The sequence below is a fragment of the Streptomyces sp. NBC_00249 genome (assembly GCF_026342355.1).
Lineage (GTDB): Bacteria > Actinomycetota > Actinomycetes > Streptomycetales > Streptomycetaceae > Streptomyces.
This window is the reverse complement of sequence record NZ_JAPEMV010000001.1, coordinates 1364293-1421963: the sequence shown is the minus strand read 5'-3', so window position 1 is coordinate 1421963 and position 57671 is coordinate 1364293. Positions and strand designations below refer to the sequence as shown.

The following is a 57671-nucleotide window of genomic DNA, read 5'->3' as shown; positions in this document are numbered from 1 at the left end:
CCGAGTCGGGCGGCCGGGTGCTGGCCGGCGTCATCAATCCGGCCGGGCACCAGGCGGACAGCGGCGCCGAGACGTACCTGCCGTGCCAGAGCGCCCCGTTCCCCCTCAGCGTGACCCTCCGTCACCATGCCGACGGTGGAGCCTTCCTGGAGGTTCACCACCGCCTCGCCGACGTGGACGAGGCCTCGGCCCAGCAGTTCGCCCGGCACCTGGCGCGAGCCTTCGAACAGCTCGCCGACGGCGCACCGGAGCTGGTCCCCGCGGACGTGGACCTGCTGGACGACGAGGAGCGAGCCGCACTGGTCGCACTGGGCCGACCCGCACGGTCGCTCGAGTGGCAGCCGCGGCGAATCGACGAGGTCTTCGCGGAGCACGCCGCCGAGCGGCCCGAGGCCGTCGCCCTCAGCTACGAGGGACAGACCCTGACCTACGCCGAGCTGAACGAGCGGGCCGACCGCTTCGCCGGAGCGCTCCACGCCCTCGGAGTCCGCGCCGGCGAGCGCGTCGGCATCTGCCTGGACCGCTCCACCGACCTCGTGGTCACCATGCTCGCCGTGCTCAAGGCCGACGCCGTGTACGTGCCGATGGATCCGGCCTACCCGGCCGACCGGCTCGCCTACACCGCCGAAGACGCCGGATTGCGCTTCGTCGTCACCACGCTCGACGAGTTCCCCGCAGCCGGGCAGACCCGCACGATCCGGCCCGAGGAGCTGGCCGCCACGGCGCCGTCCGCCGCGCCCGCCCCCGGCCGGGGCAACGAGCAGGCCGCGTACATCATCTACACCTCGGGCTCGACCGGCCGGCCCAAGGGCGTCGTCGTCCCGCACCGCAACGTGGTCGCCCTGTTGTCCGCCACGACAGAGGATTTCCGCCTCGGCCCGGACGACACCTGGACGCTGTTCCACTCCAGCGCCTTCGACTTCTCCGTGTGGGAGATCTGGGGCCCGCTGCTCACCGGCGCCCGGCTCGTCGTCGTCCCCTACTGGGTCTCCCGTTCCCCCGAGGAATTCCGCGAGCTGCTGCGCAGCGAGCGGGTCACCGTGGTCAACCAGACGCCCTCGGCGTTCGCGCAGCTGGTGGAGGCCGACCGGCGGCAGGCGCCGGACCTGGCTCTGCGCCTGGTGGTGTTCGGAGGTGAGCCTCTGGACGCCCGGGGCCTGCGCGGCTGGTTCGACCGCTACCCCGAGTCCCGCTGCCGCCTGGTGAACATGTTCGGCATCACCGAGACCACCGTCCACGTCACCGCCCAGACGGTCGGCCGCAAGGAGGCCATGACCGGCTCCCGTTCGGTCGGCCCGGCGCTGCCCGGCTGGTACCTGTACGTGCTCGACGAGCGCCAGCGGCCGGTGCCGCTCGGCGTACCGGGCGAGATCTACGTCGGCGGCGAGGGCGTCGCGCTGGAGTACCTGGGCCGCCCGGAGCTGACCGCCGAACGCTTCACCACGGACCCGTTCACCGGCGGCCGGATGTACCGCAGCGGCGACAAGGGCCGACTGCGTCCGGACGGCCGACTGGAGCACCTCGGCCGACTGGACACCCAGGTCAAGCTGCGCGGTTTCCGGATCGAGCTGGACGAGATCCGCAATGTCCTCCTGGACGACCCCACGGTGACCGCGGCCGCCGTCGTCCTGGGCGGCGCCGACACGCAGGACTCGGCCGCGGTACGCCTGGACGCCTACGTGGTGCTCGACGGCGGCGACACCGCCGCTGTCCGGCGCCGGGCCGCCAAGGTGCTGCCCGAGTACATGCTGCCCACCACCGTCACCCCTCTGCCGGCTCTGCCGCTGACCGCCAACGGGAAGCTCGACGCCCGGCGCCTGCCCGCGCCGGCCGCACCCGCCGCCGCGAACGCGCCGGCCGCACCCGCCCCCGCCGCCGCGGTCGCCGCGAGCGCCCCGGCGGAGGCCGCGCCGCTGTCGCCCGCCGACCCGGCGGCCACGGGCGGTGGCCTGGCTGAGGAGCTCACCGAGGTGTGGCAGGCCGTGCTCGGCGTGCCGGTCGGGCCCGACGACAGCTTCTTCGAGCTCGGTGGCAACTCCCTGTACGCGGTGCGCCTGGCCGCCGCGATGCGTGAGCGAGGCCTGCCCGCGCTCCCGCTGCGCGAGCTGTACCTGAACCCGACCGTCAGCCGCCTCGCCGCGGTCCTCGCCCCGGGAGACCAGGCGTGAGCGAGCGAATCACCGAGGGGTGCGCGGCGCGCGAAGCGCTCGCAGGGATCCGGAAGGCGGTCGCATGAGCACGCACCCCGAAGGATCCGCCCCCATGGCGGGCGCGGAGCTGACGGCCTGGCTGCCCGGACCCGCGGACCCGGCCGCAGCCCACGCGTACGGCCCCGAGGGCGGCGCCGCGACGGAGCAGGGACCGTACCCCGTGCCGCTCCCCGCGCCGACCGGCCCGGCGAGCGCGCCCGCCCGGGTGCTCGCCGCCTGGGCCGCGCTCCTCTACCACCACACCGGTCGGCAGGACCTCGACCTCGGCTTCCAGCCCGACGGCGCGGCCCGGCCGATGACGGTACGGCTGAGGGTCGAGCCGGCCACGTCCCTCGGCGGCCTCGAATCGGCGGCCGAGCACGCACTGCACTCCGCAGCGCGGGGCGAACCCGCCGAGGGCGCCATGCCCCTGCTCGTCCACCGGGCGAGCGCCGGCCACGCCGGTACGGCGCCCGCCGGGACGCTCGTCGTGGAAATCGACGACACCGGTGAAGGCCCCGTCCTGCGGCTGTGGCACGATCCGGCCGTGCACCGGGCGGACGCGGTGTCCCGGCATGCCGTACACCTGGCGAACGCACTGGCCGAAGCCACACGCTCCCCGGAGCTCCCGGTCCGCGAGCTGGACCCGCTGTCGCCCGCTGAGCGCACCCGGCTGCTCGTGGAATGGAACGACACGGGGGCCGAGTACCCGCGGGAGAGCCGGGTCGAGGAGCTGTTCGCCGAACGGGCCCGCACCGCGCCCGGCCACCCTGCCGTGGTGCACGGCGACACCGTACTCAGCTACGCGGAACTCGACCGACGGGCCGAGCTGCTGGCGCACCGGCTGCGCGCCGAAGGGCTGCTCCCGTCCGAGCCGGTCGCCCTGCTGATGCCGCGCGAGGCGGGTCTGGTCGTCGCCGCGCTCGCGGTGCTCAAGGCCGGTGGCGTCTACCTGCCGGTCGACCCCGGCTATCCGGGCGACCGCATCGCGTACCTGCTGGCGGACAGCGCAGCCCGCCTGGTGCTGACCACCGGCGCCCTGGCCGAAGGCCTCGGCCCGGTGCCCGACCTGCCGAGCACGGTGCTCGACCTCGACACCATGGACTGGCAGGCGCCGCCGCCGGCCCACGAGGCCGCACCCGCCCCCGACGGGCCGCCGCCGGGCGCCGGGGACGCCGCGTACCTGATGTACACCTCCGGCACCACCGGCAAGCCCAAGGGCGTGCTGGTTCCGCACCGCGGCATCGTCCGTCTGGTCAGCGCGGCCGACTATGTGCGACTGGACTCGACCACGAGGATGGCCCAGGTCGGAGCCACCGGCTTCGACGCGTCCGTGTGGGAGATGTGGGGCGCCCTGCTCGGCGGCGGCACGCTGCACATACTGGACCGCGAGACCCTGCTCGACACCGAGGAGCTGGGCCGCGCCCTGCGCGAACAAGGCATCACCACGGCCCTGTTCACCTCCGCTCTGTTCAACCAGCTCGCCGACGAGGACCCGGGCCTGTTCCGTCCGCTGCGCGACCTGCTCGTCGGCGGCGACGTACTCTCCGCCGGGCACGCCCGCGAGGTGCTGTCCGTCAATCCCGGCCTACGGCTGGTCAACGCCTACGGGCCGACCGAGAACGCCGTCATCTCCACCTGCCAGGTCCTCGGCGGCCCGGTCGGCGCCCGGGTGCCGATCGGCCGCCCGGTGCCCAACGCGACCGCTTACGTGCTCAACCAGGACGGCCTGCCGCTGCCCACCGGCGTCCCCGGCGAGCTGTACGTCGGCGGCGACGGCCTGGCCCTGGGCTACCACGGCCGGCCCGACCTCACGGAGCTGGCCTTCGTGCCGCACCCGTTCGCGCCCGGCGAGACGCTGTACCGCACGGGTGACCGGGTACGGCTGCTGCCGGACGGCGCCGTCGACTTCGTCGGCCGGACCGACCACCAGGTAAAGGTCCGGGGCTTCCGGGTGGAGCCCGGCGAGGTCGAAACCACCCTGGCGTCGCTGCCCGGCGTACGGGCGGCCGTCGTGCTGGCCAGGCGCCGCCCCGACTCCTCGGACAGCTACTTGTGCGGGTACCTCGTCGGCGACCGGGAACTCGACGCCGACCTGGTCCGGGCGGCCGCCGCCGAGCTGCTGCCGCCGCACATGGTCCCGTCGTACGTGATGGTGCTGCCCGCGCTGCCGCTGACCGCCAACGGCAAGGTGGACCGGGCCGCGCTGCCCGCGGCCGGGACCGGCACGCGGACGAGCGGCGCCCGGCCGCCCGGCGACGATCTGGAACGCAGGCTGCTGGAGCTCTGGGAGGACGTCCTCGGAATCCGGGGGATCGGCGTCGACGATCCGCTGGACACCCACGGGGCCAGCTCGCTGACCGCGACCCGGGTGTCCGCCCGCGTCCGACGCACCCTCAAGCTGGTCTGCCCCGTCTCGCTGGTGCTGGCCGCCCGGACGGTGGCCGGGCTTGCCGAGCGGCTGCGGACGGCCGAGACCGCCGACCACGGCCCGGAGCCGCTGGGCGTACGCCCGGACGGCGCCGGGGAGCCGGCCCCGCTGTCGCCGCAGCAGCACCGGATCTACATCGAGCAGCTGAAGGACCCTGCCGGGACCGAGTACAACCTGCCGCTCGTGGTGGATCTGCCCTCGGCCCCGTCGGCCGAGCGGCTGCGCGTCACCCTGGCCGCCCTGGTGGCCCGGCACGAGGTGCTGCGGACCGATGTCGCCCTGGACGGCGAAGGACGCCCCCGGCAGCGCGTCCACGACGACCTGCCCGTCGTACTGGAGCAGGTGGAGCTGTCGGCCGACGCCGACGTCGACGCGTGGACCGCGGGGTGGGTCAGGGCATTCGACCCACACCGTGGACCCCTGTGGCGGGCGGCCCTGCTGCGCCACGGCACCGGGACCCGGCTGGTGCTGGACATCCACCACCTGCTCACCGACGGCTACTCGCTGATGCTCCTGGCTACCGAGTGGGCGCAGCTGCTGGACGGTGGGCAGCCGTCGGAGCCCGAGCTCGGCTACCGTGATTTCGCCCGCTGGGCCACGGGGCCCCGGGGGCGCGAACTCGCGATGAGTCAGCGCGAGTTCTGGCTGCGTACGTACGCCACGCCGGTGCGGCCGCTCGACCTGCCCACCGACCTGCCCCGGCCGCCGGTGCGCCGCACCGAGGGCGCCTACTTGGGCTTCCCGCTCGGCGCGGAGCTCAGCCGCGCGGTGCGGGAGCTGGCGCGCAGCGAAGGGGTGACCCCGTTCCACGTCCTGCTCGCCGGATACACGGCGTTCCTGGGGCGGATGAGCGGCAGCGACGACGTGACGGTGGGCACGCCCGTGTCAGGGCGTCACCTGCCGGGCGTGGAGCGGGTCCAGGGCATGTTCGTCAACACGCTGTGCCTGCGCCTCAACCCGGACCCGGAGCTTTCCTTCCGCACGTACCTGCGGGCGGTCGCCGAACACGCGGTGGCCGCCGCCGACCACCAGGACTTCCCGTTCGAGGAGATCGTGGCCGCCACCGGCGAACGGGATTACAGCCGCAATCCGCTGTTCGACACCCTGTTCGCGGTGCAGGACACCGGGCTCCACCAGGTGGGCTTCCTCGGCGGACAGCCACGCTGGCTCCCCGAGGCCACCGGACGCACGATCTTCGACCTGAACCTGCAGATCGAAGACGCCCCCGAGGGCTTCACCGCCAACTGGGCCTACAGCACCAGCCTCTTCCTGCGGCCCACCGTCGAGCTGTTCCGCGACGAGCTGCTGACGCTGCTCGACGCGGCCCTGGGCGACCCGGACGCGGCACTGCACGGCATGGGACGGGTGGCGGCCAAGGCGCAGCCCCTGCCCGATCTCGACTTCGACTTCTGATTTACGAAACCTGGAAGGCACCATGCAATCCCTGGAAACCCTCGGCCGGCTCAAGGTCGCGGCGGCGCAGCGCCCCCGCGAAGGCGCGTTCTGGCGTGCCGCTCTCGCCGCTCTGCCCGAGCGCACCGGCTTCCCCTCCGACGCCCCCGGCCGCCCCGCCGAACCGGGCCCGCACGCGACGGTCGGACTGGACCTCGACGCGGACCTGAGCGCCCGGATCGAGAAGCTGACCCGCGGCCAGGAAGCCGCGCTGCACTCCGTCCTGGTGGCGGCCGTCGGAACCCTGCTGCAGCGCTACACCGGCGGGGAGGAGGCAGTCGTGGCGATCCCCGCCGCCGACGCCGGTGGCGACGCCCGCCCGCTGGCCGACGCGCTGGTGCTGCGTCTGCCGTTCACCCCCGAACTCACGTTCCGCGGGCTGCTCGGTGAGGTCAAGCCCCGGCTGCTGGCCGCGCTGGAACACCAGGACTACCCGATCGAACTCCTCGCCGAGGAGTTCGGGGCGGACGCGGGTCACGGAGCGCACCCCTTCGCCGAGGTGCTGGTCGACACCGTACGTGCCGAGCAGGACGGGCCCGCCGACCGTCCACGGTTCCCGCTCGTCTTCTCCTTCGCCCGGACTGCCGGCCGTCTGAGCCTGGAACTGCGCCACCGCCCCGAGCGGCACAGCGCCGTCACCGCCCGCCGCCTGCTCGCGCACTGCGCCGCGCTGCTGGCCGGAGCCACCGCCGTGCCGGACGACGCGCTGGCCGCGCTCGACCTGCACTCGGAGGCCGACCGTGCCCTGATCGCCCGGGTCAACGCCACCGACGCGGCGTTCGAGGACACCGTGCGTCTCGACGAACTGTTCAGCCGCCGGGTGAAGCTGACCCCGGACGCCACCGCCGTGGCCGGCGACGGCTTCCGGCTCACCTACGCCGACCTCGACGCCCGCGCCAACCAGCTCGCGCACACCCTGCGCTCCCGGGGCGTGGGCCGCGACGACCTGGTCGCGGTGCTGGCCGACCGCTCGCCGCAGATGCTGGTCGCCATCTACGCCGTCCTCAAGGCGGGCGGCGCCTACCTGCCGGTCGACCCCGGCTACCCGGTGGAGCGGATCGGCTACGTCCTGGACGACAGCGCCGCCCGGCTCGTCCTGACCCTGCCCCGCTACCGCGACCTGGTCGGCGAGGGCCGTGAGGCGCTGGACCTGACCGACGAGTCCGCGTACGCCGAGGACGCGAGCACCCCCGAGGTCATCGGCGATGCCCGGGACCTCGCCTACGTCATCTACACCTCGGGCTCGACCGGAAACCCCAAGGGCGTCCAGATCGAGCACCGCTCGGTGGTCAACCGCATCGGCTGGATGCAGCGCGCCTACCCGATCGACCCGGCCGACGTGATCATGCAGAAGACGCCCACGTCCTTCGACGTGTCCGTCTGGGAGCTGTTCTGGTGGATGTTCGAGGGTGCCGCCGTGTGCCTGCCGGAGCCCGGAGCCGAGCGCGACCCGGAGGCGCTGACCGCCGCCATCGAACGCCACGGCGTCACCACCATGCACTTCGTGCCGTCCATGCTCGCCGCCTTCCTCGACTTCGTCTCCGGGGCGGGCGAACAGGCCAAGCTGGCTTCACTGCGACAGGTCTTCGCCAGTGGTGAGGCGCTGACGCCGCACCACGTACGGCGCTTCGGCGAGGTCACCGCCGCCACGGGCGGCCCGGCCGCCCGCCTGATCAACCTGTACGGGCCCACTGAGGCGACCGTCGACGTGACCCACCACGCCTGCGGTCCCGAGGACGTCGACCGGGTCCCGATCGGACTGCCGATCGACAACACCCGCATCCTGATGCTCGACGCCCAGCTCCGGCCGCAGCCGGTCGGCGTGCCGGGTGAGCTGTGCATCGCCGGTGTCGGCCTGGCCCGCGGCTACCTGGGCCGGCCCGAGCTGACCGCCGAGCGGTTCGTCGCCGCCCCGCTGGCCGGCGAGGAGCGGGTCTACCGCACCGGCGACCTCACCCGCTGGCTGGCCGACGGCACCATCGAGTACCTGGGCCGCATCGACCACCAGGTCAAGGTTCGCGGCTACCGCATCGAACTCGGCGAGATCGAGGAGCAGCTGCGCCGCCACCCCGAGGTCAAGGACGCCGTGGTGGTCGCCCGCAAGGCCGACGACGGGCAGACCTACCTGGTCGGCTACGTCCAGTCGGCGACCGCCGTCGCCGAGGACGAGCTCAAGCGGCACCTCGGCGTGACGCTGCCCGAGTACATGGTCCCGCCGCGCATCGTCGCGCTGGAGGTCTTCCCCCTCTCGCCGAACGGCAAGCTGGACCGGCGCGCCCTGCCCGAGCCCGGGCAGCCGGAGCGCGAGGCCGCCGCCTACGTGGCCCCGACCACGCCCGAGGAGATCGAACTGGCCCGCATCTGGGGCGAGGTGCTCGGCTACGAGCAGATCGGCGTGGAAGACAACTTCTTCGCGCTCGGCGGCAACTCGATCCACTTCGTCACGGTGCTGGCCAAGGCCCGGGCGGCAGGTCTGGACTTCACCTTCCAGCAGTTCTTCCAGAACCCGACGGTGGCCGAACTGGCCCGCAGCCTGGCCGAGTCCGGACCGACGGCGGAGCGCACGCCGCTGCGCCCGTTCGAGCTGCTGACGCCGCAGGACCGCGAGCTGATCCCGGCGGGCATCGAGGACGCCTACCCGATGACCCAGCTCCAGGCGGGCCTGGTGTTCCAGAGCGAGCTCTCGCAGGGCACGGCCGAGTACCACGACATCCTCAGCTACATGATCCAGAGCCCGTTCGACGCCGAGTGCTTCGAACAGGCCGCCCGCGTCCTGGTCCAGCGCAACCCCATCTTCCGCACCAGTTACCACCTCACCGGCTACAGCGAGTACTTGCAGCTGGTGCACGAGGACGCCCCGCTGCCGCTGTACATCGCGGACCTGCGCGGGATGAGCGAAGCCGAGCAGGAGGAGTGGTACCGCGACTGGGCGGCGCAGGAGAAGGCGTACCGGTTCGTCTGGAACGAGCCCGGTCTGGTGCGGCTGCACGTGCACGTGCTCTCCGACGACCTCTACCGGTACAGCCTGAGCCAGCACAACTCCGCGCTGGACGGCTGGAGCATCACCCTGGTGCACACCACGCTGTTCGACCTCTTCTACCGCCTGCGCGAGGGCCGGGCCCTGCCGGACGCCCCGGTGGAGAACCACGCCCGCAACTACGTCGCGCTGGAGCGCCAGTCCCTGGCCGACGAGGACCACCGGACCTTCTGGGCGCAGCTGCTGGAGGACAGCACCTTCACCGAACTGCCCCGCACCCGGCAGGCGGGCGAGGCGGACCTCTTCCCCGTGGTGTTCCACGAGGCCGAGTTCCCCCGTGGGCTCTCCGACCGCATCGTGGCGCTCGCGAACCAGCTCTCCGTGCCGGTCAAGAACGTGCTGATGGCCGCGCACGCCAAGGTGCTCTCCCTGGTCTCGGGCGACCGCGACGTGATGACCGGGTACGAACACAGCGGCCGTCCCGAGGCGGAGGACGCCACCCGGGCGATCGGGCTCTTCCTCAACACGGTGCCGTTCCGTGTCCGGACAGCCGAGGGCTCGTGGGAGGACCTGATCCGCCAGGTCTACCGCTCCGAGACCGAGCTGCTGCCCGCGCGCCGCTACCCGATGGCGCAGATGAAGAACGACCTCGGTACCCAGGACGCCCTGTTCGAGACCGCCTTCAACTTCACCCACTTCTACCTGCTGAAGCAGCTGGAGGCGCTGGACGGCTTCTCCCTGCTGGACGTGCGGGCCAACTCCGAGACGGAGTTCGTGCTGCGCGCCGAGTTCTCCCGCCACTTCGTCACCGATGAGGTGCGGCTCAGCCTGCACTACCACGCCCACCTCTTCGAGCCGTGGCAGATAGCCCGGATGGGTGCCTACTACACGGCCGCCTTCGAGCAGATGACGGCCGACCTGACCGCCCCGCACCACCTGGCGGACCTGCTGGCCGCGGACGAGCTGGCGGACCTCGAGCGCGCCGAGCGGTCCGAGGTCCTGCCGGACGCCCTGGCCGCGCCGCTCGCGGAGCCGGGTGCGGCCTTCCGGGCCCGGGTCCTGGACGAGCACGGGCTGGCCGTGCCCTTCGGCACGATCGGCCGGATCGTCCTCACCGCGGACAGCCACGAGCCGGTGCCCACCGGTCTGTACGGCCGCCGCAACCGGGACGGACTGGAGCTGCTGGGCGACCAGCCGGTGCGGCACACCTTCGGCCTCCTCGAGGCGGAGGCCGCCGAAGCCGACCCGGTGCGGGAGCAGGCCGCCGACCGGCGGCCCGTCGACGAGGTGGACCGGCGCATCGCGCAGGTGTGGTCCGCGATCCTGGACGTTCCGCTGGACGAGATCGGTCTCGACGACAACTTCTTCGCGCTGGGCGGCGCCTCGCTCGCCGCGATGCGGGTGGTCATGGAGCTCGAGGGGCTGATCTCGCTCACCGACCTGATGCGCAATTCCACCCTGGCGCCGCTCGGCGCGGTGGCCCGTGCCAACCTCGCCGAGGTGGAGCAGGCCGAGCCGCGGTCGCAGAACCTGCTGCAGTCGCTGTCGGCCGCACCCGCAGAGGCCGAGTGCGTGCTGGTCTGCTTCCCGTACGCGGGTGGCAACGCGATCAACTTCGAGCCCCTGGCGCAGGCCATCGACGCCGTCGGCGGCGCGGTGGCCGTGTACGGCGCGGAGCTTCCCGGGCACGACGCCGGCCGCCCCCACGAGGAGTTCTGCTCGCTGGAGGACACGGCGCGCCGCGCGGTGGAGGAGATCCGCCAGACGGTCGCCGGCCGGCCCGTGATGCTCTGGGGCCACTGCGTCGGATCCGCCCTGGCGGTGGAGACGGCGCGGCTGCTGGAGGCCGAGGGATCGGCCCCGGTCCATGTCTTCGTGGGCGGCAAGCTGCTGCACAGTGCCGAGATCACCCGGCAGGGCCTCGAGCAGGCGGCGGCGATGACGGACGACGACATCGTGCGGTGGCTGGTCGACGAGACGGGCTTCGCCGAGTTCGACAGCCTGCGGCCCGAGCACGCGAAGTTCGTCGCCGGCGTGTTCCGGCACGACGCGGGCTCTGCCAACGGCTACCTGCTCGCGGCCGAGGAGCAGGGCCCGAAGGCCAGGCTGTCCGCTCCGCTGACCGCGGTCTTCGCCGGGGACGACCCGCTCACCCCCGACCACGGGCAGCGCTTCGACGCCTGGTCGCTCTTCAGCGATCAGCCTCAGCTGGTCGAACTCGGTGGTGGCGGGCACTACTTCTGCCGCACCGCCGCGCCCGAGGTGGCCGACGTGGTCCTCGGCCGCTGGAACGCGGCGTCCGAGAACCGGTGACCCCCCGGCGGCCGGGCCGGGTGCACCAACCCGGCCCGGCCGCCGAGCCGGCGGATCCCTGCCGGCTTCAGCAGACAGAGAAGCGAGGTGCGCGTCACATGAGCACTGCAGACATAACCGAAAAACCAGCGCGGTCCGGCGCCGGCCGCCAGTTGCGGGACGGGGCGAGGAGCATGCTTCCCTTCCTCGCATCGGCCGTCCCGATGGGAATCGCCGGCGGAATCCTGGGTCTGTCCAACGGGTTGTCCGGTTGGTCCACCCTCGGGCTGGCGATGGCCGTCAACTCGGGCACCGCCCAGTTCGTAGGCTTCGCCCTGATCGCCGGCCACGCCGGCTGGCTGACCGTCCTGCTGACCACGTTGATCCTCGGGCTCAGGATGCTGATCTACTCGACCATCCTGGTGCCGCACATCCGGGAGGTGCCCCAGCGCTGGCGCGTACTGCTCGGCTTCGGCCTGATCGACGCGGTCTTCTTCGTCGGCATCGAGCGCCTGAAGAAGGGTGAACTGACCGAGCACAAGCACCTGTTCTTCCTGGGCGCGTCCGGAGCGATGTACGTCACCTGGATGCTCTCGACCCTGGTCGGCATGGCCCTGGGAAGCGCCCTGCCGGATCTGGCGAACCTCGGGCTCGACTTCCCGATGACCGCCATGTTCGTGGCCATGCTGGCCGGCTCGCTGACCAACTGGCGGGTCGGGACCGTCATCGTGACCGCCGGCCTGACCGTCATGCTCGCCCACGGTCTGCCGTACAACCTGGGCGTGGTGCTCGCCACGGTCGTCGGGGCCCTGGTGGGCACGGCGTGCGAGTACGTGGAGAAGCGCCGGACCGGTGCCGCCGACGCGACGGATGCCACCGAGCGGACCGAGCAGACAGAGGAGAACGCCGCGTGACGATGGCACTGTTGATCCTGGGCATGGGCCTGTGCAGCTTCCTGCCGCGCTACCTGCCGCTGGTGCTCCTCGCCGACCGGGAGATGCCCGCGACGGTGAAGAGCCTGCTCGGCTACACCCCGCCGGCGGTGCTGGCGGCCCTGGTCGTCCCGGCCATGCTGACGCCCGAGGGGCACGGCCTGCAGCTGAACCTGTCGAACCCCTATCTGATCGGTGGCGCGGCGACGTTCGTCGCCGGTCTGATCTCGAAGAGGTTCCTCCTGGTGTCGGCGATCGGCATCGCCGCCTTCTATCTCAGCCGGTGGCTGCTCGGCTGACCGTCCCGCCCCCGACCACCGCACTCGTCAGGAAGCAGAAGAAGATGACCGCATCCGCATCCGCATCCGCATCACGCGACCGTGCCCCGCTGAGGGTGGCGGTCGCGCAGACCCTCGCCCGCCCGGGGGACGTGGCGTACAACGCCGCAGAGGCGGCGGTGACGATCGCCCGGGCGGCGGACGCCGGCGCCCGCGTCGTGCTGTTCCCCGAGCTCTCGCTCACCGGCTATGAGCCGGGCTGGCTGAAGTCCGCCCTGCCTGCCGGGGCCCTGACCCCGGACGGCCCCGAACTGAGCGTCGTCCGGGAGGCCTGCCGGGCCACCGGGGTGACCGCGGTCGTGGGTGCGCCGACGCCCGCGGGCGAGAAGTCCGCGATCTCGGCGATAGCCGTCGGCGGGGACGGCGAAGTCCTGGCCGACTACCGCAAGAGCCGGCTGGAGGAGCACGAGCGCGAGCTGTTCACGCCCGGCACCGACTGCCGCACTCTCACCGTGGACGGCTGGCAGCTGGCTCTGGGCATCTGCTACGACTCCAGCTTTCCGGAACACGCGCGGGCCGCGGCCCGCTCCGGGGCGGACGCCTACCTGTGCGGCGGGGCCTTCGTCCAGGGCGACTCGGACCACCGCAGGTCGGTCTACTTCCCGGCCCGAGCGCTGGAGAACACCTTCTACGTGCTGTTCGCCAACTTCGCCGGCCGGCAGGGGCCGTGGGACTTCTGTGGCCGCAGTGCCGTCTACGGCCCGGACGGCCGTGTCCTGGCGACGGCCGGCGGCGAGGAGGCGGAACTCGTCCTCGCTGACCTCGACGACGCCCGACTGGCCGAAACACGGCGTGCGTTGACCATGCTGCGGGACGTCGACAGGTTCGCCTCGCCGCCGCGAACCACCTCGTGCGCGGTCTGACGGTGGCGGAGGGCGGATCGTGCGGATAGCCGTGATCGGCGGCGGCATCGCCGGCGCGATGCTCGCCCACCGCCTGCATCAGCTCGCGGGCCGCGCCGATCTCACCGTCTTCGCCGGGCCGGTCGGCCACCCCGCCGACGCCACCTCTGCTTCGGGAGGCATGGTCCGGGGCTTCGAGACCGCGGCCGAGGAATGCCGGCTGGCCGCCGAGAGCCTGGCCGAGTTGCGCGGCAGCGCGTGGTTCCGGCAGGCCGGCGACTACCGGGAGATCGGCTCCGTCTACCTGCTGCGGCCCGGTGAGGACCCGACCGCGCTGTTGGCGCACGTGGAGCTTCTGCTACCCGGCTCCGCCGAGGTCGAGCCGGCCGAGGCGGTGGCTCGGCGGCTGGGCCTGCGCGGCCTGCCGGCCGGAGCGCTCGCCGTCGTCGAACGCCGGGCGGGATACATGTCGCCGGCCCTGCTCCGCTCGTGCGTACTCGATCAACTGACCGCCACCGGCGTACGGATCACCGATGCCGAGGTGCTGCAGGTGACCGCGAGGGCCGGCGTCCTGCTGGCCGACGGCGGTTCGGCCGCCTTCGACTTGGTGGTGGTCGCCGCCGGCGCCTGGACACCCGCGCTGCTTCCCGGCGTCGACGGCCTGCGCACCAAGCGGATCCAGTACGGTGTCTACGGCTTGGAGGTGCCCGGGCTCGGCATCTTCGCCGATGAGAACTCGGGGCTGTACGGTCGGCCCCACGGCGCCGGAGCACTGCTGCTGGGCCAGGCCACCGAAGACTGGGACGTGATCCCCGGCCAGGTCCGGCCGGCCCCACAGCTCGCCACCCGGGCCACCGCCGCCGCACGGCGGTTCCTCCCGGCGGCCCAGCACCTGCGAGCACCGCAGCGGCTGTGCGCGTCCTTCGACTGCTACCCGGCCTCCGGCGGACTGAGGCTTCGTGCGGTGCCGGACTCCCCCCAGGTGTTCACCTTCACCGGCGGCAGCGGCGGAGCGGCCAAGACGGCGCTCGCGGCCAGCCGCCGTGCGGCACAGCGGCTTCTCGGTCTGTCGCCGGACTGACCCTCCTGCGCAGAGCCGAACGGCCGGGAGCGAGCCGACCGCCCTGGCCTCGGCACCGCCACGCCGCCGACCTCGTCTCCCGCTACGGGGAGCACGTCATCCCGGCCCTCAACGGCTGACGGCACCCCCGGGCGAGACGGACCGTCAGGCAGGGCACCCGGCGGGCGCCGCCGCTTCACCGGAAGGCCATCCGGATCCGGTGGGTCCGGACCGGGGCGGCGTGATGTGATGGGGCAATGATCGATGAATTCCTGGCCCGCCGCCTGCCCGATGTCGAGGAAGCCGTCCGCAAGGCGGCGGCGGTCGAGATCATGCCGAGATTCCGGCAGCTCGCCGAGCACGAGGTGGACCAGAAGAGCGGCCCCCACGACCTGGTGACCGTCGCCGACCGGATGGCGGAGGAGCACCTCACCGCCTCGCTGACCCGCCTGCTGCCCGGTTCGGCCGTGGTCGGCGAGGAGTCCGTGCACGCCGACCCGAACGTGTACGCCGCGCTGCGCGCCGACGCGCCCGTGTGGATCGTCGACCCGGTCGACGGAACCCGCCAGTTCGTCAACGGCGAGCCCGCCTTCTGCACCCTGGTGGCCCTGGCCCTGCGCGGGGAGATCCTCGCCTCCTGGACCTTCGCCCCGGCCCTGGACGAGATGGCCACCGCCGTGCGCGGGCAGGGCGCGTACGTGGGCGGCGAACGGATCCTGGCGGGCTCGCCGGAGCCGGGCGCCGGGCTGCGCGTGGCCACGGCCCACCCCTTCTACACCTCCGAGGCGGACAAGCGGGCCCTGGCCCGGCTGGACGTGCCCGGAGTCACCGCCCGCCCCTGCGGTTCGGCGGGCCTGGAGTACCTGAAGGTGGCGCGCGGCGAGACGGACGGCCTGGCCTTCACCTGGCCCTCGGCCTGGGACCACGCGGCCGGACTCCTGCTGGTCGCCGAGGCCGGCGGCGCGCAGAGCACGGTGGACGGGGTCCCCTTCCGGGTGGACCGTGACAACGCCCTGCCCTTCGCGGTGGGCCGCGACGAGGCCACCGCTTTCCGCATCCGCGACCTGCTGCGCGGCGCGTAGGCGCTGTCGTAGAGCCGTCTTCGGCCCCGCGCGGGGCAGGGGCCGTATGGACGGGCGTCATATCCTGGGGGCAGTGGCCGCCGCCGGACGAAGGAGCTGTCAGTGCCGTCGATTCTCGACGCAGTCGTGGTGGGGGCGGGGCCCAACGGCTTGACGGCCGCCGTCGAACTGGCCCGGCGGGGCTGCTCCGTTGCCGTCTTCGAGGCCGCGGACACCGTCGGCGGCGGGGCCCGCACCGAGGAGCTGACCCTCCCCGGCTTCCGACACGACCCCTGCTCGGCCGTGCACCCGCTCGGCGTCGGCTCCCCGGTCTTCGCGACGATGCCGCTGGGGCGCTACGGGCTGGAGTGGCTGCACGCCCCGCTGCCCATGGCGCACCCCTTCGACGACGGCACCGCGGCCGTGCTCTCCCGCTCCGTCGCCGAGACGGCCGCCTCCTTCGGGCCCCGCGACGCGGGCGCGTACCGGCGCCTGGTCGGCCCGTACCTCGGCAAGTGGGACACCCTCGCCCGGGACTTCATGTCCCTGCCGAACACCGCCCTGCCCCGCGACCCGCTCACCCTGGCCCGGTTCGGGCTGGCCGGGCTGCCGCCCTCCACCTGGCTGATGCGCCGCTTCCGCGACGACCGGGCGCGCTCCCTGTTCGCCGGGCTCGTCGCGCACGTCATCGCCCCGCTCAGCGGCATCGGGACGGGCGCCGTCGGGCTGGTCTTCGCGCTGGCCGCGCACGCGAACGGCTGGCCGATGCCGCGCGGCGGCTCGCAGGCGGTCTCCGACGCCCTCACCGGGTACCTGGAGGACCTCGGCGGCGTCGTCCACACCGGCTTCGAGGTCAAACGGCTCGACGACCTGCCGCCCGCCCGCGCCTACGTCTTCGACACCTCCCCGACCGCCCTGGCCCGCATCGCCCGCCTCGGCCGCGCCTACGACGGCTACAAGTACGGCGCCTCCGTGTTCAAGATCGACTACGCGCTGGACGGCCCCGTGCCCTGGACCGCCGAGGCCCCGCGTCGCGCCGGGACCGTCCAGATCGGCCCCGGCACCCGCGACATCGACGCCGCCCTCCAGCTCGCCTCCGGCGGCCGCGCCCCGCGCAACCCCTTCCTCATCACCGCCCAGCCCAGCCTGGTCGACCCCGGCCGGGCGCCCGAGGGCAAGCACGTGTTCTGGGCGTACGGGCACGTCCCGGCGGGCTGGGACGGCGACCTCACCGAGGCCGTCGAACGCCAGCTGGAGCGCTTCGCCCCCGGCTTCCGCGACCGGGTCCTGGCCCGCGCGACCGCCGGCCCGCCGCAGCTCGCCGCCCGCAACCCGAACTACGTCGGCGGGGACATCGCCTGCGGATCCGCCGCGGGCCTGCGCCTCCTGCTCCGGCCGAAGCTCACCCTGTCCCCGTACACCACCGCGCACCCGGCGGTCTTCCTCTGCTCCTCCGCCACCCCGCCCGGCCCCGGGGTCCACGGAATGTCCGGTCACAACGCCGCCAAATCGGTCTGGCGGCACCTGCGAAAGGCCTCCTGATGGTCCGCATCACCCTGGTCCAGGGCGACATCACCGCCGAGAAGGCGGACGTGATCGTCAACGCCGCGAACTCCTCCCTCCTCGGCGGCGGGGGAGTCGACGGGGCGATCCACCGGCGCGGCGGCCCGGAGATCCTCGCCGCCTGCGAGGACCTGCGCCGCTCCCACTACGGCAAGGGCCTGGCGACCGGCCAGGCCGTCGCCACCACGGCGGGCCGCCTCGCCGCCGGGCACGTCATCCACACCGTCGGCCCGGTCTGGTCGCGCGAGGAGGACCGTTCCGCCCTCCTCGCCTCCTGCTACCGCGAGGCGCTGCGGGTCGCCGACACGCTGGGCGCCCGTACGGTCGCCTTCCCGGCGATCTCCACCGGCATCTACGGCTGGCCCCTGGACGACGGCGCCCGGATCGCGGTGGAGACCGTACGGGCCACCCGTACCGAGGTCGAGGAGGTCCGCTTCGTCCTCTTCGGCGCCGACGCCTACGCTGCCTTCGAGACGGCCGCCGGGCACGCCTGACCGGTGTTACCGGGCCCTGGCGGAGCCGCCGGGGTTCGGGCGGGGGTAGGTGCGGGACTGCTTGACGCTGCCGAAGGCGAAGCTCGACTCGATCGAGGCGATCCCCGGGATCGCGTGGATCCGGTGGCGCACCAGGGCCTCGTAGGCCTCCAGGTCCTCGATGACCACGCGCAGCAGGTAGTCGCTGCTGCCGGCCATCAGATAGCAGTCCTGGATGTGCTCGATGACCGCGACGTGCTCCTCGAACAGCCGCACCGCCTCCGCCGTGTGGCGTTCCAGGCGGATGCGGACGAAGACGGTGACCGGCAGCCCGAAGGCGACCTGGTCGACCATGGCCGTGTAGCCGCGGATCAGGCCCGCCTCCTCCAGGCGCCGGACCCGGCGCAGACAGGGCGAGGGGGAGAGCCGCACCCGGTCGGCGAGGTCCTGGTTGGAGAGCCGCCCGTCGGCCTGCAATTCCCGGATGATCTGCAGATCGACTGCGTCCATGGCCACTCCTTGGCAGATTCTGCCCCAAACGTATGTCCGAGCGGCAGAACTGGCAATCGGCTGCCCCGCCCCACGCCCTACCGTTGCCCTGGAACGGACCGGACCGGTCCGCACCCAGAAGCTGGAGCACATCCCTTGGTCGCGACGCACACCACCGGGGCGACCGAAGTTCCCGACGCGGCGGGCCCGCAGGCCGGACACCCCGGCCGACGCGGGCTCTCCCCGCAGGCGCGGGGCATGACCGCCCTGCTCGTGACGGTGGCGATCTGGGCCGCCTTCGCGCTCAGCGCCCGCGCCCTCAGCGCCTCCAGTCTGCTCCCCGCCGACGCGGCCCTGCTGCGCTTCGGCGTCCCGCTCGTGGTCCTCCTCCCCGCCCTGTGGCGGCGCCGTCGCCGCATCGCCGCCGTCCGGCCGGGCGCCGCCGCCAAGATCATCTGTGGTGCCGGGGTGCCCTTCTTCCTCGCCGCCATGCACGGCGGAGCCCTGACCTCGGCCGCCTTCGTCGGCTCGATCGTCCCCGGGATGGTCCCGCTCTTCGTCGCCGCGCTCATGGCCGCCCGCGGCAAGGGAGCCCCCCGCGGCACCCAGACGGCCGGGCTCGCCCTCATCGCCCTCGGCGTGGCCGCCCTCGTCTGGCGCTACGTCGTCCCCGTGGACACCGACGTCCTGGAGGGCGCCGGCACCCTGCTCGTGGCCAGCGGGCTGTGGGCCCTGTACACGGTGGGCCTGCGCGACGTGGACCTCGACCCGGTCGGCTCGATCGGCCTGCTCTGCCTGCCCTCCTTCGCGGTCATCGCCCTCCTCGTCCTGACCGGGGTCCTCCCCACGGGCCTCGCCCACGCCGCCGGGGCCGACATCGCACTGTTCCTCGTCGTGCAGGGGCTCGGGGTCGGGCTGTGCGCGGGCCTGCTCTACGCCTTCGCCATCCGCAGGCTCGGCGCCGAGCGCAGCTCCGTCGTCGGCAGCCTCAGCCCCGTCGCCGTGGTCCTGCTCGCCGTCCCCCTGCTCGGGGAGAAGCCGACCGTCGCGGTGCTGGTCGGCGTCCCGCTCATCACCGCCGGCGTGGTCCTCGCCAACCGCCGCCCCCGGGCCGCGTCCGGCCCCGCCGCCGGCCCCGTTCCTCCGTCCGCCCCCCGTCCCGAGGTTCCCGTAGATGCTTGAGCTGCTCCCCCCGCCGCCCACCGACCCGCTGTGGGACCTGACCTACGAGTTCGGCGCCGACGAGCGGACCGAACGCCTCGACCTGGTCCTCGGCGTCTACCGCGACCACACCGGGCGCACCCCCGTCATGGCGGCCGTCCGCGAGGCGGAGATCCGGCTCGCCGAGCGCTCCGCGTCCAAGGAGTACCGGGGGCTCTCCGGGAACGCCGCCTTCAACCGCGCCCTGCTGACCCTCGTCCTGGGCGCCGAGGAGCACGGCGGGACCGCCGGCCGGGCGGCCGCCGTCCAGACCGTCGCCGGCTCCGGCGCCCTGCGGCTGCTGGCCGACCTGATCTGCCGCACCCGCCCCGGCACCACCGTGTGGATCAGCGACCCGGCCTACGTCAACCACCGGCCGATCCTGGAGGCCGCCGGGCTCGAGGTCCGCACCTTCGGCTGGTGCGACCCCGACGGCGGCTTCGACGCGCAGGGGGTCCTGGGCGAGCTGCGCGGGGCCCGGCGCGACGACGTCGTCCTGCTCCAGGGCTGCTGCCACAACCCGACCGGGGCCGACCCCACCCGCGAGGAGTGGGAGGCGCTGGCCGACTCGGCGGTCAAGGGCGGCTGGGTGCCGTTCGTGGACCTCGCCTACCACGGGCTCGGGGACGGACTGGAGGCCGACCTGTACGCCACGCGCCTGCTGGCCGCACGGGTTCCGGAGATGCTCGTCGCCGTGAGCTGCTCGAAGAATTTCGGCCTCTACAGCGACCGCACCGGCTGCGCCATCGTCCTCGGTGCCTCCGGGCAGGCCGTACGGCACGCCGAGACCGCCCTCCAGAACGCCGCCCGCACCCTGTACTCGATGCCGCCCGAGCACGGCGCGGCCGTCGTGACGACGATCCTGGAGGACGAGGGGCTGCGCGCCCTCTGGAGGGCCGAGCTGGAAGCGATGCGCGGCCGGATCGCGGCCAACCGGACGGACCTGGCCCGGCACCTGACCGGCCTGGGCCAGGGCGCGCCGGCCCGGACGCTCGCCCGCCAGCGCGGGATGTTCTCCATGCTGCCGCTCACGGGCGAGGAGATGCTCCGGCTGCGCAGGGAGCACGCGATCTACGGCACCACCGCGGGGCGGATCAACATCGCGGGAATACCGTCCGAGCGGATCCCGTGCCTCGCGCGGGGCATGGCGTCGGTGCTCGCGGCGCGCTGAGCCGCCCCGTCACGGTAGGGGCGGGGCGGGGGGAGGCACGGGGCCGGGGCGGGGCCGGGCCGGACAAGGCAGTCCCCGACGGTTCCGCCGGTGCCATGAGCCATCCGCCGTCGCCGATGGCTCCCGTGGTCCGCGAAACGGCCGGGGGCCTGGCCAGAGCCTTGAGAAGGGTCACGCGGGCCTCGGGACGTCTCCGGAGGGAGGTGCGGCTCTTTCCGGTTTTCCGGTGTATCCCCGATTTTCCTCGCAATTCCCCCGCAGTCAAGACATGACTGTGCCGGCGGAAATCGGAAGGCAATGGCCGGATAGAACTGGCGGTGCCCGTCGCGCAGTTGGGCGTGTGGCATCATGGCCGCGTTGTCCGACCGCTGGGTTCGCCGGAGGACTGAGGATGAAGTTACCTGGCTCCGCGTTACCGGCGTCCGAGGACAGGCGGCTCAGGCGCCGTCTCAAGAAGGTCCGCCGGACCTGCGAAGCCCTGCTCGCGGAGTGGGGGATGGAGCGCGGCTGCGGTATCGACGAACTCCACGGATATCTCAGCGAGCAGCGTCGGCGGCCCATCCATTTGATTTCGACGCCGTTCCCCGAGCGCCATCTCTTCGGCATATGGCTGAAACTCGATGACTTCGACGTGATCGCTTTCGAGGCAGCGGCTTCCGCTTCCCACAAGGAACACATCATCGCCCACGAGCTCGCGCACATCGCCCTGGAGCACAGCGGTTCCGTACAGCTCGACCGGACCGATCCGAGCACGCTCTTCTCCGACGTCGACCCCGAGACCGTGCGGAGCGTGCTGATGCGCTCCCGCTACAGCGACGACGAGGAGCAGGAGGCCGAGACCATGGCCTCGCTGATCCTGGCGCGCGCCGCCAAACGCTGGACCGAACCGGCCTGGGGCGTACCGGCGGAGGCCGCCGAGATCGTGGCCCGCATCGAGAGCGGAATCGGCAGGTCAGAGCGGCCCGAGCAGGGGCCCGCGTGATCATCTACACGATCCTCGCCTGGGTCTGCACCGGCGTCGGCCTCGCGGCCTTCGCGTACCGGCTCCCCGACCTGCTCCGCAGGAAGCACGACATCGCCCTGTGGGCGCTGTGCACCTACTTCCTCTGCTCCGGGATCAGCTTCCTGGTCGACCTGGACCAGCTCCGGCTGCACATCTCCGCCTTCTTCGGCCTGCCCAACATCACCTCGCTCATCACCCAGGCCGCCGTGGTCGTGCTCACCGCCGCCCAGCAGGTGGTGCTCGTCTACTGGTCCGCCCCGCCCGAGCAGGCCCGCCGCATGGCGCGCCGGCGCGTCCTGCTCTTCGGCGCCGCGCTCGGCGTCCTGGTGATCGCCTCCTTCGTCGTCGGCCCGGTGGCCCAGTCCGAGACGGCCACCTCGACGATCCTGCTCAGCATCCAGCACCGCGGCTACGCGCTCTACATGAGCTTCTACCTGCTGATCTGCGCCGTCGGACAGTTCGAGACGGTCCGGCTGTCGCTGCGCTTCACCACGATGGCCAACCGCCAGTGGCTCAAGGTCGGCATGCGCACCGTCACCGTCGGGGCCAGCCTCATCCTGGTCTACTGCGTCACCCGCGGCATCCAGATCGCGGGCACCCGGTTCGACTACGACGCGGCCGCCCTCGACCCCGTCCAGTGGACCTGCGGCAGCGTCGGCGCCCTGCTCCAGATCGCCGGCTGGACCATCCCCTCCTGGGGCATCCGGATCACCCGCACCCGGGGCTGGCTGCGCAGCTACCGCTCCTACCAGCGGCTGCGCCCCCTGTGGTGGGCGCTCTACCAGGCCTCCCCGGACATCGCCCTGGACCCGCCGCGCTCCCGGGCCCGCGACCTCGTCCCGCGCCGCGACCCGCACTACAGCCTCTACCGGCGCGTCATCGAGATACGCGACGGACAGCTCATCCTGCGCACCTCCCTGTCGCTGGCCGACTTCACCCGGGTGGCCCGCTCCCTGGACCTCCCCGAGGACCCGACCTCACCGCTGGGGGAGGCCCTCCAGGTGCGTGCCGTACTCGGCCGCCCGCCCGAGGAGCGGGCCGAGCGGGCGGAGCGGACCGAGACCTCCGACATCCCGGCCCGGCCGCCCTACGACGACTTCCGCGACGAGGTGGAGTGGCTGACCCGGGTGGCCTCTTCCTTCGCCTCCCTCGGGCAGGTCCGCGCCGGGCGGATCGACGCCGGACTCCTGTCATGACGCGGCGGGCCCCCGCCGGCGGCCCGCGCCCCGGACCGGGCCGCCGGCCGGCCGTCGGCCCGTACGGCTACGGCGGCGACGGCGGCCGCGGCGGTGACCGGGACGCGGCGGTGCTGTGGGCCCTGGACGCCGTCGAGCGCCTGGTGGCCGTCGACGCCACGCGGGGCGCCACGGCCGCGCTGCCCCTCGTACGGGAGACCCTCCGGCTGCTCCCCGGCCCTCAGGCCGCCCCGGACAGCCTGAGCGGACTCGGCAGCGACCTGCTCGCGGCCCTCGCCGAGCTGTACGAGGTCATCGGCTGGATCCTCTTCGACGCCGGCCGCTACCGGCGGGCCCACCGGACGAACGCGCGGGCGCTGGCCCTGGCCGAACTGTGCGGGGACCGCTGGACGGCCCGGCTGGTCCTGCTGAACCACAGCATGCTCGCCGCCCACACCGGACGCCCGCGGGCCGCCCTGGAGGCCGCCTCCCGCGTACGGGGGGCGCGGCCGCTGCCCGCCAGGGTCGCCGGCCTCGTCCATGTCCGGCAGGCCCACGCGCTCGCCCTGCTGGGGCGCCGCACCGAACCCCTGGAGCTGATCTCCCGCGCCCAGAGCCGGTTCCTGGACGGCATCTCGCGCCGCGATCCGCACTGGGCCTGGTGGATCGACCAGACCGAACTGCTCGGGCACCGGGGCTGGGTCCAGGCCCGGCTGCGCCGGTGGGACCGGGCCGTCCCGCTGCTGTACGAGGCGGCCACCGCCCCCGGCCCCTCCTACCGGCACCTGTTCACCGCCGAGCTCCTCTCGGCCCTCGCCGGCGCCGGGGCCTGGCGGGAGGCGCGGACCCTCATCGAGTCCGTCGCGCCCCGGGCCGCCGGGATCGGGTCCGTACGGACGACCGAGACCCTGGGCCGGACGGCGGCCGCCCTGCGCCGGGGGCCGGACGTCCCGCCCGGGCTGCGGGACGCGGCGGTCTTCCTCCAGGAGTCCCTGCCCGGCTAGGGCGCGCCGCTCGCGCCGTCACCGCCCGCCGCTCCCCGGCCCCGTACCGGGCCCGCCGGTTCCGCCTGGGCGGGCCCGGGCCCGCGCGGCCTCCGCCCCACCCACAGATGTCCCACCCGTTCCGCTGCACAGCGCCCGACAACAGACAGGACCACATGCGCCAGATCCGGATCACGATGCCCGCGGCAGCCGTCTTCGCGGCCGCCGCCCTCCTGCTGACCTTCGGCGGACCCGTGTCGGAGGTCTCCCTCGGTCCCCGCACCGCCTCGGCGGCGTCGGACGAGGCCGCCTCGGAGAAGGGCAGCCCGTACGTCTCCACGCACCTCTACTTCGGCACCGGGCGCCACAACGGCAACCCGCCCATCACCGAGGAGGAGTTCATGAAATTCGTGGCCGAGGTGGTCACGCCCCGCTTCCCGTCGGGGCTGACCCTCCAGGAGGCGCGCGGGCAGTGGCGCGACAAGGAGGGCGACGTCAACCGTGAGAGATCGTACGAGCTGACCCTCATGTACCCGGTGCGCGAGGCCCACGCCCGTAACGCCGACATCGAGTACATCCGCCGCCTCTACTGCACGACCTGGGAGCTGGAGTCCGTGGGCCGCGCCGACGTGCGGGCGCAGGTGGACTTCTGACGGACCGCCCGGAGGGGCCGCCGTGGGCCGGAGGGCCCGTGGCGGCCCCTTCCGCATGTCGACTGAATCGTTCAGTTGACTAAACCGAACGGTTTAGTCTTGACGGTAGCCTGGTCGGTGTAGTTCAGTCGTCCCATGGACATCACCGCCACCGCTTCCACGCGCCCCACCGTCCGGGTCGTCAGTCCCTTCCACACCTTCGAGGGGGAGGGCTTCCCCGTCCGCCGCCCCTTCCCGCAGCCCGGACTCCCGCTCCTGGACCCCTTCCTGATGGTCGACCAGGTCGGCCCGCACCTCCTCGGGCCCGGCGAGGCCAAGGGCGCCCCCGCCCACCCGCACCGCGGCTTCGAGACGATCCAGTACGTCATCGAGGGCCCGATGGAGGACCTCGACTCGCACGGCCACCACGAGGTCATCCACCCCGGCGAGGTGCAGTGGCTCACCGCGGGATCCGGCGTGGTCCACCTGGCCCGCCCGGCCCCCGCCCTGGTCGCCGACGGCGGCCCCCAGCACCTGCTCCAGATCTGGGTGAACCTCCCCGCCCGCCTCAAGGGGACCCCGCCGCGCGCCCAGTACAACCCCCCGGGCGGCCTGCCCGTCGTCACCACCGGGGAGGGCGCCACCCTCAAGGTCATCGCCGGCTCCACCCACGGCGTCAGCGGACCCTTCGAGACGCACACCCCGGTCCTCGTCGTCCATGCCCGGCTGGAGGCGGGCGGACGCGCCGAGTTCACCGCCCCGCCCGGCCACAACGCGATGCTCTACGTGCTCTCCGGCTCGGCCGCCACCCCCGAGGCCCCGATCCCCGACGGCCACCTCGCCGTCCTCGGCCAGGGTGCGCCCCGGTTCACCGTCGAGGCGCCGGACGAGGCCGCCGAGGTCCTCGTCCTGGCCGGCGAGCCGATCGGCGAGCGGGTGGCCCGCAGCGGCCCCTTCGTGATGAACACCGTCGAGGAGCTCCACCAGGCGCAGGCCGACTACCAGCGCGGTCTCATGGGCCGGATCGACGCCTGAGCGGCTCGTGGCCGCCCCCGGGGCCGACTCCCGGACCCCGCAGTGGGGCAGACCGAACGGTTCAGTTCATATACTGGAACCTTGCCCCGGTCGCCGCGCCCCCGCGCACCCACCCCGCGCACCCCACCCGTGGACGCGGCCGTTCCGATCCGTACCGAGCCGAAGGACCCCCCATGGGAGCCGCTTCCCCGCACCTGCCCGACGCGCTCGACGAGTTCGGCATCCCGATCATCCCGGAGCCCACGGACGCCGCGCAGCGCCGGCGCCAGGCCATCATCGACGCGGCCCTGGCCGAGTTCCTCGCCGAGGGCTACTCGGCGGCCTCCATGGACGCGATCACCACCCGCTCCGGCGTCTCCAAGGCCACCATCTACAAGCACTTCGGCAACAAGGAACGGCTGTTCCTCGCCGTCGTCGGAGGCGTGCTGCCCCGCACCCAGAGCGCACTGGCCTCCGCCGGCACCACCGTCACCGAGGCCGCCGGGGCCCCCGGCCTGCGGGACGTGCTGGTCGGCCTCATCACCGACTGGGGCCGGCTGCTGCTCAGCCCCGACATCATGTCGCTGCGCCGCCTGGTCATCGGCGAGATCGACCGCTTCCCGCAGCTCGGCCAGCTCTGGTACTCCGTCACCTACGACATGAACAACCGCCCCCTGGTCGAGGCCTTCACCGTGCTCCACGACCGCGGCGTCCTGGACGTCCCCGACCCCGGGCTGGCCGTCCAGCAGCTCATCGCCGCCACCATCGGCGTCCCCCAGCTCGTCCGCACCTTCACCCCCGACTGCGTCGTGGGCGAGGCCGAGCTGACCCGCGTGGTCACCTCCGGGGTCGACCTCTTCCTGGCCCGCTACGCCACGGGCGCCTGAGCCCGTCCGGACGCCGCCCTCGGCCGAGGTGCGGGGGACCGGGGCCCGGATCACGATGAAGGCTCGCCTGCGCCCTCGCCGCCGCGCTCCTGCTCCAGGTGGGCTCCGCCCGGCCGCCGTACACCCTCCTGGCCCCCGCGGCGGGCGCGGGAGTGATCGCGGCCGCCGCGCAGGCCGCGGGCGGGGGACGGGCCCCGCCCCACGTCCTGGGCAGCTGGTGGGCGGCCCCGGTCCTCCACGGGGTCCTCGTCCGGATCGCGGGGGCGTTCCCCTGGCTGTACCCCGCAGCTCCGAAGCAGCGCCACCGGCCGAGCCCTCGGATAGGGTGAATCGGTAGGAATCGGACCCCCCGGGGTGAGGTCGGTGCATTGGACACGTACCAGTCGACGAGCGAGGTGCCCGATCCGGCCGCGGCCGTCGGGTACGCGGGCGTGCTCCGGGAGCTGCTGCCGATCGCCCTGTGGCGGGAGGACGCCGAAGGGCGCGTCGTGGAATGGTCCCTGGCCGCGCAGGACCTGCTGGGCCACCGCCCCGAGGACATCCTCGGACGCCCCGGCACCGCCGTCCTGGTCCCCGACGCCAACCGGGAACTCGCCGAGGACCTGACCCGCCGCGTCCAGGCGGGGGAGACCGTCGTCGGCACGCTGCCCGTGCGCCACCGCGACGGCCACCAGGTGCCGATGGAGATGTGGATCGTCCCCGCCGCCGACCCCCAGGGCCGTACGGGCGCCATGCTCATCGCCGTCGAGACCTCCGAGGTCCTGCACATGCGGGACTCCCTCGCCGCCCTCCAGAGCCTCTTCACCCAGTCCCCGATCGGCCTCGCCACCCTCGGCCCCGACCTGCGCTTCCTGCGCGTCAACGACGCCCTCGCCCGGATGAACGGCGTCCCCGCCGCCGAGCACCTCGGCCGGCGCCTCACCGAGGTCGTGCCCGGAGTCAACGCCGCCGCCCTGGAGGCGACGATGCGCAAGGTGCTGGAGTGCGGCAGCGCCGTCGTCGACGTCCGCCGCACCGGCCGCACCCCCGCCGACCCCGAGCACGACCGGACCTGGTCCTGCTCCTACGCCCCCCTCCTCGACGGCAGCGGCCGCCGCCTCGGCCTGATCGCCTCGCTGATCGACATCACCGAAGGCCAGCGGGCCCAGCTGGAGGCCGAGCGGGCCCGTACCCGCTTCGACCTCCTCGCCGAGGCCGGCACCCGCATCGGGACCACCCTGGACCTGCGCCAGACCGCCCAGGAGATCGTGGACCTGCTGGTCCCCGAACTCGCGGACTCGGCCGACGTACAGCTCCTGGAGGCCGTCCTCGAACCGGACGAGGCCGGCGCCTCCACCCACGGCGTCCTGCGCCGGCTCGCCGCCGCCTTCCCCGACCCCTTCGCGCCGACCTCCCGGCTCAAGGCGGGCCAGACCTTCCGCATCCCGGCCGGCACCGCCTACGAACAGGTCATCAAGGACGGCGTCCCGATGAACCTGTACAGCGCCGACGTCCCCGCCCTGATCACCGACCCCCGCGCCGACGCCCTGCGCGCCTACCTCGCCACCCTCGGCTCCGCCCGCATGGTGCCCCTGGTCGCCCGGGGGAAGGTCCTCGGAGCCGTCGCCGTGACCCGGCTGCGCGGACGCGAGCCCTTCGACGCGCAGGACTGCGTACTCGTCGACGAGCTCGTCGCGCGCGCCGCCCTCAACATCGACAACGCCCGGATGTACACCACCCAGCGCCAGGCCGCCCTCACCCTCCAGCGCAGCCTCACCAACAGCGCCCTGCCCGAGGTCCCCGGCCTGGAACTCACCGGCCGCTACCTCCCCGCCAGCGACCACGACGTCGGCGGCGACTGGTTCGACGTCATCCAGCTGCCCCGCGGCCGCACCGGCCTGGTCATCGGCGACGTGATGGGCCACGGCATCCACGCCGCGGCCGTCATGGGCCAGCTGCGCACGGCCGTACGGACCCTCGCGCGCCAGGACGTACCGCCCGTCCGGATGATGCGCGCCCTCGACGAGGTCGTGGCCGACCTCGGCGAGGACGAGATGGCCACCTGCGTCTACGCCGTCCACGACCCGGCGACCGGCTCCTGCGTGATCGCCCGCGCCGGTCACCCCCCGCCCGCGGTCGCGGGCGCCGACGGGAGCGTCACCTTCCTCCAGGGCCCGCCCGGGCCCCCGCTGGGCACCGGCCGCCGCGACGACTGGCGCGCCGAGGAGCTCCCGCTGCCCCCCGGCAGCCTGCTCGCGCTGTACACCGACGGCCTGATCGAGTGCCGCGACCGGGACCTGGACGAGGGGATGGAACGGCTCGCGCGGGCCCTGCGGCAGGCCTCCCGGCCCCTGGAGGAGCTGGTCGAGGAGATCCTCGACCAGCTGCTGCCGAGCGCCGCCCAGGACGACGTGGCCGTCCTGCTGGCCCGCACCCGCAGCTGATCCCCGCCCGGGCCGGTGGCCCCGGCCTCACCAGGCCAGGTCCTCCAGCGCGTCCAGGTCCAGCGCCGGCGGCAGCACCGGCTCCCCGCCGCCCGAGGGGGACAGCTCCGCCCAGATGACCTTGCCGCGCTCCGTGTACCGCGTCCCCCACCGTTCGGCGTACTGCGCGACGAGGAACAGCCCGCGGCCGCCCTCGTCGGTGGTGGCCGCGTACCGCAGGTGCGGGGAGGTGCTGCTGCCGTCGGAGACCTCGCAGATCAGGTTCCGGTCGCGCAGCAGCCGCACCCGCACCGGAGCGGTCCCGTACCGGATGGCGTTGGTGATCAGCTCGCTGAGGATGAGCTCCGCGGTGAAGGAGGCCTCCTCCAGCCCCCAGGCGGTGAGCTGCCCGGCCGCCTCCCGGCGCACCCGCGACACCGCCGCCGGATCCGCGGGCACGTCCCACTCCGCGATCCGGGCGGACTCCAGCCTCCGGGTGTCGGCGATCAGCAGGGCGATGTCGTCGCTCGGCGCGGGGAACAGCAGCGCCGCCAGCACGTCCGCGCAGGCCTGGTCGGGGCTGCGGCCGGTCCGCGCGAGGGCCCCGGCCAGCAGCGCCTGGCCGGTGTCGAAGTCCCGGTCGCGGTCCTCCAGCAGCCCGTCGGTGAACAGGACGAGGCGGCTGCCCTCGGGCAGCCGCATCCGGGTCGCCTCGAAGGGCATGCCGCCCACCCCGAGCGGCAGGCCGGTGGGCAGTTCGGGGAATTCCACGCGCCCGTCGGCGTGCACCAGGGCGGGACCCGGATGCCCGGCGCTGGCCATCGCGCAGTTCCCGGAGACCGGGTCGTAGACGGCGTACAGGCAGGTGGCCCCGGTGATCCCGGCGGGCTCCTCCGCCGCCTCCCCGAGCCCCTCGCCGGGCGGGCCGCCCTCGGCGTCGGCCTCCAGCTGGTCGATCCGGTCGATCAGCTCGTCCAGGTGCCCCAGCAGCTCGTCGGGCGGCATGTCCAGGGTGGAGAAGTTGTGCACGGCGGTGCGCAGCCGGCCCATCGTCGCCGCCGCGTGCACCCCGTGCCCGACCACGTCGCCCACCACCAGCGCCACCCGGGCCCCCGGCAGCGGGATCACGTCGAACCAGTCCCCGCCCACCCCCGCCTTCGCGGGCAGGTACCGGAAGGCGACGTCCACCGCGCTCAGGTCCGGCAGCGTCCGGGGCAGCAGGCTGCGCTGGAGGGTCACGGCGGTGGCGTGCTCGCGGGTGAAGCGGCGGGCGTTGTCGATGGAGACGGCCGCCCGCGCCCCCAGCTCCTCGGCGAAGGAGAGGTCCTCCTCGTCGAAGGGCTCCGGGGTGTCGGCGGCCCGCCAGAAGTTCGCCATGCCCAGCACCACCCCGCGCGCCTGGAGCGGTACGGAGATCAGCGAGTGCAGCCCGTAGTCCAGCGCGACCCGGGTCCCGGCGGCGTCCTGGGCCCGCCAGCCCATCGCGGCGTGCAGGTCGGCGGCGAGCACCGCGTGCCCGGCGTTCAGCGCGGCCGCCATCGGGGCGGTCGGCACCACGAAACGGATGGTGTCCCCGACCGGCTGGAGCGGCTGGTCGGAGCGCACGCCGCTCATCGCCGCCCGGCGCATCTCGGTGTGCACCCCGGCGGCCGGCGAGGGCTCGTCACCGCGCAGCACCGGCTCCAGCAGCTCGACGGTGACGAAGTCCGCGAACCGCGGGACGGCCACCTCCGACAGCTCCTCGGCGGTGCGCACCACGTCCAGGGTGGTGCCGATGCGCACCCCGGCGTCGTACAGCAGCTGGAGCCGCTCCCGGGCCACCTCGGCGCGCCCGGAGAGCGCGGCCAGCTCGGTGGTGTCGCGCAGGGTCATCACGCTGCCCGAGGGCTTCCCGGCGAAGGGCTCGGTGGGCCGTACGTTGAGGGCCAGCAGCCGGTCTCCCGCCAGGTGGACCTCGTCGGTCGCGACCCGGCCCGAGAGCAGGAGTTCCGCGGTGCGCGGATCGAGGCCCAGCTCGGCCACGTGCTTCTGCTCGGCGTCGGCCGGCAGGTCCAGCAGGCGCCGGGCCTCGTCGTTGACGAGGAGCAGCCGGTGGTCGGCGCCGACGATGAGCACGCCTTCGCGCACGGCGTGCAGCACCGCCTCGTGGTGCTCGTTCATCCGGGCCATCTCGGCGGGGCCCAGGCCCCGGGTCTGGCGCCGCAGCCGCCGGCTGACCAGGGCGGCGCCGCCGGTGCCCAGCAGCAGGGCGCCGGCCGCCGCGCCGATCAGCAGGGGCAGCTGGGACTCGACGGCGTCGCCCACGTTCTTCACCTCGATGCCGGTGGCGACGAGTCCGACGACCTCGCCCCGGTCGTCCCGTACGGGGACCACGGCGCGGACCGCGTCACTGGGGTCGCCCGTGAACAGCTCCGTGAAGGAGTCCCCGGCCGCCGCGCGGGCGAGGTCGCCGGTGGCGCGCCTGCCGATCAGCTCGGGCCGGGAGTCGGTGTACCGGAGCCCGTCGGTGGTCATGACGGCGATGAAGTCGAGGCCGGAGCCCCGGCGGGCGCCCTCGGCGAGGGGCTGCAGGACGGCCGTCGGGTCCGGCGCGCCCAGGGCCGCGGGCAGTCCGGGGGCGTGCGCGAAGGCCTCGGCGGCGGCGAGCGAGCGGTTGCGGGCGTCGTTCTGGCTGTCGTAGCGCGCCTGGAAGACCAGGGCGAGGGCGGCGGCGGTGATCAGCAGCAGCACGAGCACCGCCTGGAGGGCGAAGACCTGGCCGGCGACGCTGCCCGGGGCCAGGGAGAGGCGCGCGAGCAGGCCCGCCGACCGCTTCTCCCGGTGCCGACCCGAACGTCCGCTCATGAGCCATTTCTAACACTGTCGACGGATATGGGGGTGGTGGCCGCCGCGGCGCGGTACGCGCGCGGGCTCAGGCCCACCTGGGCGCCGAAGTGCTGGCGGAAGGTGACCTCGCTGGCGAACCCGGCCCGCCGGGCCACCTCCGGGACGGGATGGTCGGTGCGCTCCAGCAGCTTGCGGGCCTCGTCCAGACGGCGGCTGAGCAGCCATTTGTGCGGGGTGGTGCCGGTCGCGGCGGCGAAGTGCCGGGCGAAGGAGCGCGGGGACATCCCCGCCCAGCGGGCCAGGGTGGCCACGTCCAGCGGCTCGTGCAGCCGCCGCAGCGCCTGTTCCCGTACGGCGGCCAGCGCCTCGGCGGTCCGGTCGGCGGCCGGGGTGGGCCGGTCCAGGTACTGGGCGTGGTCCCCGGTGCGGAAGGGGCCGGTGACCATCGAGCGGGCGACGGCGGCGGCGGCTTCCGCGCCGTGCGCCCGGCGGACGAGGTGCAGGCACAGATCGATCCCGGATGCTACGCCGGCGGAGGTCCACAGCCCGTCGTCCTCGACGTAGAGCGGGGCGTCCTCGACCAGCACCCCCGGGTAGCGGGCCGCGAGCTGCGGGGCGAGCCACCAGTGCGTCACCGCGCGGCGCCCCTCCAGCAGCCCCGCCTCCGCCAGGACGAAGGCCCCGGCGCACAGGGCGGCCACCGGCACGCCCCGGGCGTGCGCCTCCCGCAGGGCGGTGAGGACCGGCTCCGGCGTCGGGTCCGAGGGCTCGGCCAGCGCCGGTACGACGATCAGGTCGGCCTGCCCGAGCCAGTCGAGGCCCCGGTCGGGGGTCAGGGTCAGCCCGCCCGGCAGGGCGATCGGCCCGGAGTCCAGTGCGCAGCGGCGCAGTTCGAAGGAGGGCACGCCCTGGCGGCTGCGGTCCGGGCCCCAGACCTCGGTGATGACGGCGAGGTCGAAGCTGCGGATCCCGGGCTGGGCGACGATGGCGACGCGGCGCATGCGGCCACTCTCCCACGAGTCCCGGGGAAAGGACTGCCACTCTGGCAGGATCCCATCGTTCCGCGTCCCCGCAGCCCCTGGGGAACGGCCCCCTCCGCCGACACGATGAAGCCATGACACAGACCGCGATCGAGATCGCCGACACCAGCGCCCTGCTCGTCATCGACGTCCAGAAGGGATTCGACGACGCCTCCTACTGGGGCCCCCGCAACAACCCGGCCGCCGAGGAGAACATCGCCGCCCTGATGGACGCCTGGCACGGGTCCGGACGCCCGGTGGTCCTCGTCCAGCACGCCTCGCGGGCCGGCTCGGTCCTCGCCCCCGACCAGCCGGGACACGCCTTCAAGGACTTCGTCCAGGAACGCCGCCACGAGTCCCTGCTGATCACCAAGACCGTCAACTCGGCCTTCTACGGCACCCCCGACCTCGGCGAGTGGCTCACCGCCCGGGGGATCGGCCAGATCGTCGTCGCCGGGATCCAGACCAACATGTGCGTCGAGACCACCGCCCGGATGGCGGGCAACCTCGGCTACGAGGTCCTCGTCCCGCTCGACGCCACCCACACCTTCGACCTCACCGACGGCACGGGCCCCGACGGCCTGGCCCTCACCGCCGACCAGCTGGCCGCCGCCACCGCCGTCAACCTCCAGGGCGGCCACTTCGCGAAGATCGTCACCACCGCCCAGCTGCTGTCCGCCGTTTCCAGCCCCGCCGGCGTTTGAGGTGCGGGGTCCGGGGCGGAGCCCCGGCAGCGGACCCGCAGGGGCACACCCCGCCGGACACGGCCGAGGCCCGGCACCCCACCGTGGGGGCGCCGGGCCTCGGCCGTACCGGGATCCGAGAGGAACTCAGAGCACGTCGGCCGCGATGTTCTGCGCGACCCGCTCCAGCAGCGGACCCGCGTTCGGGATGGACTTGGCCGGGTCGGGCTCCAGGTCCGTCAGCGGGTAGGCGCGGCGGATGCCCGCACCCTCCAGCGCCTCCTGCGACAGCAGCAGCCGCCCGCAGACCGCCACCACCGGCTTGCCCGCGGCCCGCGCCGCGGCCGCGACGCCCGCCGGGGCCTTGCCGTGCAGGGTCTGCTCGTCGAGCGAGCCCTCACCGGTGATGACCAGCGTGGCCCGCTCCAGCGCCGGCGCGAAGCCCAGCACCTCCAGCATCAGCTCGATGCCGGGCCGGAAGGTCGCACCGAGGAGCAGTGCACCGTAGCCGATGCCGCCCGCGCCGCCCGCGCCCGGCAGCAGCGCGCACTCGGCCGCCTTCGCACCGATCGACTTCTCCAGCACCACCGCGAAGTGGGCCAGCGCCGCGTCGAGCGTCGCCACGTCCGCCGGCGAGGCGCCCTTCTGCGGGCCGTACACCGCCGCGCAGCCCTTCGGGCCGGTCAGCGGGTTGTCCACGTCGCTGGCCAGGACGAAGTCCACCTCCGCGAAGCGGGGGTCGATCCCGGACAGGTCCGCCGAGGCCAGCGAGGCCAGTGCGCCGCCGCCCGGACCGACCGGTTCACCGTTCGCGTCCAGGAACACCGCGCCCAGCGCCGCCAGCATGCCCGCGCCGCCGTCGGTGGTGGCACTGCCGCCCACACCGAAGACGATCGAGGTCGCGCCCGCGTCCAGCGCGGCCTTGAGCAGCTCGCCCGAGCCGTACGTGGTCGCCGTCAGCGCGGCGAAGGTCCCCGCGGGCAGCAGCTGGAGACCGGAGGCCTCCGCCATCTCGACCACGGCGGTGCCCTCGCGCAGCGCGAAAGCGGCCGTGACCTGGTCACCGAGGGGTCCGGTGACCCGTACCTCCCGGCGTTCGAACCCGGCCGCCACGGCGGCCGCGACGGTCCCGTCGCCGCCGTCCGCGACGGGGAGGGTCTCGATCTCCACGTCCGGTACGGCCTTGCGGAGGCCCGCCGTCACCCGCTCCGCGACCTGAACGGCCGTGAGCGAGCCCTTGAATTTGTCCGCGGCGATGAGCACGCGCGCGGTCTCAGTTACTGCTCCGTCCGTCACCTTGCTAATCCCTTGCTATCGAACAGTGCAGTCGCGCCCCCATGAGCCTATCCGGAGGATCCTCCTATGCCCATGGGTGGCCTGGGCCACATCCGGCGCGCCATGACCCTAAATACGGATATACGCCCGCATAGTGTGGCCGCATGAGCGCGGATTCACTGGAACAGCCACGTCCGGATACCCCAGGTGGCGGGTCCGACGGCCATGAGGACGGCACGCCGGACCGTCAGGTCGTCGCGATCGGAGTGATCGCCGTGCTGGCCGTCGTCGCCTGGGCCGCCCTGGGCAAGAGCTCCTTCGACAGCGCCTCCGGCACGGCCCTGGCCTGGGTGCTGGAGAACTTCGCCTGGCTGTTCGTGATCGCCGCCGACGTGTTCCTCGTCATGTGCGTGGTCCTCGCGATCAGCCGCTTCGGCCGGATCCGGCTCGGCGCCGACGACTCCGAGCCCGAGTTCACCAACCTCGCGTGGATCGCGATGATGTTCAGCGCCGGCATGGGCATCGGCCTGATGTTCTACGGGGTGGGCGAGCCCCTCACCCACTACCTGAACCCGCCGCCCGCCAGCGGCGCCGCCCCCGGCAGCGGGGACGCCGCCCGCGCCTCCCTCGACTACTCCTTCTTCCACTGGACGCTGACCCCCTGGGCGATCTACGGCATCGCCGGCCTCGCCCTCGCCTACGCCACCTTCCGCAAGGGCCGCGGCAACCGGCTCAGCTCCGCCTTCGTCCCGCTGATGGGCGAGGACCGCGCCCGGGGCTGGCAGGGCAAGGCCATCGACCTGCTCGCCGTCTTCGCCACCGTCTTCGGCACCGCCACCAGCCTCGGCCTCGGCGCCCTCCAGGTCGCCAAGGGCCTGAACATCACGACCGGCGTCGAGGACTCCACCGGCCTCGAACTGATCATCATCGGCTCGCTCTCCGCCGCGTTCGTGCTCTCCGCCTTCTCCGGGCTGCACAAGGGCGTCAAATGGCTCAGCACCGTCAACATCGTGCTCGCCGCCGCCCTGACGACCTTCGTCTTCGTCCTCGGCCCGACCGTCTACATCCTCGACGTGATCCCCGCCAGCGTCGGCAGCTACCTCCACGAGCTGCTCCCGATGGCCACCCGGACCGGCGCGTTCACCGACAGTGCCTGGCTCGGCGCGTGGACGATCTTCTACTGGGCGTGGTGGCTCTCCTGGGCCCCCTTCGTCGGCACCTTCATCGCCCGCATCTCGCGCGGCCGCACCATCCGCGAGTTCCTCGTCGGCGTCCTGCTGGTCCCCAGCGGCGCCACCGTCGTCTGGTTCTGCGTGATGGGCGGCACCGCCATCCGCCTCGACTCCACCGGCGCCGCCGACCTCGCCACCAAGGTCAAGGAGGGCGCCGAGGCCTCCCTCTTCGCGATGCTCGACGCGCTGCCGCTGGGCACCCTCACCTCCTGGGTGGCGATGCTGCTGGTCATGACGTACTTCGTCACCAGCGCCGACTCCGCCTCCCTGGTCATGGGCTCGCTCACCAGCCGCGGCTCCCTCCACCCGCCCACCTGGCTCGTCGTCACCTGGGGCGTCCTGATGGCCGCCGTCGCCGCCGTCCTGCTCGTCGCGGGCGGCCTCAAATCCCTCCAGACCGCGACCATCCTCGTCGCGCTGCCCTTCGTGATCGTCATGCTGCTGCTGTGCTGGGCCCTGGTGAAGGAACTCCGCGAGGACCCCGGCGCCGGACCGGCCCGCCACCACGCCCTCCACGGGATGCGGGACGCCGTCAAGGCCATGGTCGGCGACGCCATCACCGAGCAGGGACCGGCCCGCCACCCCCGGCTGCGGCGCGTCGCGGAGTCCAAGGGGCGGGACCGCGAGGACGGCGGGAGCCACCCGGAAGCGTGATCGCGGGACCGCCCCGCACGGGGCGCGGGGCGGCCGGTTAGGGTGGCGGCGTGACCACCACCGATGACTACGCCGCGTACATCGCGAGCCTGCCCCGGGTGCTGGCCGGCGCCGCCGCCCTCTACCGCGACGCCGAGGGCCGCGTGCTCCTGGTGGAGCCCAACTACCGCGAGGGCTGGACCCTGCCGGGCGGCACGATCGAGTCCGACCAGGACGAGTCCCCGCGCACCGCAGCCCGCCGCGAGAGTGCCGAGGAGATCGGCATCGACGTCCCCCTCGGCCGGCTCCTCGCCGTCGACTGGAGCGTCGGCCCCGGCCGCCCGCCGCTGGCCGCCTACCTCTACGACGGCGGCGTCCTCGACGCCGCGCAGCTGGCCTCCGTACGCCTCCAGGAGGACGAGCTGCTCTCCTGGAAGCTCGTCGAGCCCGCCGAACTCACCACGTACCTCGACGGACCGCTGGGCCGGCGCACCCAAGAGGCGTACCGCGTCCTGGAGTCGGGCGAGGGAGCCGTGGAACTGGAGAACGGCCGCCGCCCCGCGGACGCGTAACAGCAGGCAGTACCCAGGAGTTGTCCAGCGCCCCCTTCGAGCAGGGCAGAATCAACAGATGATCACGATGTACGCCTGGCCCAGCACGGCCGACGGCTCCGACGCCCTCCCCATGGTCCACTTCACCACCGAGCAGCAGTCCGCCGGCGAGGTCACCCCCGAAGGGGCGCCGGTCTGGCTGTTCGACACCGCGATACGCGAGGGCGGCTGGGCCCAGTTCGAGGACTTCGAGGGCTGGTCCGCGCCCGCCGAGGGCTGGCAGGCCTTCTACCGCCGCGAGGACGACCTCCTCGCCGTCACCGGCCCCGGCGCCTGCGAAGGCTGGTACCAGGGCAAGCTCGGCGCCGACGAGGACTGGGTCACGGCAGCCGCCACCCAGCAGAGCGTGGTCCTGCTGGCCGCCCCCGTCCAGCACCCCTCCCTCTACGCCTACGCCGTCGAGGCCGGCGCCGGCTTCGCGCTCCTCGTCCCCCTCGCCGTGGTCTGAGGGCCTACCGGCCCGCGCCCTCGAACTCCAGCAGCCGCACCTTGCGCTCGATACCGCCGCCGTAGCCGGTCATCGAGCCCGAGGCGCCGATCACCCGGTGGCAGGGCACGATGATGCCGACCGGGTTCTTCCCGTTGGCCAGGCCCACCGCCCGCGAGGCGTTCGGCTTGCCCAGCTCCGCCGCCAGCTTCCCGTACGACCAGGTCTGCCCGTACGGGATCCGCACCAGCTGCTCCCACACGCTGCGCTGGAAGGCCGTCCCCTCCAGCCGCACGGGCACGGTGAACTCGGTCAGCTCCCCGGCGAAGTACGAGCCCAGCTGCCGCACCACCTCCGGGAACGGCTCCTCGGTGGCCGCGACCCGCTCCCCGAAGGACTCCTCGGCGGGCCGGTGGCGCTGCCCCGTCATGTACAGGCCGCACAGGACCCCGTCGGCCGCGACCAGGGTGAGCGGGCCGTAGGGGCTGTCGACGACGGTGTGCTGCTTGCTGCTCATTGCTGTGCTCCTCGGACGGGGACGGACGGCAGGTGGTTGATCGCGTGGTCCTCGGTGGCCCACAGGTACTGCACGGCGTACGCACGCCAGGGCCGCCAGTGCGCCGCGCGGGCGGTGAGGGCCGAGGGCGTCGACGGCAGGCCCAGCCCGCGGGCGGCCCGGCGCACCCCCAGGTCGGACGGGAGGAAGGCGTCGGGATCACCCAGCGCCCGCATCGCGATGATCTCGGTGGTCCACGGCCCGAAACCGGGCAGCGCATTGAGCTGCGCCCGCGCCTGCTCCCAGTCGCTGTCGATCCCGAGCGGCAGCGAACCGTCCGCCAGCGCACCGACCAGCGTGGTCAGCGTGGCCCGGCGGCTGCGCGGCATCGCCAGCGCCTCCGGGTCGAGGGCCGCCAGTGCCTCCGGGCTCGGGAACAGGTGCGTCAGCCCGCCGTGCGGATCCTCCACGGGCTCCCCGTAGGCGGTCACCAGCCGGGCCGCGTGCGTACGGGCGGCCGCCGTCGACACCTGCTGCCCCAGCACCGCCCGTACGGCGAACTCCGCCGCGTCGACCGTACGGGGCACCCTGCGCCCGGGAGCCTTGTCCACGAGCGGGGCCAGCAGCGGATCGGAGCGCAGCTGGCCGTCGACGGCCTCCGGATCGGCGTCCAGGTCGAGCATCCAGCGGCAGCGGCTGATGGCGATGGTCAGGTCCCGCAGGTCGGTCAGCGCGAGCCGGCAGCCGATGTGGTCGGGGCCGGGCGTGAGCGCCACGACCCCGGTGCCGTACGGGAGCCGCAGCGTCCGGCGGTAGGCCCCGTCGCGCCACTCCTCGACCCCGGGCACGGCCGTCGCGGCCAGGTGCCCGAAGAGGTTGTCGGGGTTCAGCGGCGCCCGGTACGGCAGCCGCAGGCTCAGCGTCCCGGGCACCCGGGGCTCGCACCGCCCGGCCCGCGCGGCGCGGGCGCGCAGCTCGCCGGGGGTGAGCGCGAAGACCTCGCGGACGGTCTCGTTGAAACTCCGGATGGAGGAGAACCCGGCCGCGAAGGCGACGTCACCCATCGGCAGCTCGGAGGTCTCGATCAGCAGCCGGGCGGTCTGCGCCCGCTGGGCCCGCGCGAGCGCGAGCGGCCCGGCCCCCAGCTCGGCGCCGAGCTGCCGCTCGACCTGCCGCGTCGAGTACCCCAGCCGGGCCGCCAGCCCCGGCACCCCTTCCCGGTCCACGACCCCGTCCTGGATGAGCCGCATCGCGCGTGCGACGGCGTCGGCGCGGGCGTTCCACTCGGGCGAACCCGGACTGGTGTCGGGCCGGCACCGCTTGCACGCCCGGTACCCGGCCTGCTGGCAGGCGGCCGAGCTGGGCAGGAAGCTCATGTTCTCGACCTTGGGGGGCACGGCCGGGCAGCTGGGACGGCAGTAGATCCCGGTGGTCCGCACGGCGGTGAAGAACCACCCGTCGAACCGGGCGTCCTTCGACTGCACGGCCCGCACGCAGCGGTCGGTATCGGTGTACATGCCCCTAGCCTCCCCGGCAGCCCCCACCAAGGCTGGCAGTTTTCCGACATCAACCCTACCGTCGGCCCCCACTGCCGCCTCAATCGCCGGCGGGGCTGGATGGTGCCTGCGCAGCCGCCCACCTGCGGGCCAGTTGCCGGGGACCACCCCCCGGCCCCCCGCGCCTCAAACGCCGGCGAGGCTGGATATTGGCCTGCGTAGCCGTTCGTGTGCGGTTCCGTTGCCGGGGGCCAGCCCCCGGACCCCCGCGCCTCAAACGCCGGCGAGGCTGGGTTGGGCGGCGTAGCTGTTCGTGTGCGGGTGGGTTGCCGGGGGCCAGCCCCCGGACCCCCGCTCCTCAAACGCCGGAGGGGCTGGATTTGGCCGACCGAGCTGTTCGGGTGCGGGTAAGCACTCCCAGCCCCGCCAGGGGGCACCTCCCAGCGGTAGCTGGGGGAGTTTGAGGCGCGGGCGCGGAGCTCCGTGTAGTGAGGCGCACCCACCCAGCCTCGCCGGCGTTTGAGGCGGGAACGGTGGAAGGGCGGGTAGGGGACCCCGCCCCGCGCAGCGGGCAACGGTCCGCAGACAGCAGACGGGCCCCGGCCACCTGAACCGGCCCCGCCCGGCCACCGACGGCCGGAGGCCGGCGCAGCGGGCCGAAGCCCGGGAAGCGCGCCAGCGCTGAGCGGCGCGAGGCACGCGTCAAAAAAGGGGAAGGCCCCGGCTGCCGGAGCAGGCGGGGCCTTCGTGCGTACAGCCGAGCGGCAGCGTTACGGCAGCTGCGCCGCCCGCGCCTCCCGCCGGTTGTGCCGGAAGGTGTTCGCGCGGCGGGTCGTCGCGAACAGCGGGATGGTCGCCGCCAGGGCGATCTGCAGGGCGCAGCCGGCCTGGAGGAGCAGCTGGCCGCCCGGGGCGTCGAACGCCCAGGCCGCGAGCAGTCCCATCGCGCCGACGATCCAGCTGAGCATCGCCACCGCGAGGACACCCCGCGGCTTGGGGTACTCGACCCGGCTCACCATCAGCCAGGCCACGCCGAAGATCGCCAGCAGGGTCGGGATGAAGGGCAGCCCGAGCAGCACGATGGACACGACCGTCAGGGCGCCGAAGGGGCTCGGCATGCCCTGGAACATGCCGTCCTTCATCGTCACGCAGCTGAATCTCGCGAGGCGCAGTACGACGGCCAGCAGCACCACGATCGCCGCGAGCGCGGACATCTTCTGGTGTGCGTCGTCCGCGACCATGCCGTAGACCAGCACGAAGTACGCCGGGGCGAGTCCGAAGCTGATCAGGTCGGACAGGTTGTCCAGCTCCGCGCCCATCGGCGAGCTGCGCAGCTTGCGGGCCACGATGCCGTCGAAGAGGTCGAAGACGGCCGCGAGCAGCATCAGTATCACCGCGGTGGCCGCGCTGTGCCGGGCCATGCCCGACTCGCCGCTGCCGGTGAGGTGCGGGATGAGGATTCCGGTGGTGGTGAAGTACACCGCCATGAATCCGCAGGTCGCGTTGCCGAGGGTGAGGGTGTCCGCTATCGACAGCCGCAGCGAGAGCGGCATGTCGTCCTCGGCGGACTCCTCCTCGGCGGCTTCGGGCACCCAGCCTGTGGCGGGAGTCTCAGGGTCAGTCACGGTCAATTCGGGTCACCCCCGCGGTGGTGGTCTGACCGACCTCGACCGCGACTTCGACGCCCTCGGGGAGGTAGATGTCGACGCGCGAGCCGAAGCGGATCAGACCGATGCGTTCGCCCTGCTCCACCTTGGTTCCGGCCGGCAGGTACGGGACGATGCGACGCGCGACGGCGCCGGCGATCTGGATCATCTCGATGTCGCCGAGCTCGGTGTCGAAGTGCCAGACGACGCGCTCGTTGTTCTCGCTCTCCTTGTTGAACGCCGGGACGAACCCGCCGGGGATGTGCTCCACGGACGTCACCGTGCCCGCGAGGGGCGCCCGGTTGACGTGGACGTTCAGAGGGCTCATGAAGATCGCGACGCGGGTGCGCCCGTCCTTCCACGGCATGATGCTCTGCACCACGCCGTCGGCCGGGGAGATGACGCGGCCCTGGGCGATCTCACGCTCGGGGTCGCGGAAGAACCACAGCATGCCCGCGGCGAGCGCGGTGGCGGGCACGGCCGCCGCGGCCCAGCGTCCGGACTTGCGGGCCCGGGTGAGGCTGAGCGCCGCGGTGGCGACGGTCGGCAGAAGCCACGGCGATGCTCCGCGCGCGAGGCGTACGCCAAGGAGGCTGTCGCGAGGTGCAGAGGTTTGGCTGTGGGGCATGGATGACCTTCGTAGCGGGTGATTGCCGCGCCGCAAACGGGGGGACGGGACGGCGGCTTTACTGGAATGCTATCGGTTGCGCGCAACAACTGGGCAAGCCAGAAGCCGAGTCGATGGCCGTCGGCCAGTGACTGGCAGTGACTCTTCTGCGGCGAACCGTCGGACGATCCGCCGCAAAAGGGACTTTCAGCCCTGGAGTCGGTACTCCTCCAGCAGGCGTCGCCCGATGATCATTTTCTGGATCTCGGCGGTACCTTCACCGATCAGCAGCATCGGGGCCTCGCGGTAGAGGCGCTCGATCTCGTACTCCTTCGAGAATCCGTATCCGCCGTGGATACGGAAGGCGTCCTCCACGACCTCCTTGCAGTACTCGGAGGCGAGGTACTTCGCCATCCCTGCTTCGAGGTCGTTTCGTTCCCCGGAGTCCTTTTTGCGTGCCGCATTGACCATCATCGCATGGGCGGCTTCGACCTTGGTAGCCATCTCGGCCAGCTTGAACTGGATGGCCTGGTGCTCGGCGATCGGCTTGCCGAAAGTGTGACGTTGCTGGGCATACGAGACACCCAGCTCGAACGCACGCTGAGCGACACCGCAGCCACGCGCCGCCACGTTCACGCGGCCGACCTCGACCCCGTCCATCATTTGGTAAAACCCTCGGCCGGTCTGGCCTCCGAGGGCCCGATTGGCCGGAATGCGCAGTCCGTCCATGATGAGCTCGGTCGTGTCGACGCCCTTGTAGCCCATCTTGTCGATCTTGCCCGGGATGGTCAGGCCCGGACGGACCTCACCGAAGCCGGGCTCCTTCTCGACCAGGAAGGTCGTCATCGACTTGTGCGGCGCGGTGCCCTCGGGGTGTCCTTCGTCACTTCGGACGAGGACGGCCACCAGGGTGGAGGAGCCACCGTTCGTCAGCCACATCTTCTGGCCGTTCAGGACGTACTCGTCGCCGTCCTTCACCGCCTTCGACGTGATGGCCGACACATCGGAGCCCAGGCCCGGCTCGGACATCGAGAACGCGCCGCGCACCTCGCCCAGCGCCATGCGGGGCAGGAAGTAGTCCTTCTGCTCCTGCGTGCCGTGCTGCTTGAGCATGTACGCCACGATGAAGTGGGTGTTGATGATGCCCGAGACGGACATCCAGCCCCGCGCTATCTCCTCGACGCACAGCGCGTAGGTGAGCAGCGACTCACCGAGGCCGCCGTACTCCTCGGGGATCATCAGGCCGAACAGGCCGAGCTCCTTGAGCCCGTCGACGATCGCCTGCGGGTACTCGTCGCGGTGCTCCAGCTCGGTCGCGACCGGGATGATCTCCTTGTCGACGAACTCCCGGACGGTCTTGAGGATCTCCCGCTGGACGTCCGTGAGGCCGGCGGTCTGGGCGAGTCGGGCCATGGCTACTTCCCCTGTTCCTTCAGCTGGGGCCGGCCGGGCTGCTCGCCGCCGCGCTCCTTGATGTACGTCTCGGTCGGGACCATCACCTTGCGCCGGAAGACGCAGACGAGGGTGCCGTCCTGCTTGTAGCCCTTGGTCTCCACGTAGACGATCCCGCGGTCGTTCTTCGACTTCGACGGGGTCTTGTCGAGGACCGTGGTCTCGCCGTAGATCGTGTCGCCGTGGAAGGTCGGGGCCACGTGCCGCAGGGACTCGATCTCCAGGTTGGCGATGGCCTTCCCGGAGACGTCGGGCACCGACATGCCCAGCAGCAGCGAGTAGATGTAGTTGCCCACGACGACGTTCTTGCCGAAGTCGGTCGTGTTCTCGGCGTAGTTGCTGTCCATGTGCAGCGGGTGGTGGTTCATGGTCAGCAGGCAGAAGAGGTGGTCGTCGTACTCGGTGACGGTCTTCCCGGGCCAGTGCTTGTAGACCGCGCCGACCTCGAACTCTTCGTAAGTGCGTCCGAACTGCATGGTCCTAGGCCTCCGGGATCTCGAACTTGCTGGTGCGCTGCATGCCGCCCGCGCGGCCCTTGCCCGCGATGACCAGGGCCATCTTGCGGCTGGCCTCGTCGATCATCTCGTCGCCGAGCATCGCGGAGCCCTTCTTGCCGCCGGCCTCGGAGGTGCACCAGTCGTAGGCGTCGAGGATCAGTTCGGCGTGGTCGTAGTCCTCCTGCGAGGGGGAGAAGACCTCGTTGGCCGCGTCGACCTGACCCGGGTGCAGCACCCACTTGCCGTCGAAGCCCAGCGCCGCCGCCCGGCCGGCCACCTCGCGGTACGCGTCCACGTCGCGGATCTGGAGGAAGGGGCCGTCGATCGCCTGGAGGTTGTGCATGCGGGCCGCCATCAGGATCCGCATCAGGATGTAGTGGTAGGCGTCCGCGCCGTAGCCGGGCGGCTGCATGCCCACGACCAGGGACTTCATGTTGATCGACGCCATGAAGTCGGCCGGGCCGAAGATGATCGTCTCCAGCCGGGGGGAGGCGGCGGCGATCTCGTCGACGTTCACCAGGCCCTTGGCGTTCTCGATCTGCGCCTCGATGCCGATCTTGCCGACCTCGAAGCCCATCGTCTTCTCGATCTGGGTCAGGAGGAGGTCCAGGGCCACGACCTGCTGGGCGTCCTGGACCTTCGGCAGCATGATGCAGTCGAGGTTCTGGCCGGCGCCCTCGACGACCGTGATCACGTCGCGGTACGTCCAGTGCGTGGTCCAGTCGTTCACGCGCACGACCCGGGTCTTGCCCGTCCAGTCACCGTTGTTCAGCGCGTCCACGATGGTGTGGCGGGCGCCTTCCTTGGCGAGCGGCGCGCAGGCGTCCTCCAGGTCCAGGAAGACCTGGTCGGCCGGCAGGCCCTGGGCCTTCTCCAGGAAGCGCGGGTTCGAACCCGGTACCGCGAGGCAGGAGCGACGCGGGCGAAGACGGTTCACCGGGTGGACTGGCGTGGTCATGCGGGGACCTCCGTGCTGGCAAGGTGTGCGGTGTCTTGAAGGGGGTCGAGCTTGTTGGCCCTGCGGATCTCGTCGACGATGCGGCCGATGATCTCCGTGATGCCGAAGTCCTTCGGCGTGAAGACGGCGGCCACACCGGCCGCCTTCAGTGTCACGGCATCCGCGTTCGGAATGATGCCTCCGACGATGACGGGAATGTCACCCGCCCCCGCCGCGCGCAGGCGTTCGAGGACATCCGGGACGAGTGCGCTGTGGGATCCGGACAGGATGGACAGTCCCACGCAGTGCACGTCCTCGGCCAGCGCCGCCGACGAGATCTCCTCGGGCGTCAGCCGGATGCCTTGGTAGACCACCTCGAAGCCGGCGTCGCGGGCCCGGACGGCGATCTGCTCGGCGCCGTTGGAGTGCCCGTCCAGGCCGGGCTTGCCGACCAGCAGGCGCAGCCGGCCGGAGCCGAGCTCGTCGGCCGTACGGGCCACCTTGGCGCGGACCTCGTGCATCGGCGTACCGGGCTCGGCGGCGACCGCGACGGGGGCCGAGGAGACCCCGGTCGGGGCGCGGAACTCGCCGAACACCTCGCGCAGCGCGCTCGACCACTCGCCGGTGGTGACACCCGCGCGGGCGCACTCCAGGGTGGCTTCCATCAGGTTCTCGGTCCCGGCGGCGGCCTCCTTGAGGCGCTCCAGGGCCTGCTGGGTGGTGGGGAAGACGAAGGGGTCGCCGTTGCCCTGACGCTCCGAGGACTCCTGCCGCTCGGCCCGCCAGCGGCGGATGCGCTCGACCGTGAGCGCCTCGACCGCCGGGTCCACCGTCATGATGGCGCCGTCCAGGTCGGAGGTGAGGGGGTTCTCCTCCGTCTGCTGGAAGCAGTTCACCCCGACGATCTTGTCCTCGCCGGCCTCGATCCGCGCCCGCCGCTCGGCGTGCGAGGAGACCAGCTGCGACTTCAGGTACCCGGACTCGACGGCGGCCATCGCGCCGCCCATCTCCTGGATCCGGTCGATCTCCGCCAGGCACTCGGCCACCAGGGACTCGACCTTGGCCTCCACGACGTGGGAGCCCGCGAAGATGTCCTCGTACTCCAGCAGGTCGCTCTCGTGCGCCAGGACCTGCTGGATGCGCAGCGACCACTGCTGGTCCCAGGGCCGGGGCAGGCCCAGCGCCTCGTTCCAGGCCGGCAGCTGCACGGCGCGGGCGCGGGCGTCCTTGGAGAGGGTGACGGCCAGCATCTCCAGCACGATCCGCTGGACGTTGTTCTCCGGCTGCGCCTCGGTCAGGCCGAGGGAGTTGACCTGGACCCCGTAGCGGAACCGGCGCTGCTTCTCGTTCTCGATGCCGTAGCGCTCGCGGGTGACCTGGTCCCAGATGCGGCCGAAGGCGCGCATCTTGCACATCTCCTCGATGAAGCGGACGCCCGCGTTCACGAAGAAGGAGATACGGGCGACCACTTCGCCGAAACGGTCCTCCGGGACCTGGCCCGAGTCGCGCACCGAGTCCAGCACGGCGATCGCGGTCGACATCGCGTACGAGATCTCCTGGACCGGGGTGGCCCCGGCCTCCTGGAGGTGGTACGAGCAGATGTTGATCGGGTTCCACTTCGGGATGTGGTTGACCGTGTACGCGATCATGTCCGTCGTCAGGCGGAGCGAGGGCCCCGGCGGGAAGACGTGCGTCCCGCGCGAGAGGTACTCCTTGACGATGTCGTTCTGGGTGGTGCCCTGGAGCAGGGACACGTCCGCGCCCTGCTCCTCGGCGGCCACCTGGTAGAGCGCCAGCAGCCACATGGCGGTGGCGTTGATCGTCATCGAGGTGTTCATCTGTTCCAGGGGGATGTCCTGGAACAGCCGCCGCATGTCGCCCAGATGGGAGACCGGGACCCCGACGCGGCCCACCTCGCCGCGGGCGAGGATGTGGTCCGGGTCGTAACCGGTCTGCGTCGGCAGGTCGAAGGCCACCGACAGGCCGGTCTGTCCCTTGGCGAGGTTGCGGCGGTACAGCTCGTTGGACGCCTCGGCCGTGGAGTGGCCGGCGTACGTCCGCATGAGCCACGGACGGTCCTTCTGGCGCTCTGTCATCTCAGGAGTTCCTCTGCGGACTTCAGATGTTCCGGAACCGGTTGATGGCGTCGAGGTGCTGGGCGCGCATCTCGTGGTCGCGGACGCCCAGGCCCTCCTCGGGGGCCAGCGCGAGGACGCCGACCTTGCCCTGGTGGAGGTTGCGGTGGACGTCGTAGGCCGCCTGGCCGGTCTGCTCCAGGGAGTAGACCTTCGACAGGGTGGGGTGGATCTTGCCCTTGGCGACGAGGCGGTTGGCCTCCCACGCCTCGCGGTAGTTCGCGAAGTGCGAGCCGACGATCCGCTTGAGCGACATCCACAGGTAGCGGTTGTCGTACTCGTGGTTGTAGCCGGAGGTCGAGGCGCAGGTGACGATGGTGCCGCCCTTGCGGGTGACGTACACGGAGGCGCCGAAGGTCTCGCGGCCCGGGTGCTCGAAGACGATGTCCACGTCCTCGCCGCCGGTCAGCTCGCGGATGCGCTTGCCGAAGCGCTTCCACTCCTTGGGGTCCTGGGTGTGCTCGTCCTTCCAGAACTTGTAGCCCTCGGCGTTGCGGTCGATGACCGCCTCGGCGCCCATGGCCCGGCAGATGTCGGCCTTCTCGGGGGAGGAGACGACACAGATCGGGTTGGCGCCGCCGGCCAGGGCGAACTGCGTGGCGTACGAGCCGAGGCCGCCGCTCGCGCCCCAGATCAGGACGTTGTCGCCCTGCTTCATGCCGGCGCCGTTGCGCGAGACCAGCTGGCGGTAGGCGGTGGAGTTGACCAGGCCGGGGGAGGCGGCCTCCTCCCAGCTGAGGTGGTCGGGCTTGGGCATCAGCTGGTTGGACTTGACGAGGGCGATCTCGGCGAGGCCGCCGAAGTTGGTCTCGAAGCCCCAGATGCGCTGCTCGGGGTCGAGCATCGTGTCGTTGTGGCCGTCGGAGGACTCCAGCTCGACCGAGAGGCAGTGCGCGACGACCTCGTCGCCCGGCTTCCAGGCGTTGACGCCGGGGCCGGTGCGCAGCACGACGCCCGCGAGGTCGGAGCCGATGACGTGGTACGGGAGGTCGTGGCGCTTGGTGAGCTCCGACAGGCGCCCGTAGCGCTCCAGGAAGCTGAAGGTGGAGACCGGCTCGAAGATCGAGGTCCACACGGAGTTGTAGTTGACCGAGGAGGCCATGACGGCCACCAGGGCCTCGCCCGGGCCGAGTTCGGGCACCGGGACCTGGTCGAGGTGCAGGGACTTGCGCGGGTCCTTCTCGCGGGTGGTGAGCCCCGCGAACATCTCCGCCTCGTCCTTGTGCACGGTGATCGCGCGGTACGAGTCGGGCAGCGGCAGTGCGGCGAAGTCTGCGGCGGTGGCGGACTGCGACTGAATCGCGTCCAGGATGTCCTTCACGGTATTGCCTCCGGCGAGCGCTATGAGGGTGCGCTGAGGGATACGCGGGTGCGTGGAACGGGTGTGGTGCGTGCCGTCGGTCCGGCTGAGCGGTGGTGCTGGCAGCGCCCGTGGTGGGGCGTGCGGTGCCTGGTGACGCAGGCATCCGGGGCGCGGTCGTTCGCCGGGTGGGGCGTGTACCGCGGGGACATCCGGACGAGATTCAACGTATGGCACCCCGTGTCACTCAGCAAGGCACCGCGTGCCAAAACTTTCTCTCATTTGCCGATTGACCTGCACCGATGAGCGATGATCGATCAGAGTTACTCGCGAGTAGGGGCAACCCGGACATACACAAAAGGCCGCCCCCGGAACGGGGGCGGCCTGTGTGACGCGTGTTACTGGAGCTGGTGCTACCGCTTGTTCCTCAGTGCCTCTTCGATGGTCCGCATGACCTCGTCCAGCGGGGCGTCCGTACGGGCCACCGCCACCAGCACCTCGCCCTCGGTGCGCACCGCCGCCGGCGCGGACGCGGTGGCGGCGCCCGGCGTGCGGCCCGCGCCGATCCCGGAGCCGAAGGTCTTGCGCACGATCGAGAAGGCGTGGTCCAGCTGCGCCTCCACGTCCCCCTGGCCCCCGGCCCGCAGCCAGCGCCGCAGTACGTGGTTGTGGGCGGTCACCACCGCCGAGGCGGCCACCTCCGCCAGCAGCGGGTCGTCGTTGCCGTCGTGGTGGTCGGTCTCGTCGAAGTGGGCCAGCAGGTAGCGGGTGAAGAGCCGCTCGTAGCGGGCGACCGAGGCGATCTCCCGCTCGCGCAGGGCCGGCACCTCGCGGGTCAGCCGGTAGCGCTCCACCGACACCGCCGGCGAGGCGGCGTACATCTTCATGACTTCCTTGATCCCCCGGCACACCGTGTCGAGCGGGTGCTCGTGCGCCGGCGCCACGTCCAGGACCGCTTCGGCCCTGGTCAGCGTGTCGTCGTGGTCCGGGAAGATCGCCTCTTCCTTGGACCGGAAGTGCCGGAAGAAGGTCCGGCGCGCCACCCCGGCGGTCGCCGCGATCTCGTCGACCGTCGTGGCCTCGTACCCCTTCGTCGCGAACAGCTCCATGGCCGCGGCGGCGAGCTCGCGGCGCATCTTGAGCCGCTGAGCGGCCGCCTTGGTGCCGGCCGGGCTCTCCGTGGCGTCGGAGGCCGCGGAGGCGCGGGGTGAGGTCTTGGCGGGCTGGGACATAGAGCGAAAGTACTTCATTCGCGCAGGAGAGCGCGCCTGAGGGGGGTGGGAGGGGGACGGATGCGGGGGAGAGCCCGCACTGGGCTCGGAAGGGTAAGTCCGCCGTGAGGGTCCGGCGGACCCGAGCAGCCCTCCCCACGCATCCTGCTCAGGGCCCGCCTGGTTACCGGCGGGCGGCGTACTCACGGAATCCGCGACCGGTCTTCCGGCCCAGGCACCCCGCGGCCACCAGGTGCTCCAGCAGCGGCGACGGGGCCAGGCCCGGGTCGCGGAACTCCTGGTGGAGGACCTTCTCGATGGCCAGGGACACGTCCAGGCCGACCACGTCGAGGAGCTCGAACGGCCCCATCGGGTAGCCGCCGCCCAGCTTCATCGCGGCGTCGATGTCGTCGAGGCTCGCGTAGTGCTGCTCGACCATCTTGATCGCGTTGTTGAGGTACGGGAACAGCAGGGCGTTCACGATGAAGCCCGCGCGGTCCCCGCAGTCCACGGGGTGCTTGCGCACCTTCACGCAGACCTCGCGGACGGTGGCGTGCACGTCGTCGGAGGTCAGGACCGTCCGGACCACCTCGACCAGCTTCATCGCGGGCGCCGGGTTGAAGAAGTGCATGCCGATCACGTCCTGCGGACGCGAGGTCGCCCGGGCGACCGCGATCACCGGCAGCGACGAGGTCGTGGTGGCGAGCACCGCGCCCGGCTTGCAGACCTTGTCCAGGCCCGCGAACAGCTCCTGCTTGACCGCCAGGTCCTCGGCGACCGCCTCGACCGCCAGGTCCACCTCGGCGAAGGCCTCCAGCGAACCGGCCGGGGTGATCCGCTCCAGCGTCTGCGCGGCGGCGGCCTCGGTCAGCCGGCCCTTGGACACCGCACGGCCCAAGGACTTGCCGATCGAGGCCTTCGCCGCCTCCGCCTTCTCCTGGCTGCGCGCGGCCAGCACCACGTCGTAGCCGGCCTGCGCGAAGACCTGGGCGATCCCGCTCGCCATGGTCCCGGAGCCGGCCACGCCGACCGAGGAGACCGGGCGGCCCGCGCCGAGCAGGGAACCGTCCAGCGGGGTCTGGAGGTCGCGGACGACCGTCGCGCTGCCCGGGGAGTCGTACGTGTAGAACCCGCGCCCGGACTTCTGCCCGGTCAGGCCCGCCTCGGCGAGGTGGCCCAGGATCGGGGCCGGGGCGTGCAGCCGGTCGCCCGAGGAGGCGTACATCGCCTCCAGGACGGTGCGGGCCGTGTCCACGCCGATCAGGTCGAGCAGGGCGAGGGGCCCCATCGGCAGCCCGCAGCCGAGCCGCATCGCCGCGTCGATGTCCTCGCGGGAGGCGTACTTGGCCTCGTACATGGCGGCGGCCTGGTTGAGGTAGCCGAACAGCAGGCCGTCGGCGACGAAACCGGGCCGGTCGCCGACCGCGACGGGCTGCTTGCCCAGCTCGCGGGCCAGCTCGGTGACCGCCGCCACGGCGGGCGGGGCGGTGAGCACGCAGGAGACGATCTCGACGAGCTTCATCGCCGGGGCCGGGTTGAAGAAGTGCAGCCCCAGCACGCGCTCCGGGCGCAGCGACTCGGCGGCCAGGCGGGTCACCGACAGGGCGTTGGTGCCGGTGGCCAGGATGGTGTCGGGCCGGACGATCGCGTCGAGCTCGCCGAAGAGCCGGTGCTTGAGCTCGTAGTCCTCCGGGACCACCTCGATGACGAGGTCCGCGTCGGCGGCGGCGCCCAGGTCGGAGAAGGTGCGGAAGCGGGCGAGGACGGCCTCGCGCTCCTGCTCGGTGAGGCGCCCCTTGACGACGGAACGGGCCGTCGCGGCGGCGAGGGAGGCGGTGGCCCGGCGGGCGGCGGCCTCGCTGACGTCGATGCCGACGACCTCGCGGCCGGCGCGGGCGAGCAGCTCGGCGATACCGGTGCCCATGGTGCCGAGGCCGACGACGGCGACGGTCTGCAGGGCGGGGCGGGCGGACTGACTGGACGTGGACGGAAGGTCCATCGCGGGACTCCAGTGGAAGAGGGTGACGACTGGGGAGCGCGCGGCGCACAGCGCGCGCGGAGGCCGTACGGAAGAACCGTGCGGGGTGAGCCCGGCGGGAAGCGCCCTGAGGGAAGGGCGCGGCGGGCGGAAGCGGCACGACCCTGTCCCGGGGTCCTGCCGTGCAAGAGGGGCCACGAACCGACTGGCACGGGGCGGCTGCGTCACCAGGCCGCCCTCGTATCGTGTTGGAGCGACTGTAACCCGGCGGTAACTGGTCCGCCAGAGTGCGGAGATGTGACCTGTACCGCCCAAATGTACCGATCATCGATCATCGATCAACCAGGTCGGCGGAACCGGCGTACGAGGCCCCCCGCCCGCCCTAGGGTGGGCGCGTGAACGACGTGCTGGAGCGCCTGCGGGTGGAGTCGGACGGATCGCCGGAGTACGGGACGCTGCTCGGGGCGGCCCCCGACGAGCTGGCCGACTCCCTGTCCTCGGCCGGACGGCCCCTGTGGGCCCGCGAACTGGCCGCGTACCGGCTGGGGCTGGCGGGCGACCGGCGGGCCTTCGAGTCCCTGGTGCTGCTCCTCAACCACCGGGACCCGCCGCGCTGCGAGGCCGCCGCGCAGGCCCTCGCGGTGCTCGGGGACCCGCGCACCGCCCGCGCGGCCGCCGCCCTGGCCACCAACACCCTGCGCACGGCCTACGCCCTGCACGCGGTCCGGCTGCTGGCCGCACTGCGGGCCCCCGAGTCGGCCCCGGCCCTGATCTCCACCCTGGGGCGGCTGCTCTCGCCGCACGACCCGTACTGGCGGGTGGCCCTGGCCTGCGTCGAGGGGCTCGGCGCGCTCGCCGACGCCCGGGCCCGCGACGTCCTGGTCCGGGCCCAGGGCCACCCCCGGCTGGCCCTGGCCGCCACCGACGCCCTCGGGCGGCTGCTGGCGGGCCACCCGGACGCCTGACGCGCCCGGGCCCCGGGGCCCGTCGCCGAACTCCCGTCTGCTCAGCCGGAGACGGGGACGATCGCGAAGGCCTCGACCTCCAGCAGGAGTTCCGGCCGGAACAGCGCCGCGACCTGCACCGCCGAGGAGGCCGGCAGCCGGTCCGGGGCGATCACCTCGTCGCGGGCCGCCCGGACCGCCGGGAGGTGCGCCACGTCCGTGACGAAGTACGTCAGCTTCACCACGTCCTCGAAGCCGGCGCCCGCCGCCGCCAGGCACCGGCGCAGGTTCTCGAACACCTGCCGGGCCTGGGCGGCGGCGTCGCCCTCGCCGACCAGCTCGCCCTTCTCGTCGAAGGAGCACTGCCCGGAGACGGCCACGAACCGTCCGGTGCCCCAGACGACGTGGGAGTACCCGGTACCGGGGCTGACGCCCTCGGGGGCGGCGACACGGGTGAGGTGGCCGCCCTCGGGGGCGGCGGGGACGGGATGCGAGGAAGTGGTCATGGGCATGATCTTGCCCTGACGGATGTCAGCCCCGGAAGCCCAGCAGCCCGTGCAGGGCCGCCCCGCCCGCCGAGGACGGCACCGCGCGGGTCGCCGTCGTCGGCTTCGGCTCGTCCTGCGCCGGGCAGACCGCGTCCGCCGCCGTTCCCGTCCGCAGGTACGCGGCGAGCTTCTCGTCGAGGCACTTGTTGCCGCTCAGGGCGATGCCGTGGTTGCCGCCGCCCGCCTCCTGCACCAGGGCCGAACCGGCCAGCTTGCCGCGCATGCTCACCGCGCCCTCGTACGGGGTCGCCGCGTCCTCCGTCGCCTGGAACAGCAGCGCCGGGGGCAGTTCGGTGTTCGTCACGTCCGGGGCCGCGAGCGGCTCCCCGGGCCAGAACGCGCACGGCGCGTTGTACCAGCCGTTGTTCCAGGTCATGAAGGGCGCCTTCGCGTGGGTGCGCCACATGTCGGCCCGCCAGGTGTTCCAGTCCCTGGGCCAGGCCGAGTCCCGGCACTGCACCGCCGTGTACACGCTGTAGCTGTTGCCCGCCGAGGGCTCCACCGAGCCGAACCGCTCGTACGCCGCCACCAGCGGCTTCGGGTCCTGTTCCCGCGCGTACGCCGCGAAGGCCTCGGCCAGGGCGGGCCAGTAGCCGTTGTAGTAGCCGCCCGGCATGTAGGTGTCCTCCAGCTCGGCCGGGCCCACCTTCCCGCCCGCCGGGGCCGTGCGCAGGGCCTCGCGCATCTCGTACCAGCGGGCCTCGACCCGGGCCGGGTCCGTACCCAGCCGGTAGGTGGCGTCGTACCGGGCCACCCAGGCCATGAAGGACTTGTGGCGGGCGTCGAAGGCCCGGTCCTGGGCGAGGTTGTCCTCGTACCAGACCCCGTCCGGGTCGACCACGGAGTCCAGGACGAGCCGGTGCACCCGGTCCGGGTGGAGCTTCGCGTACACCGCGCCCAGGTAGGTCCCGTACGAGTAGCCGAAGTAGCTGAGCCGCTGCGCGCCCAGGGCCGTGCGCAGCACCTCCAGGTCGCGGGCGGCGGAGACGGTGCCGATGTACGGGAGCACGTCCGCGTGCTTGGCCTGGCAGGACTCGGCGAAGGTGCGCACCCGGTCCAGGTTGGCCCGCTCGACGGCCGGGTCGAGGGGGACGGAGTCCGGGCGCACGGGCGCGAAGTGGCCGCCCCCGCAGTCGAGCGCCGGCTCGCTGCGGCCCACGCCCCGGGGGTCGAAGCCGATCACGTCGTACTGCGCGGCCACGTCCTTGGGCAGGGCGGCGGCGATGTACCCGGCCAGGGTGCGCCCGCTGCCGCCGGGGCCGCCCGGGTTGACCAGCAGCGGGCCCTGGGAGGTCTTGGCGGTGTGCGGGACCCGGGTCAGGGCGAGGGAGATCTGCCGCCCGGCGGGGTGGTCGTGGTCGAGGGGGACCTTCAGGGAGGCGCACTGGAGGGTCGGGTAGCGGGGCGTCGCGCAGCCGCTCCACGTGAGCGCCGCGACGGCCGCCGGGGCGGCGGGCGCGGGCGCGGCCGGCGCGGCGGTGACCGGGCCCGCGAGGGCGGCGGCGACGGTGGAGATCGAGAGCAGCACGGCGGCGCGCTTCTTCAGGGGGTGGAGCATGGGGCCTCCCAGCCGAGGGTTCTGGGCGGAATCGTCCCGGAAACCGCAGCGGGAAGGCGGGATTGGTCCGCTGATTGGCCCGATGTGATGACCCCTCGGGAGGCGTCCGGGCTCAGAGCAGCGTGAGCTGCACGGGCCCGGCCGCCGCCGGCCCGTCCGGCCGCTCGGGCAGCACCACGGGGCGGGCCGGGCCGCGCCCCGCCGGGCCGATGCCGAATTCGGCCGCGAGCTCGTGGACTTGGCGGGTGATCTGCCGCTGGTACCAGGTGGGCGCGTACGAACCGCCCGCGTACATCCGTTCGTACCGTTCGACGAGGCCGGGGTGATGCCGGGTCAGCCAGGCCGTGAACCACTCCCGCGCCCCGGGCCGCAGATGGAGTACCAGGGGTGTCACGGAGGTCGCGCCCGACTCCGCGACGGCCCGGACGGTCGCCCGCAGCTGAGCGGGGGAGTCGCCGAGGAAGGGGACCACCGGCGCCATCAGCACCCCGCACTCGATGCCGGCGCCGGTCAGGGCCCGTACGGCGCCCAGCCGGGCGGCGGGGGAGGGGGTGCCGGGCTCCACGGTCCGCCACAGGGCGGTGTCGGTGAACCCGACGGACACCGAGATCCCGACCTCCGTCACCTCGGCCGCCCGCCGCAGCAGGGGCAGGTCGCGCAGGATCAGCGTGCCCTTGGTGAGGATCGAGAAGGGGTTGGCGTGCTCGCGCAGTGCCTCGAGGATGCCGGGCATCAGCCGGTAGCGGCCCTCGGCGCGCTGGTAGCAGTCGACGTTGGTGCCCATGGCGATGTGCGCGCCGCCCCAGCGGGGCGCCGCCAGCTCACGGCGCAGCAGCTCGGGGGCGTTGACCTTGACGACGATCTGGGAGTCGAAACCGGTGCCCGTGTCGAGGTCCAGGTAGCTGTGGGTCTTGCGCGCAAAACAGTAGACGCAGGCGTGGGAGCAGCCCCGGTACGGGTTGACGGTCCATTCGAACGGCATCCGGGAGGCGCCGGGCACCCGGTTCACGATCGACCGGGCGCGCACCTCGTGGAAGGTGATCCCCCGGAACTCGGGGGTGTCGAAGGTCCTGGTGACGACCGCGTCCGCGCCGAAGAGCGCGGCCGGCCCGCCCGGGGTCCCGGTCAGATTCTCCCAGCGCATGGCTGCCTCCTCGGTGGCGTGGTGCGCCGAGAATAGAACAAACGTTCCCATGATCGTGCGGGGCGGCCCCGGACGGGCGCGGATTTGGGCGGCCGGGCCGGAGGTGGTTGGCTTGCGGCGACGAGCATCACGACTGCTGGAGGAACAGGTATGGCGCAGGTCGAGGCCACCACGGAACGCATCATCGGGGCAGACGCGGAGACCGTGTTCGACGCGCTCGCGGACTACACCGGCACCCGGGGCAAGCTGCTGCCCGAGCACTTCAGCGAGTACGAGGTGCGCGAGGGCGGCGACGGCGAGGGCACCCTGGTGCACTGGAAGCTCCAGGCCACCAGCAAGCGCGTACGGGACTGCCTGCTCGAGGTCAGCGAGCCCACGGACGGCCAGCTCGTGGAGAAGGACCGCAACTCCTCCATGGTCACCACCTGGACCGTGACCCCGGCCGGCGAGGGCAAGTCCAAGGCCGTCGTCAGCACCGTGTGGAACGGCGCGGGCGGCATCGGCGGCTTCTTCGAGCGCACCTTCGCGCCCAAGGGCCTCGGCCGCATCTACGACACCCTCCTCGCCAACCTGGCGCAGGAAGTCGAAGCCTGATCAAGGCCGTTGCCCGGCGGCGCGCCCCGGGCGGCTCACCGGTTCGGGTGGATTTCCCGGGCGGGCCGCTCCGCCGCGCGCCGTGACGGCGAGCGCCCGGACGGCGTGCACGCCCGGCCGGGCGTGGCCCCGGGTCCGCAAGGGCCCGGAAGGCTAGGGTGGGGCGTCCGCGACCCGACCCACCGGGGGCCCGATGAAGATCCTCATCTCCGCCGACATGGAAGGCGCCACCGGCGTCACCTGGCCCGAGGACGTGATGCCCGGGGCCTCCCAGTGGGAGCGCTGCCGGGCCATGTTCACCTCCGACGTGAACGCCGCCGTACTCGGCTTCTACGACGCCGGCGCCGACCAGGTGCTCATCAACGAGGCCCACTCCACCATGCGCAACCTGCTGCTGGAGAAGCTCGACGCCCGCGCCGAGATGCTCACCGGCCGCCACAAGTCCCTCTCCATGGTGGAGGGCGTCCAGCACGGCGACGTCGACGGCATCGCCTTCGTCGGCTACCACACCGGCGCCGGCACGGAGGGCGTCCTCGCCCACACCTACCTCGCCAACTCCATCACCGGCGTCTGGCTGAACGGCCTGCGCGCCAGCGAGGGTCTCCTCAACGCCCACGTCGTCGCCGAGTACGGCGTCCCCGTCGTCCTCGTCACCGGCGACGACCTGACCTGCCTCGACGCCGCCGGCTACGCCCCCGACGCGCGCACCGTCGCCGTCAAGGACCACGTCTCGCGCTACGCGGCCGTCTGCCGCACCCCCGCCCGCACCGCCGCCGACATCCGGGCCGCCGCCACCGAGGCCGCCAAGCTCGCGGTGCGCCACGAGCCGGTGCGCGGCGGCCCCTTCGCGGTGGAGGTGGAGTTCGACGCCGAGCACCTCTCGCTCGCCGCCACCGTCGTCCCGGGCGTCGAACGCAGCGGGGAGCGCAGGGTCGCGTACACCAGCGCCACCATGTACGAGGGGATCCGCACCTTCAAGGCGGTCACGACGGTCGTCTCGGCGGCCGTGGAGGAGCAGTATGGCTGACATGCGCGGGGTGGACGAGATCCGGCGGGACGACGCCCCGGTGGCCGGGGCGGCCGGGCCCGGAGCGGTCGCGGACGGGACACCCCCGGCCCCCGCGCCCGTCGACGGGACCGCCCTCGACGAGGCCGTCGAGTTCACCTCCGGGCTGATCCGCATCGACACCACCAACCGGGGAGGCGGCGACTGCCGTGAGCGGCCCGCCGCCGAGTACGTCGCCGAACGGCTCGCCGCGGCGGGCCTGGAACCGGTCCTGCTGGAACGCACCCCGGGCCGTACCAACGTGGTGGCCCGCATCGAGGGCACCGACCCCTCGGCGCCCGCCCTGCTCGTCCACGGCCACCTCGACGTGGTCCCCGCCGAGGCCGCCGACTGGAGCTTCCACCCCTTCTCCGGGGAGGTCCACGACGGGGTGGTCCGGGGCCGCGGGGCGGTCGACATGAAGAACACGGACGCGATGGTGCTGGCCGTCGTACGCGCCTGGGCCCGCCACGGCGTGCGCCCCCGCCGGGACATCGTGATCGCCTACACCGCCGACGAGGAGGACAGCGCGGCCGACGGCTCGGGCTTCCTCGCCGACCGCCACCCGCACCTCTTCGAAGGCTGTACGGAGGGCATCAGCGAATCCGGTGCCTTCACCCTGCACCCCGGATCCGGCCGCGCCCTCTACCCCATCGCCGCCGGTGAACGCGGCACCGCCTGGCTGAAGTTGACCGCGCGCGGCACCGCCGGGCACGGCTCCAAGCCCAACCGGGCCAATGCCGTCAGCCGGCTCGCCGCCGCCGTCGCCCGGATCGGCGCGTACCAGTGGCCGGTGCGCCTCACCGACACC

Annotated in this window: 45 protein-coding genes (2 of these 45 only partly in view); 27 read left to right on the top strand and 18 right to left on the bottom strand. The window is 72.9% G+C overall.

Translation table 11 applies throughout. The features are described 5' to 3' along the window. The 10 genes from OOK31_RS06355 to OOK31_RS06310 form a co-directional block, all read left to right on the top strand. Positions 1-2168, top strand: the 3' portion of a protein-coding gene (locus tag OOK31_RS06355; protein ID WP_267011334.1) for a non-ribosomal peptide synthetase. The gene continues 823 nt to the left of window position 1, outside the view; the window shows 2168 of its 2991 coding nt (coding positions 824-2991); the start codon falls outside the window, past its left edge; the stop codon is at positions 2166-2168. Between the two features lie 64 nt (positions 2169-2232). Then, complete coding sequence (locus OOK31_RS06350) at positions 2233-6033, top strand: amino acid adenylation domain-containing protein (RefSeq protein ID WP_267011333.1); 3801 nt, start codon at positions 2233-2235, stop codon at positions 6031-6033. Positions 6034-6055: 22 nt separating this feature from the next. Further along, complete coding sequence (locus tag OOK31_RS06345) at positions 6056-11362, top strand: non-ribosomal peptide synthetase (protein ID WP_267011332.1); 5307 nt, start codon at positions 6056-6058, stop codon at positions 11360-11362. Between the two features lie 173 nt (positions 11363-11535). Beyond that, positions 11536-12255, top strand: coding sequence for an AzlC family ABC transporter permease (locus tag OOK31_RS06340; RefSeq protein ID WP_267011331.1), 720 nt, complete (start codon positions 11536-11538; stop codon positions 12253-12255). 2 nt (positions 12256-12257) lie between these two features. After that, the gene (locus OOK31_RS06335) at positions 12258-12572 is read left to right on the top strand and encodes an AzlD domain-containing protein (protein WP_267011849.1); all 315 of its coding nucleotides are present in this window, start codon (positions 12258-12260) and stop codon (positions 12570-12572) included. Positions 12573-12616: 44 nt separating this feature from the next. Continuing rightward, complete coding sequence (locus OOK31_RS06330; RefSeq protein WP_267011330.1) at positions 12617-13474, top strand: carbon-nitrogen hydrolase family protein; 858 nt, start codon at positions 12617-12619, stop codon at positions 13472-13474. Between the two features lie 19 nt (positions 13475-13493). Beyond that, entirely contained in the window at positions 13494-14534 is a 1041-nt protein-coding gene (locus OOK31_RS06325) for an FAD-binding oxidoreductase (protein WP_267011329.1), read from the top strand. A 236-nt stretch (positions 14535-14770) separates the two neighbouring features. Further along, positions 14771-15595: an inositol monophosphatase gene (locus OOK31_RS06320; protein ID WP_267011328.1), complete on the top strand. Its 825-nt coding sequence runs from the start codon at positions 14771-14773 to the stop codon at positions 15593-15595. 102 nt (positions 15596-15697) lie between these two features. Then, complete coding sequence (locus OOK31_RS06315) at positions 15698-17116, top strand: NAD(P)/FAD-dependent oxidoreductase (protein ID WP_267011327.1); 1419 nt, start codon at positions 15698-15700, stop codon at positions 17114-17116. Continuing rightward, on the top strand, positions 17116-17631 hold the full coding sequence (locus OOK31_RS06310; RefSeq protein ID WP_267011326.1) for an O-acetyl-ADP-ribose deacetylase: 516 nt from the start codon (positions 17116-17118) through the stop codon (positions 17629-17631). Before OOK31_RS06315 ends, OOK31_RS06310 begins: the two co-directional genes overlap by 1 nt. 6 nt (positions 17632-17637) lie before the next feature. Here OOK31_RS06310 and OOK31_RS06305 read toward each other — a convergent pair whose 3' ends face one another. After that, positions 17638-18120 carry an Lrp/AsnC family transcriptional regulator gene (locus tag OOK31_RS06305; protein ID WP_323188183.1) on the bottom strand — a complete coding sequence of 161 codons (483 nt, stop codon included), beginning with the start codon at positions 18118-18120 and terminating at the stop codon, positions 17638-17640. Between the two features lie 135 nt (positions 18121-18255). On the opposite strand from OOK31_RS06305, the gene OOK31_RS06300 reads away from it, so the two are divergent. The 9 genes from OOK31_RS06300 to OOK31_RS06260 all read left to right on the top strand — a co-directional run bounded on the left by OOK31_RS06300 (position 18256) and on the right by OOK31_RS06260 (position 28587). Continuing rightward, positions 18256-19281: a DMT family transporter gene (locus OOK31_RS06300; protein WP_267011324.1), complete on the top strand. Its 1026-nt coding sequence runs from the start codon at positions 18256-18258 to the stop codon at positions 19279-19281. Beyond that, the gene (locus OOK31_RS06295) at positions 19274-20470 is read left to right on the top strand and encodes an aromatic amino acid transaminase (protein ID WP_267011323.1); all 1197 of its coding nucleotides are present in this window, start codon (positions 19274-19276) and stop codon (positions 20468-20470) included. Before OOK31_RS06300 ends, OOK31_RS06295 begins: the two co-directional genes overlap by 8 nt. A gap of 391 nt (positions 20471-20861) precedes the next feature. Further along, positions 20862-21452 (top strand): toxin, encoded by a 591-nt coding sequence (locus OOK31_RS06290; RefSeq protein WP_267011322.1) that lies wholly within the window; start codon positions 20862-20864, stop codon positions 21450-21452. Continuing rightward, the gene (locus OOK31_RS06285; protein ID WP_267011321.1) at positions 21449-22669 is read left to right on the top strand and encodes an MAB_1171c family putative transporter; all 1221 of its coding nucleotides are present in this window, start codon (positions 21449-21451) and stop codon (positions 22667-22669) included. Before OOK31_RS06290 ends, OOK31_RS06285 begins: the two co-directional genes overlap by 4 nt. Next, entirely contained in the window at positions 22666-23652 is a 987-nt protein-coding gene (locus OOK31_RS06280; protein WP_267011320.1) for a DNA-binding protein, read from the top strand. Before OOK31_RS06285 ends, OOK31_RS06280 begins: the two co-directional genes overlap by 4 nt. Positions 23653-23807: 155 nt before the next feature. Continuing rightward, positions 23808-24284: a DUF3574 domain-containing protein gene (locus tag OOK31_RS06275; RefSeq protein ID WP_267011319.1), complete on the top strand. Its 477-nt coding sequence runs from the start codon at positions 23808-23810 to the stop codon at positions 24282-24284. A gap of 135 nt (positions 24285-24419) precedes the next feature. After that, positions 24420-25298 carry a pirin family protein gene (locus tag OOK31_RS06270; protein WP_267011318.1) on the top strand — a complete coding sequence of 293 codons (879 nt, stop codon included), beginning with the start codon at positions 24420-24422 and terminating at the stop codon, positions 25296-25298. Positions 25299-25471: 173 nt separating this feature from the next. Next, positions 25472-26164, top strand: coding sequence for a TetR/AcrR family transcriptional regulator (locus OOK31_RS06265; RefSeq protein ID WP_267011317.1), 693 nt, complete (start codon positions 25472-25474; stop codon positions 26162-26164). A gap of 368 nt (positions 26165-26532) precedes the next feature. After that, a complete protein-coding gene (locus OOK31_RS06260; protein WP_267011316.1) occupies positions 26533-28587 on the top strand; it encodes a SpoIIE family protein phosphatase in 2055 nt (684 codons plus the stop codon). Positions 28588-28614: 27 nt separating this feature from the next. On the opposite strand, the gene OOK31_RS06255 is transcribed toward OOK31_RS06260, so the two are convergent. Both OOK31_RS06255 and OOK31_RS06250 read right to left on the bottom strand, forming a co-directional pair. Next, positions 28615-31410, bottom strand: a complete 2796-nt coding sequence (locus OOK31_RS06255) for a SpoIIE family protein phosphatase (RefSeq protein WP_267011315.1) — start codon at positions 31408-31410, stop codon at positions 28615-28617. Next, positions 31407-32393, bottom strand: a complete 987-nt coding sequence (locus OOK31_RS06250; protein ID WP_267011314.1) for a GlxA family transcriptional regulator — start codon at positions 32391-32393, stop codon at positions 31407-31409. Before OOK31_RS06250 ends, OOK31_RS06255 begins: the two co-directional genes overlap by 4 nt. 113 nt (positions 32394-32506) lie before the next feature. On the opposite strand from OOK31_RS06250, the gene OOK31_RS06245 reads away from it, so the two are divergent. Further along, positions 32507-33115, top strand: coding sequence for a cysteine hydrolase family protein (locus tag OOK31_RS06245; protein ID WP_267011313.1), 609 nt, complete (start codon positions 32507-32509; stop codon positions 33113-33115). A gap of 126 nt (positions 33116-33241) precedes the next feature. On the opposite strand, the gene OOK31_RS06240 is transcribed toward OOK31_RS06245, so the two are convergent. Further along, positions 33242-34390 (bottom strand): glycerate kinase, encoded by a 1149-nt coding sequence (locus tag OOK31_RS06240; RefSeq protein ID WP_267011312.1) that lies wholly within the window; start codon positions 34388-34390, stop codon positions 33242-33244. 143 nt (positions 34391-34533) lie between these two features. Between OOK31_RS06240 and OOK31_RS06235 the strand changes: the two genes are divergently transcribed. The 3 genes from OOK31_RS06235 to OOK31_RS06225 are packed head-to-tail and all read left to right on the top strand — an operon-like array spanning position 34534 to position 37293. Then, a complete protein-coding gene (locus OOK31_RS06235; protein WP_267011311.1) occupies positions 34534-36255 on the top strand; it encodes a BCCT family transporter in 1722 nt (573 codons plus the stop codon). Between the two features lie 50 nt (positions 36256-36305). Then, the gene (locus tag OOK31_RS06230) at positions 36306-36806 is read left to right on the top strand and encodes an NUDIX hydrolase (protein ID WP_267011310.1); all 501 of its coding nucleotides are present in this window, start codon (positions 36306-36308) and stop codon (positions 36804-36806) included. 58 nt (positions 36807-36864) lie between these two features. Next, entirely contained in the window at positions 36865-37293 is a 429-nt protein-coding gene (locus OOK31_RS06225) for a hypothetical protein (protein WP_267011309.1), read from the top strand. 4 nt (positions 37294-37297) lie between these two features. Here OOK31_RS06225 and OOK31_RS06220 read toward each other — a convergent pair whose 3' ends face one another. The 11 genes from OOK31_RS06220 to OOK31_RS06170 all read right to left on the bottom strand — a co-directional run bounded on the left by OOK31_RS06220 (position 37298) and on the right by OOK31_RS06170 (position 51048). After that, positions 37298-37789: a methylated-DNA--[protein]-cysteine S-methyltransferase gene (locus OOK31_RS06220; protein ID WP_267011308.1), complete on the bottom strand. Its 492-nt coding sequence runs from the start codon at positions 37787-37789 to the stop codon at positions 37298-37300. After that, positions 37786-39285 carry an AlkA N-terminal domain-containing protein gene (locus OOK31_RS06215; protein WP_267011307.1) on the bottom strand — a complete coding sequence of 500 codons (1500 nt, stop codon included), beginning with the start codon at positions 39283-39285 and terminating at the stop codon, positions 37786-37788. Before OOK31_RS06215 ends, OOK31_RS06220 begins: the two co-directional genes overlap by 4 nt. A 749-nt stretch (positions 39286-40034) precedes the next feature. Beyond that, positions 40035-40856: a CDP-diacylglycerol--serine O-phosphatidyltransferase gene (gene pssA / locus OOK31_RS06210; protein WP_267011848.1), complete on the bottom strand. Its 822-nt coding sequence runs from the start codon at positions 40854-40856 to the stop codon at positions 40035-40037. 25 nt (positions 40857-40881) lie between these two features. Continuing rightward, a complete protein-coding gene (locus tag OOK31_RS06205; protein ID WP_267011306.1) occupies positions 40882-41538 on the bottom strand; it encodes a phosphatidylserine decarboxylase in 657 nt (218 codons plus the stop codon). A gap of 186 nt (positions 41539-41724) precedes the next feature. Continuing rightward, the gene (locus tag OOK31_RS06200; protein WP_267011305.1) at positions 41725-42930 is read right to left on the bottom strand and encodes an acyl-CoA dehydrogenase family protein; all 1206 of its coding nucleotides are present in this window, start codon (positions 42928-42930) and stop codon (positions 41725-41727) included. Between the two features lie 2 nt (positions 42931-42932). Continuing rightward, positions 42933-43445 (bottom strand): MaoC family dehydratase, encoded by a 513-nt coding sequence (locus tag OOK31_RS06195; protein ID WP_030155134.1) that lies wholly within the window; start codon positions 43443-43445, stop codon positions 42933-42935. A gap of 4 nt (positions 43446-43449) precedes the next feature. After that, a complete protein-coding gene (locus OOK31_RS06190) occupies positions 43450-44424 on the bottom strand; it encodes a CoA ester lyase (RefSeq protein WP_267011304.1) in 975 nt (324 codons plus the stop codon). Continuing rightward, a complete protein-coding gene (locus OOK31_RS06185; protein WP_267011303.1) occupies positions 44421-46499 on the bottom strand; it encodes a protein meaA in 2079 nt (692 codons plus the stop codon). Before OOK31_RS06185 ends, OOK31_RS06190 begins: the two co-directional genes overlap by 4 nt. 22 nt (positions 46500-46521) lie before the next feature. Further along, positions 46522-47859, bottom strand: coding sequence for a crotonyl-CoA carboxylase/reductase (gene ccrA / locus OOK31_RS06180; RefSeq protein WP_267011302.1), 1338 nt, complete (start codon positions 47857-47859; stop codon positions 46522-46524). A gap of 392 nt (positions 47860-48251) precedes the next feature. Beyond that, positions 48252-49070, bottom strand: coding sequence for a TetR family transcriptional regulator (locus OOK31_RS06175; RefSeq protein WP_267011301.1), 819 nt, complete (start codon positions 49068-49070; stop codon positions 48252-48254). Between the two features lie 163 nt (positions 49071-49233). Next, a complete protein-coding gene (locus OOK31_RS06170) occupies positions 49234-51048 on the bottom strand; it encodes a 3-hydroxyacyl-CoA dehydrogenase family protein (protein WP_267011300.1) in 1815 nt (604 codons plus the stop codon). A 374-nt stretch (positions 51049-51422) separates the two neighbouring features. Here OOK31_RS06170 and OOK31_RS06165 point away from each other — a divergent pair, with 374 nt between their 5' ends. Beyond that, a complete protein-coding gene (locus OOK31_RS06165) occupies positions 51423-51992 on the top strand; it encodes a HEAT repeat domain-containing protein (protein WP_267011299.1) in 570 nt (189 codons plus the stop codon). A gap of 41 nt (positions 51993-52033) precedes the next feature. Here the strand turns inward: OOK31_RS06165 and OOK31_RS06160 are convergent, their stop codons facing one another. The 3 genes from OOK31_RS06160 to OOK31_RS06150 form a co-directional block, all read right to left on the bottom strand. After that, positions 52034-52477: a RidA family protein gene (locus OOK31_RS06160; protein WP_267011298.1), complete on the bottom strand. Its 444-nt coding sequence runs from the start codon at positions 52475-52477 to the stop codon at positions 52034-52036. A gap of 25 nt (positions 52478-52502) precedes the next feature. Next, positions 52503-54077 carry an alpha/beta hydrolase gene (locus OOK31_RS06155; protein WP_267011297.1) on the bottom strand — a complete coding sequence of 525 codons (1575 nt, stop codon included), beginning with the start codon at positions 54075-54077 and terminating at the stop codon, positions 52503-52505. A 112-nt stretch (positions 54078-54189) separates the two neighbouring features. Next, the gene (locus tag OOK31_RS06150) at positions 54190-55221 is read right to left on the bottom strand and encodes an Rv2578c family radical SAM protein (protein ID WP_267011296.1); all 1032 of its coding nucleotides are present in this window, start codon (positions 55219-55221) and stop codon (positions 54190-54192) included. A 150-nt stretch (positions 55222-55371) separates the two neighbouring features. On the opposite strand from OOK31_RS06150, the gene OOK31_RS06145 reads away from it, so the two are divergent. The 3 genes from OOK31_RS06145 to OOK31_RS06135 form a co-directional block, all read left to right on the top strand. After that, entirely contained in the window at positions 55372-55815 is a 444-nt protein-coding gene (locus OOK31_RS06145) for an SRPBCC family protein (RefSeq protein ID WP_267011295.1), read from the top strand. A gap of 193 nt (positions 55816-56008) precedes the next feature. Continuing rightward, the gene (locus tag OOK31_RS06140) at positions 56009-56842 is read left to right on the top strand and encodes a M55 family metallopeptidase (protein WP_267011294.1); all 834 of its coding nucleotides are present in this window, start codon (positions 56009-56011) and stop codon (positions 56840-56842) included. Then, a protein-coding gene (locus tag OOK31_RS06135) for a M20/M25/M40 family metallo-hydrolase (RefSeq protein WP_267011293.1) crosses the window boundary here: on the top strand, positions 56835-57671 show its 5' portion. The gene runs 585 nt beyond the window's last position; only the first 837 of its 1422 coding nucleotides appear in the window; the start codon lies at positions 56835-56837; the stop codon falls past the right edge of the window. The genes OOK31_RS06140 and OOK31_RS06135 overlap by 8 nt, the downstream gene beginning before the upstream one ends.

Bases quoted from the DNA above. Each gene is read 5' to 3' on its own strand.
- OOK31_RS06350 (WP_267011333.1), top strand. From the start codon at position 2,233: ATGAGCACGCACCCCGAAGGATCCGCCCCCATGGCGGGCGCGGAGCTG.
- OOK31_RS06345 (WP_267011332.1), top strand. From the start codon at position 6,056: ATGCAATCCCTGGAAACCCTCGGCCGGCTCAAGGTCGCGGCGGCGCAG.
- OOK31_RS06340 (WP_267011331.1), top strand. From the start codon at position 11,536: ATGCTTCCCTTCCTCGCATCGGCCGTCCCGATGGGAATCGCCGGCGGA.
- OOK31_RS06335 (WP_267011849.1), top strand. From the start codon at position 12,258: ATGGCACTGTTGATCCTGGGCATGGGCCTGTGCAGCTTCCTGCCGCGC.
- OOK31_RS06330 (WP_267011330.1), top strand. From the start codon at position 12,617: ATGACCGCATCCGCATCCGCATCCGCATCACGCGACCGTGCCCCGCTG.
- OOK31_RS06320 (WP_267011328.1), top strand. From the start codon at position 14,771: ATGATCGATGAATTCCTGGCCCGCCGCCTGCCCGATGTCGAGGAAGCC.
- OOK31_RS06310 (WP_267011326.1), top strand. From the start codon at position 17,116: ATGGTCCGCATCACCCTGGTCCAGGGCGACATCACCGCCGAGAAGGCG.
- OOK31_RS06305 (WP_323188183.1), bottom strand. From the start codon at position 18,120: ATGGACGCAGTCGATCTGCAGATCATCCGGGAATTGCAGGCCGACGGG.
- OOK31_RS06295 (WP_267011323.1), top strand. From the start codon at position 19,274: ATGCTTGAGCTGCTCCCCCCGCCGCCCACCGACCCGCTGTGGGACCTG.
- OOK31_RS06290 (WP_267011322.1), top strand. From the start codon at position 20,862: ATGAAGTTACCTGGCTCCGCGTTACCGGCGTCCGAGGACAGGCGGCTC.
- OOK31_RS06280 (WP_267011320.1), top strand. From the start codon at position 22,666: ATGACGCGGCGGGCCCCCGCCGGCGGCCCGCGCCCCGGACCGGGCCGC.
- OOK31_RS06275 (WP_267011319.1), top strand. From the start codon at position 23,808: ATGCGCCAGATCCGGATCACGATGCCCGCGGCAGCCGTCTTCGCGGCC.
- OOK31_RS06270 (WP_267011318.1), top strand. From the start codon at position 24,420: ATGGACATCACCGCCACCGCTTCCACGCGCCCCACCGTCCGGGTCGTC.
- OOK31_RS06265 (WP_267011317.1), top strand. From the start codon at position 25,472: ATGGGAGCCGCTTCCCCGCACCTGCCCGACGCGCTCGACGAGTTCGGC.
- OOK31_RS06255 (WP_267011315.1), bottom strand. From the start codon at position 31,410: ATGAGCGGACGTTCGGGTCGGCACCGGGAGAAGCGGTCGGCGGGCCTG.
- OOK31_RS06250 (WP_267011314.1), bottom strand. From the start codon at position 32,393: ATGCGCCGCGTCGCCATCGTCGCCCAGCCCGGGATCCGCAGCTTCGAC.
- OOK31_RS06245 (WP_267011313.1), top strand. From the start codon at position 32,507: ATGACACAGACCGCGATCGAGATCGCCGACACCAGCGCCCTGCTCGTC.
- OOK31_RS06235 (WP_267011311.1), top strand. From the start codon at position 34,534: ATGAGCGCGGATTCACTGGAACAGCCACGTCCGGATACCCCAGGTGGC.
- OOK31_RS06225 (WP_267011309.1), top strand. From the start codon at position 36,865: ATGATCACGATGTACGCCTGGCCCAGCACGGCCGACGGCTCCGACGCC.
- OOK31_RS06220 (WP_267011308.1), bottom strand. From the start codon at position 37,789: ATGAGCAGCAAGCAGCACACCGTCGTCGACAGCCCCTACGGCCCGCTC.
- OOK31_RS06215 (WP_267011307.1), bottom strand. From the start codon at position 39,285: ATGTACACCGATACCGACCGCTGCGTGCGGGCCGTGCAGTCGAAGGAC.
- OOK31_RS06205 (WP_267011306.1), bottom strand. From the start codon at position 41,538: ATGCCCCACAGCCAAACCTCTGCACCTCGCGACAGCCTCCTTGGCGTA.
- OOK31_RS06200 (WP_267011305.1), bottom strand. From the start codon at position 42,930: ATGGCCCGACTCGCCCAGACCGCCGGCCTCACGGACGTCCAGCGGGAG.
- OOK31_RS06195 (WP_030155134.1), bottom strand. From the start codon at position 43,445: ATGCAGTTCGGACGCACTTACGAAGAGTTCGAGGTCGGCGCGGTCTAC.
- OOK31_RS06190 (WP_267011304.1), bottom strand. From the start codon at position 44,424: ATGACCACGCCAGTCCACCCGGTGAACCGTCTTCGCCCGCGTCGCTCC.
- OOK31_RS06185 (WP_267011303.1), bottom strand. From the start codon at position 46,499: ATGACAGAGCGCCAGAAGGACCGTCCGTGGCTCATGCGGACGTACGCC.
- OOK31_RS06175 (WP_267011301.1), bottom strand. From the start codon at position 49,070: ATGTCCCAGCCCGCCAAGACCTCACCCCGCGCCTCCGCGGCCTCCGAC.
- OOK31_RS06170 (WP_267011300.1), bottom strand. From the start codon at position 51,048: ATGGACCTTCCGTCCACGTCCAGTCAGTCCGCCCGCCCCGCCCTGCAG.
- OOK31_RS06160 (WP_267011298.1), bottom strand. From the start codon at position 52,477: ATGACCACTTCCTCGCATCCCGTCCCCGCCGCCCCCGAGGGCGGCCAC.
- OOK31_RS06155 (WP_267011297.1), bottom strand. From the start codon at position 54,077: ATGCTCCACCCCCTGAAGAAGCGCGCCGCCGTGCTGCTCTCGATCTCC.
- OOK31_RS06150 (WP_267011296.1), bottom strand. From the start codon at position 55,221: ATGCGCTGGGAGAATCTGACCGGGACCCCGGGCGGGCCGGCCGCGCTC.
- OOK31_RS06145 (WP_267011295.1), top strand. From the start codon at position 55,372: ATGGCGCAGGTCGAGGCCACCACGGAACGCATCATCGGGGCAGACGCG.
- OOK31_RS06140 (WP_267011294.1), top strand. From the start codon at position 56,009: ATGAAGATCCTCATCTCCGCCGACATGGAAGGCGCCACCGGCGTCACC.